We start from the raw sequence: 56,493 nt of genomic DNA on the forward strand, positions 1-56,493 counted from the left end.
GACGGCATCGTGTGCCGGCCGCCGCCGCTGTCCGTGCAGGTGCGCTGCCCCGGATCGGATCGTTCCCCCGGCGATCCGTCCAGGACAGCGCTTCCCCCGTGGGGCCCCGTACCCCCGTACTTCCCCCGTGGAGCCCCCTTACTTCCCCCGTGCTCCCCCGTCACGTCCGGGCTGCCGTGCCGTTCCGCCGCCCCGTGCCGGCGGTGCCGGCCCGGCGTCCCTTCCGTGCTGCACACTCTTCCGTCCGCGCAGGTCGCGGCCCATCCGCGTACCTACTCATCTCGGCGACTGAGTACGGATACTCAAAGCTGAGCACCGGCCCGCAGCGGCTCGTTACGATCTCCTGCGTGTCTGTACTCCCACTTGTCTTCACCAGCGGATGGGCCAGCGGCATCAACGCCTACGCCGTCGTGCTGCTCCTCGGCGTGCTCGGCGCCACCGGAGCCGCCGACGAGGTGCCCGCCGCCCTCCAGCGCACCGACGTGCTGATCGTCGCCGGAGTGCTCTTCCTGTGCGAGGCGGTCGCCGACAAGATCCCGTACGTGGACTCGGTCTGGGACGCCGTGCACACGGTCGTCCGGCCGGTGTCCGGCGGCGTCGTGGCGGCGCTGCTGGCGGGCCACGACGGGTCGCTGCCGCAGCTGGCGGCCGGTGCCGTCGGCGGTACGAGCGCGCTCGTGAGCCACCTGGTCAAGGCGGGTACGCGGATGGCGGTGAACACCTCGCCCGAACCGGCCAGCAACTTCGTGCTGAGCACCCTGGAGGATCTCGGGGTCGCGGGCATCGTCGTCTTCGCGGTGTTCCATCCGGTGGCCGCGGCGGTCATCGCCGGGGTGCTGCTGGTCGGCGGGATCGTGCTGGTGGCGTTCCTGTGGTCGCGGGTACGGCGCTTCCTGCGGCGCAGGCGGCAGCGGCGGGAGGAGCGGCAGGTGGCGGCGCACGGGGACCGGACGCCGGTGGTCTGAGCCGGGAAGACACGGAGCCGGGGCACCGGGGAGCCCTTCGCACCGTGCCGCGGGTCGTGCGGAGCCACCGCGGCCGGGCGGGAGCGGCGTTGTCAGTGGTGCCGGATAAAGTCGCAGGCATGGCACGGATTGCGGTGATCGGCGCCGGGATGGGCGCGATGGCGGCCGCCGCCCGGCTGGCCGTCGCGGGCCACCGGGTGGCGGTATACGAGCGCGGGGCGACGTACGGCGGCGCGGTGCGCCGTTTCGAGCGCGCGGGTTTCGGTTTCGACACCGGACCCGGGCTGCTGCATCTGCCCGCGGTCTACCGCGACCTGTTCGTCAAGACCGGCCGCGAGCCGCTGGAGAGCGTGGTCGAGCTGACCCAGGTCGACCCGGCCGCCCGCCACGTCTTCGCCGACGGCACGTCCGCCGCGCTGCCGAACGCCTCGCGGGCCGGCGTCCTCGCAGCGCTGGACGGCGCGCTGGGCGCGGGCACCGGTGAGCGCTGGAGCGACTTCCTGGGCCGCGCCCGCGAAGCCTGGGACCGGACGCGCCGCCCGCTGCTGGAGGAGCCGCTGTGGGCCGACTGGCAGGTGCTCGGCCGCGATCCGTATCCGTCGCTGCCCCGGCGCGGGCTGTTCGGACGGCGCAGGCCGGTGGCGGACGCCTCCCTCGCCGAGATCGCCGGTCACGAGCTGGTGGACCCCCGGCTGACGGCCCTCCTGGAGAGCTACGCCCTGGCGTACGGCTTCGATCCGCGCACGGCCCCCGCGAGCGCCGCCGTCCTGCCGTATATGGAGCAGACTTTCGGAAGTTGGTATCCGCGCGGCGGCATCCGGGCGCTGGCCGACGCGCTGTACGAGCGCTGCCTGGCCCGGAAGGTGGAGTTCTCCTTCGGCGCGGAGGTGACGCGCGTCGTCGAGGCGGACGGCCGGGCGGCGGGCGTGGAGCTGCGCGACGGCGGGTGCGTCGAGGCGGACACGGTCGTCGCGGGCGTGGCTCCGGACCGGCTGGCGGCGCTCCTGAAGGGCGCGGAGGAGCCCTGGGGCGCGGCGGACGTACGGCCCGACGCGGCGGCGCGGCGCCGGGTCCCGGGGCGGTTCACGGTCGCTCTCGCGCTGCGCGGCCCCCGCCCGGCGGACGCGGCCCACCGCACGGTGGTCCACGCGGCCGACCGGACCGCTGAGTTGGCGGCGGTCTTCGGGGAGGGCTCCGACTCCGGGGAGGGTTCCGAGGCGCTGTGCGAGCGTCCGACGGTGACGGTGCTGCGCCCGGACGATCCGAAGTCCCGGCCCGACGACGACCACGAGGCCGTGACGCTGAGCGCCGCGGTCGTACCGTACGGAGAGCTGACCCTGCCGCCCGGCGAGGCCTCCGGGCCCGTCGAGGAGACGGCCGCGCAGGCGGCGGCCGCCGACCGGCTGGTGGCGGCGGCCGAGTCGGCGATACCGGGGCTGCGGGAGCGGGTGCTGTGGCGGGCCGTGCTGCCGCCCGCCGAGGGCGGGTCGGTGCCGGGCCCGGCGCTGGCCGGCGCCGGTGGCCGCTTCCTGCGCCCCGCCAACCGCACCCGCATACCCGGGCTCTACGCGGTCGGCGGCTGGACGCACCCGGGCGGCGGGCTGGCGCACGCCGGAATGTCGGGCGCCCTCGTCGCGGGCCTGATCGTGAACGGGGACGACTGGCACGGCTCGCAGTGAGCCGGCGGCGCCCGCGGATCTGAGCGGAGCGCGGGCGGGCGCGCCGCGTCCCGCCGGGCCGGACTGCTCGGCAGTGGGCGGGCGCGCCGCGTCCCGCCGGGCCGGACTGCTCGGCAGTGGGCGGGCGCGCCGCGTCCCGCCGGGCCCGACGCGTCCCGCCGGGCCGGGGCGCTCGGTAGCGGCAGCGCCCTTCAGCGGCGTCAGTAGCGGTAGTTCTGCCCGTCGTACCCCTGGTTCTGCGGGGGCTGGTAGGGCGGGTACGGCTGGTCCGTGGCGGGTTCGTTGTCGCGCTGCTGGGGGACCCACACACCGCCGGGCGGCGTGTCGCCGTACGAGGGCTGCGCCTGGCCCTGCGACGGGTCCTGCACCCCGGTGTACTGCTGCCCCGGGTAGGCCGGCGTGCCCCCGAAGGCATCGGGCTGGTCGTACGGGTCGTACTGGCCGCCGTACTGCTGCGCGCCGCCGTACGGATCGGCGTAGGGCGCCTGCTGCCCCGGCCCGCCCTGGTCCTGGCCCGCGCCGTACGTGCTGTAGTGGTCGGCGTAGGCGTCCTGGCCGCCCTGGGCGGGGGCGCCGTAACCGCCGTCGTAGCAGCCGTAGGAGTTCTGCCCGTAGCCCTCGTAGCCCCCGTAGCCGTCGTACGCGGCATAGCCGGGCTGCGGCGAGCGCGCGTCGGGGCTGTATATGCCGTAGTTGCCGGTCTCCTCGGGGATCGGCTGCGGGGCGTATATCTCGGTGGAGTCCGCGCCCCCGTAGGCATCCCCGGAGCCCGTACCGCCGGCACCGCCCGCGACGGAATCCTGCGAGGCCAAGGCGTCCTGCGGCGCGAACGGATCTTGCTGTGCGAAGGGGTCCTGCGAGGCCGTGGAATCGTGTGGGGCGAACGGATCAGCGGCGTCGTACGCGACCGCCCCGGCCGCTGCCAGGGCGCCGGTCGCCGCCGCGGCGCCGGCCGCCGTCCCGGCCCCCGCGCCTTCCGTGGCCGGGACCGCCTCCAGGTCGGAAACCTGGAGGGTCGGCCCGGCGGGAGCGGCCCGGCCGCCCCGGGCCCGGCGCCGCCGGTTGTCACCGCGCTTGCCGCTGTCACCGCGTTTACCGCTGTCACCGCGCTTGCCGCGCAGCGACCAGCCGTCGGAGAAACCGCTGCGGAAGGAGAGCGTGACGTAGGTCTGCCCCACGGCGAAGGCTATGGCGCCCACCGCGATCACGATCACCGACGGGATGACGACACCGACGACGACGCCGAGGAAGCCGGTGAAGGCCAGCAGCCGCCAGCGCAGCGGGGCCTTGTGCTGGAGCAGCACTTCGCCGAGGAGCCAGAGCGCGACACAGCCGAATGCGATGTAGAGGACCACCCAGCCCATGTACGCCCCTCTTCCGCCGTTCCACGGCCGTGGTGCGGCAAACCGCCCTCAGGACTGCTGGTGCAGCCCCAGATTCTCGTAGATTTCCAGCGTCGCCGTGGAGTGGTTCAGGGTAATGAAGTGCAACCCGGGACTTCCTTCGGCCATCAAGCGCGCACACAGCTCCGTCGCATACTCGATGCCAATGGAGCGTACAGCCGCCGGATCGTCCTTGACGGCGAGGATGCGCTCGGCCAGTTCGGGCGGGAAGGCCGCATTGCTGAGCTGCGCGAACCGTTCGATCTGACGGACGTTGGTGACCGGCATGATCTCCGGGATGATGGGCGTCTCGCAACCCGCCGCCGCGACCCGGTCGCGCAGCCGGAGGTAGTCCTCGGCGTAGAAGAACATCTGGGTGATGGCGAAGTCCGCGCCGGCCCGGCACTTGTCCACGAAGTGCCGTACGTCGGTGTCCCAGTCCGTGGAGCGCGGGTGCATCTCGGGGAAGGCCGCCACGCCGACGCAGAAGTCGCCCGACTCCTTGATGAGCCGGACCAGTTCGGCGGCGTACAGGACGCCTTCGGGGTGCCGGACCCAGTCGCCCATCGGGTCGCCGGGCGGGTCGCCGCGCAGCGCGAGCATGTTGCGGATGCCGGCGTCGGCGTACTGCCCGATGATGTTGCGCAGGTCGGCCAGGGAGTGGTTCACGGCGGTCAGGTGGGCGACCGGGGTGAGTGTGGTGTCGGTGGCGATCCGCTCGGTCGCGCGCACCGTGCCCTCGCGGGACGTACCGCCCGCGCCGTACGTCACGGAGACGAAGGTCGGCGCGACCGCCTCGATCCGGCGAATGGCGTTCCACAACGTCCGCTCGCCCTTCTCCGTCTTGGGGGCGGCGAACTCGAACGAATACGACTGCTTGCCGGAAGCGAGCAGGTCGCGCACGGTCCGTGCGCGATCAGTCCTGGTGGAAGCTGTGCCTAGGGCCATACGTGCAGGTTATCCACCGGCTCCCGGCACACCAACCGGCTCCGGTGAAATGCCCGGATAGCCGCGTTCCGGTCCACGTTTCGGACACCGGCCGGTCATCTCACGTCCAGCCGGTCGGCTCATGTCCGGCCGACGCGCCGCAGGCCCGTACCGGCTGCCCGGTTCGTACCGTATGCCCGCTCACTGCCCGTGAGCGCGCACCCGCTTCGCCAGGTCGGCGGCCGCGGCGCCCGGGTCCTCGGCCTCGGTGATCGCCCGGACGACGACCACCCGGCGGGCACCCGCCTGGAGCACCTGGTCCAGGTTGCCCGCGTCGATGCCGCCGATCGCGAACCAGGGGCGCTCGGGCCGCCGCGCGGCCGCGTAGCGGACCAGGTCGAGGCCGGGGGCGTGGCGGCCGGGCTTGGTCGGGGTGGGCCAGCAGGGTCCGGTGCAGAAGTAGTCCACGCCGGACTCGGCCAGCGCGGCGTCCACCTCCGCCTCGGCGTGGGTGGAGCGGCCGATCAGTACGCCGTCGCCGAGGATGGCGCGGGCGGCGGGCACGGGCAGGTCGCCCTGGCCCAGATGCAGCACGTCCGAGCCGATGGCGTGTGCGACGTCGGCGCGGTCGTTGACCGCCAGCAGCTTGCCGTGCCGGCGGCAGGCGTCCGCGAAGACCTCCAGGTGGGCCAGCTCCTCGGCGGCCTCCATGCCCTTGTCGCGCAGCTGCACGACGTCCACACCCGAGGTGAGCACCGCGTCCAGGAACTGCGCGAGGTCGCCCTGGCGCCTGCGAGCGTCCGTGCACAGGTAGAGCCGGGCGTCGGCCAGGGCGTGGCGTGCGGTGGTCATCGGGCGGGTCCCCCCAGGTCTGCGGCGTACGGGCCGGGCCTTCCGGCCCGTACGCCCTAGTGGTGCGAAGACGGTCGCGGCCGCGGGTGCGAACGCGACGGCGAACGGCTCACGGGCGCGCGGCGAGCGCGCCCGCGGCCGGGTCGGGCGCTCCTACACGGCGAGCGCCTGGGCTCGGCGCTTCACCTCCGTACCGCGATTCTCACGCAGGGCCTGGGCGGGGGTGCCGGGCAGGGTCTCGTCCGCGGTGAAGAGCCACTCCAGCATCTCGTCGTCGGCGAAGCCGTCGTCCCGCAGGAGCGTGAGGGTCCCGACGAGGCCCTTGACGACCTTGCCTTCCTTGATGAAGTCGGCCGGCACATGCAGGGCACGGTTCTCGCCACGGCGCACCGCGATCAGCTGGCCCTCCTTCACCAGCTGCCGCACACGCGTCACCTCGACGCCGATCATCTCGGCGATGTCGGGGAGGGTGAGCCAGGCGGGCACGAGTCCATCGATCTTTGCGTCAATCTCGGTCACAGGACAAGCCTGCCACCTCGCACTGACAGCCGGTAGCGGGGCATCGCCATCGGCGCAGCCCACAGCACCCGAACGCACCTCGGTCCGCACCCGCCCACCGGGCCCCGGGCCCGGCTTCCGGGCCGCCCAGGCCCACCGCGGACCGCCTCAGACAGCCGCCGACTTCAGCGGTACGGACGCGTCCGCCACGAGCTGCCGGTCCAGTACCGCGCCCCGCTCGATGAGCTTGCGCCCCTGGGCGAGGTCGCGCGGCCGGCCGACCGCCAGCAGCGCGACGAGCACGCCGTCGCGCAGCCAGATCACCGACCAGGCGGCGCTTTCCGGGTCGCCGCGCCAGATCGTCTCGTCGGCGTCGGCGTGGTGCCCGGCGTACTGCACGAAGCGGCCGAACTGCTCGGACCAGAAGTACGGGACCGGGTCGTAGACCGGGCCCTCCGCCTCGCCGCGGACGATGGTGGCGGCGACGCTGCGCGGCCCGTGCATGGCGTTGTCCCAGTGGTGGACCAGGAGGCGGCTGCCGTAGCGGGCGGACGGGAAGGAGGCGCAGTCGCCGACCGCGTACACGTCGGGCAGGGAGGTGCGCAGCCGCTCGTCGGCCAGGATGGAGCGGTCCTCGGGCGACAGCTCGACGCCGGAGCCGGCCAGCCAGGAGGTCGAGGGCCGGGCGCCGATGCCGACGACGACGGCGTCCGCGGCGAGCGTCGCGCCGTCGGCGAGCGTCACCGTGCCCTCGGTGAGGGCGGCGACCCGGGCCCCGGTGCGCAGTTCGGCGCCGCTGTCCGCGTACCAGGCGGCCATGGGGGCGGCGACCTCGGCGGGCAGCGCGCCGGCGAGCGGCCGGTCGGCGGCCTCGACGACGGTCACCCGGCAGCCGGCCTCGCGCGCGGCGGTGGTGAACTCCGCGCCGATCCAGCCCGCGCCGACCACCACGACCTCGCGCTGCCCGGTCAGTACGGGCCGCAGCCGCTCGGCGTCGTCGAGGGTGCGCAGGACGTGGACGTCCGGCAGTCCGTCGCAGCCGGGCAGGGTCACCGGCTCGGCGCCGGTGGCGATCACCAGGTGGTCGTACGGGAGCGGACCGGCCTCCGTCTCGACCACCCGGGAGGCTGCGGCGAGCCCGGTGGCGTGCCGCCCCAGGAGCAGGTCGATGCCGAGCGCCTCGAAGTCGACGTCGAAGGTAGAGCCGTCGGCCTTGCCGAGCAGCACGGCCTTGGACAGCGGCGGGCGGTCGTACGGCCGGTGCGGCTCGTCGCCGAGCACCGCGATCTCGCCGCGCCAGCCCTGCTCTCGCAGGGCGACGGCGGTCTGCACGCCGGCCAGGCCGGCGCCCACGATGACGACACGACGGGCCCGTTCGGCGACGCGCTCGTCGCGGTCCTGGCGCGCGCGGTCAGTGTCCTGGGACTGGGTCTGCTCGCTCACCCGATCACTCTAGGGCGGTGTGTCTCGCGAGCAGGAGCATCCCGCAACGAGATCTATGACACACCGTCACGGCCCGTCACCCGCGGGGACCGGCCCGGAACCCGCGTCCCCCGGCCCGGCGCTCCCTTACGGCGCGTCGGCGGCCCGTACTAGGGTTGCCGGTGAACGCACTCGCGGGAGCCCGGACGCGACCGGGCTGAGAGGGAGGCTGTCGCGGCCTCCGACCGTACGAACCTGATCCGGGTCATTCCGGCGAAGGGAGGAGCTGGACGCCCATGCATCCACCTGCACAGACATCCGTACGGCCGTCGGCGGAGCCGCCCCCCGTACCGCAGTCCGAGAAGCCGTCCGTACCCCGATCCGCGAAGCCGTCCGTACCCCGATCCGCGAAGCCGTCCGCACAGCACGCCGCCCCCGGGGCCGGCGGCCCGCACCCGGACGTGCTCGTCATCGGCGGCGGCATCATCGGCCTGGTCACCGCCTGGCGGGCGGCCCTGCTCGGACTGCGCACCGCCGTCGCCGACCCGGCGCCGGGCGGCGGCGCCGCCCAGGTCGCGGCCGGAATGCTGGCCGCCGTCACCGAGCTGCACTACGGCGAGCAGACCCTGCTCGGCCTCAACCTGGCCTCCGCACGCCGCTATCCGGACTTCGCCGCCGAGCTGACGGAGGCGAGCGGCCTGGACCTCGGCTACCGCCGGTGCGGCACCCTGGCCGTCGCGCTGGACGCCGACGACCGCGCGCATCTGCGCGACCTGCACGCCCTCCAGCGCCGCAGCGGGCTGGAGTCCGAGTGGCTGACCGGGCGCGAATGCCGGCGCCTGGAGCCGATGCTCGCGCCGGGCGTGCGCGGCGGGCTGCGCGTGGACGGGGACCATCAGGTGGACCCGCGCCGGCTGGCCGCCGCGCTGCTCGCCGCCTGCGAACGGGCCGGGGTCGCCTTCCACCGCACCAACGCCGAGCGGCTGACCGTCGAGCGGGGCCGCGCCACCGGCGCCGAGCTGGCCGACGGCAGCCGGATCGCGGCCGGTCAGGTCGTGCTCGCCGCGGGCAGCCGCAGCGGGCAGCTGGCGGGCGTCCCCGAGGACGTGCTGCCGCCGGTCCGCCCGGTCAAGGGCCAGGTGCTGCGGCTGCGGATGCCGGACGGCCTGCCCGGCGGCGTACCGTTCCTGTCCCGCACCGTACGGGCCGTGGTGCGCGGCGGCCCGCTCTACCTCGTACCGCGCGAGAACGGCGAGCTGGTGGTCGGCGCCACCAGCGAGGAACTGGGCTGGGACACCACGGTCACCGCGGGCGGGGTGTACGAACTGCTGCGGGACGCCCACGAACTGGTCCCCGGCATCACCGAACTGCCGCTGGTCGAGACCCGCGCCGGGCTGCGCCCCGGCTCGCCCGACAACGCGCCGCTGCTCGGCCCGACCGCACTGCCCGGCCTGCTGCTGGCGACCGGGCACCACCGCAACGGGGTGCTGCTGACGCCCGTCACGGGCGACGCGATGGCGGCGGCGCTGTCCGGCGGCCCGCTGCCGCAGGAGGCGCGGCCGTTCGCCCCGGACCGCTTCGCGCCGAAGCCGTCCGGCCCCTTCCCGGCCTTCGGTGTCCGGCCGGGCTCCGCGCCCGCCCCCGTCCCCGCTTCCCAGGAGCAGCCCGTATGACCGTCACCACGCCCCCCACGCCCATCACCGTCTCCGTGAACGGCGAGCCCCGCGAGTTCCCCGGCGGGCTCACCCTGGACCGGCTCGTCGCCGGACTGACCTCCGCCGCCGGCGGCGTGGCGGCCGCCGTCAACGAGGCCGTGGTGCCGCGCGGCCAGTGGCCCGCCACCCCGGTCGGCGACGGCGACCGCGTCGAGGTCCTCACCGCGGTCCAGGGAGGCTGATCCGTACACCATGGCCGACGATCTCCTCACCATCGCCGACACCACCTTCGACTCGCGCCTGATCATGGGCACCGGCGGGGCGCCCAGCCTCGACATCCTGGAGCGGGCACTGCTCGCCTCCGGCACGGAGCTGACGACGGTCGCCATGCGCCGTCTGGACCCGACCGTGCACGGCTCGGTGCTGTCCCTGCTGGAGCGGCACGACATCCGCGTGCTGCCGAACACGGCGGGCTGCTTCACCGCGGGCGAGGCCGTCCTCACCGCCCGGCTGGCCCGCGAGGCGCTCGGCACCGACTGGATCAAGGTGGAGGTGGTCGCCGACGAGCGCACCCTGCTGCCGGACCCGGTCGAGCTGCTGGACGCCGCGGAGACCCTGGTGGACGACGGGTTCACGGTGCTGCCGTTCACCAACGACGACCCGGTGCTGGCCCGCCGGCTGGAGGACGTGGGCTGCGCCGCGATCATGCCGCTGGGCTCCCCCATCGGCTCCGGACTGGGCATCCGCAACCCGCACAACTTCCAGCTGATCACCGAGCGGGCCGGAGTCCCGGTGATCCTGGACGCGGGCGCGGGCACCGCCTCGGACGTGGCGCTCGCCATGGAGCTGGGCTGCGCCGCGGTGATGCTGGCGTCGGCGGTGACCCGCGCGCAGGAGCCCGTCCTGATGGCGGAGGCGATGCGGCACGCGGTCGAGGCCGGCCGGCTGGCGCACCGGGCGGGGCGCATTCCGCGCCGCCACCACGCGGAGGCCTCCTCGCCCACGGAGGGCGTCGCCGTGCTGGACCCGGAGCGGCCCGCCTTCTGAGGCGCGGCGGGCGGCGGTCCCGGACGGCCGCCGCCCGCTCTTCACGAAAAGGACATCCCTCGCGTCCGGGACGCCCGGCAGCACGTCCCTGTCACTGTTCGGCTGCAGAAAGGCGCTGGTCATGGGCGGGGCGCCCACGAGCGGGGCAGCGGCTCGTAGACTCCTCTGCCGTGGATACGACCCTTCAGGACCCCCTGGTCGGGCAGCTGCTCGACGGCCGCTACCAGGTGCAGGCGCGCATCGCCGCCGGCGGCATGGCCACGGTCTACCGGGCCATGGACACCCGGCTGGACCGGGTGCTCGCCCTGAAGGTGATGCATCCGTCGCTGGCGGTCGACGCCGCGTTCGTCGACCGGTTCATCCGGGAGGCCAAGTCCGCCGCCCGGCTCGACCACCCCAACGTGGTGGGCGTCTTCGACCAGGGCACCGACGGTACGTACGTGTACCTGGCGATGGAGTACGTCGCCGGCTGCACGCTGCGCGACGTCCTGCGGGAGCGCGGCGCCCTCCAGCCGCGGGCCGCGCTGGACATCGCCGAGCCGATCCTCGCCGCGCTGGGCGCCGCGCACCGGGCCGGGCTGGTGCACCGCGACATGAAGCCGGAGAACGTGCTGATCGGCGACGACGGCCGGGTCAAGGTCGCCGACTTCGGCCTCGTACGGACCGTGGGCACGAACACCACCGCCTCGACCGGCTCGGTCCTGGGCACGGTCTCCTATCTGGCGCCCGAGCAGATCGAGGACGGTACGGCCGGTCCGGCCGCGGACGTCTACGCGTGCGGTGTCGTGCTGTTCGAGATGCTGACCGGCGGCAAGCCGCACACCGGCGGCAGCGCGGCCCAGGTGCTCTACCAGCACCTGCACGAGGACGTGCCGGCCCCGTCGACGTACGCGCCCGAGCTGGCGCCGCAGCTGGACGACCTGGTCGCCGCGGCCACCGCGCGCCGCCCCGAGCTGCGCCCGCAGGACGCCGTGACGCTGCTCGCGCAGGCCCGCGCGGTGCGCGCCGAGCTGTCCGACGCGCAGCTGGACGCGGTGCCGCCGCAGGCCAACGAGGCGCCGGAGGGCGGTTCGGGGGCGGGTCCCGAGGACCGTACGAGCGTGCTGCCGCGGGTCGCCGTGCAGCCGCCCCTGCCGCTGCCGCCGGAGGAGCCGCTGAACCACACCAGCAGGCTTCCGGCCCCGCCGCCGGACCCGGCGTCGGCGGCGGAGCCGACCACCCGGCTGCGTCCGGTGGCCGCCGCTCCGCGGGGCGGGGCCTGGGCCGGGCTGCTGCGGGCCCGGCGCAAGACGGTCTCGGTGGTCGCGGCCGTGCTGCTGGTGCTGGTCGTGGGCGCGGGCGTCTGGTACATCAACTCCGGGCAGTTCACCACCGTCCCGGCGGTCCTGGACATGACGCAGGCGAAGGCGGAGAAGACGCTGCGTGCCGAAGGCCTGGACGTGAAGGTCGAGCGCGCCTTCAGCCCGAACGTGGAGCGCGGTCACGTCATGGCCACGGCCCCGGAGAACGGCAAGCGCATCCGGGGTACGGGCACGGTCACCATCACGCTGTCCAAGGGCCCGGAGATCGTCCAGGTGCCCGACCTGGCGGGCACTCCGGTCGCCGACGCCAAGCGCAGACTGCGCGACCTGGGGCTGACGGTCGGCACGGTGCGCAGGGAGTTCTCCGACGAGGTCGCCAAGGGGTCGGTGATCGGCACCGACCCGGCGGCGGGCAACAAGCGCCGCCCGGACACCGCCGTCGCGCTCACGGTCAGCCGCGGCGCGGAGGTCGACGTACCGGACGTGACCGGCCGGGACCGGGCGGACGCCGAGGCCACGCTGCGCGGCGCGGGCTTCGACGTGAAGTTCGCGGACACGACGGTGCACTCCCCGCACGACAAGGGCAAGGTCGCGCGGCAGTCGCCGGGGCAGGGCAGCAAGCAGGGCCGGGGCGACACCGTCACGCTCACGCTCTCCGAGGGGCCCGAGATGGTCGCCGTGCCGGACGTGACGGGCAAGAGCACCGACGAGGCCAGGCGGGCACTGACCGGCGCGGGCTTCGAGGTCGAGGTCAAGAAGCCGTTCCTGTTCCCGCGGGACAGGGTCGAGAGCCAGTCGGTCGAGGGCGGCGAGCAGGCGGCCAAGGGCAGCAAGATCACGATCCGGCTGGAGAGCGCGCTCTGAGCCGTACGCCGGGGCGCGGTCCGGCGTACGGCGCGAGGCGCGTCCCGGCGTGCGATCGGGGCACGGCCCGGAGCACGGTCCGGATCGCGGCCCGGGAGCCGCTCCGGCGCACGGTCCGAGGGCCGCGCCGGACCGCGCCCCGGCGCGCGCGCTGTGAGCAAGGACGCCCGCCCGCGCGCCGGGCGGGCACCCCGCACCTGGCACCCTTGACACGTGAGCATCTCCCCTTCCCAGCAGCGGGCCCGTGAGCGCAACCCGGTCGGCGGCCACGTGCCGGTGGCCGGCGGCCTGGCCAAGGTCGGCCTCCCGTACGCCCGTGACATCGGCGGCGAGGCCGTGCAGGTCTTCGTCGCCAACCCGCGCGGCTGGGCGACGCCGCCCGGCACGCCGCAGCAGGACGAGGCGTTCCGCGAGGCCTGCGAGCGGGAGTCGCTCCCGGCGTACGTGCACGCCCCCTACCTGATCAACTTCGGCTCGCACACCGAGGCGACCGTCGAGAAGTCCGTGGACTCGCTGCGCCACTCGCTGCGGCGCGGCCGGGCGATCGGCGCGCGGGGCGTGGTGGTGCACACCGGCTCGGCGACCGGCGGGCGGCCCCGCGCGACGGCGCTGGAGCAGGTGCGCGAGCGGGTACGGCCGCTGCTGGAGGAGCTGACGCACGACGACGATCCGTGGCTGCTGCTGGAGCCGACGGCGGGTCAGGGCGCGTCGCTGTGCGCGCTGGCGGAGGACCTGGGCCCGTACTTCGACGCGCTGGACCGGCATCCGAAGCTGGGCATCTGCCTGGACACCTGCCACGCCTTCGCGGCCGGGCACGACATGGCCGCGCCCGGCGGGATGAAGGCGCTGCTGGACGAGCTGGTCGACGTCGCCGGCGAGGGGCGGCTGAAACTGATCCATGCCAACGACTCCAAGGACGTCGTCGGCGCGCACAAGGACCGCCACGAGAACATCGGCGCGGGGCACATCGGCGCCGACCCGTTCGGCGAGCTGTTCCGGCACCCGGCCACGCTCGGCGTGCCGCTGGTGATCGAGACGCCGGGCGGCAAGGAGGGCCATGCGGCGGACGTGGCACGCCTGAAAGACCTGCGGCACCCGGCCTGAGCGCGGGAGCCCGGCCGTACCCGTCCATCAGGCACCCGCCGGCCGGGCCGGAACCGGCCGGGCGCGGCGGGACACTCCGTCGCGGCCATGGAGCCGGTCGTGAACCGGTGGATCGGAGCCGGTCGTGAACCGGTGGATGACCTACCCCGGCAAGGGACACGCCATAGCACATCGGCACTGCTGAGCGCCGCCCGGAATCAGCCGTTCCCGCGCCGCCGTCCCGGCCCCCCGTCCGGCGCGGCTACAGCTCCGGGCCGTCGCCCGGTTCCTCCTGATAGGAGTAGCGCTGCTCGCGCCACGGGTCGCCGAGGTTGTGATAGCCGCGCTCCTCCCAGAAGCCGCGGCGGTCCGCCGTCATGTATTCGATGCCGCGCACCCATTTGGGGCCTTTCCAGGCGTACAGGTGCGGAACGATCAGCCGGACCGGGAAGCCGTGCTCGGCGGTGAGCAGTTCACCGGAGCGGTGGGTGGCGAACAGCGATTTCGGGTCGGCGAAATCGGCCAGTTTGAGGTTCGAGCTGAATCCGTATTCGGCCCACACCATCACATGGGTGACGTCCGGGGCGGGCGGCGCGAGTTCGAGGATCGTCCGGGTGGAGACGCCGCCCCATTCGGCGCCGAGCATGCTGAACTTCGTGACACAGTGCATGTCGGCCACCACGGTCGTATAGGGCAGCGCGGCGAATTCCTCGTGCGTCCAGCAGTGTTTGCCGCCGTCCGCGGTGGCGCCGAAAGCGCGGAACTCCCAGCGCTCGGGCCGGAACTTCGGCACCGGGCCGTAGTGCGTGACCGGCCATCCCCGTTGCAGCCGCTGCCCCGGAGGCAGCTGAGGATGCTCCGCTTCGCGGCTTTCGGGCTGACCCATGCTCTCCATGGTGTCAGACCATCGGGGGTGCCGGTGACCAGGGCGGCAGCGATTCGGGCAACTCGTACTAAGCGTGCACTTACTGGACGCCCAGCTCACGACGGTGCAAGGATGCGCGGCACCTGCCAGTACTCGCGTGGAAGGAGCCCGCTGCCATGCAGGGCGACCCCGAGGTCATCGAATTCCTCAACGAGCAGCTGACCGCCGAGCTGACCGCCATCAATCAGTACTTCCTGCACGCGAAGATGCAGGAGAACTTCGGCTGGACCAAGCTGGCCAAGTACACCCGGCACGAGTCGTTCGACGAGATGAAGCACGCGGAGATCCTCACCGACCGGATTCTCTTCCTGGACGGCCTGCCCAACTACCAGCGGCTCTTCCACGTCCGGGTGGGCCAGACCGTCACCGAGATGTTCCAGGCGGACCGGCAGGTCGAGGTGGAGGCGATCGACCGCCTCCGGCGGGGCATCGAGCTGATGCGGGCCAAGGGGGACATCACCTCGGCCAACATCTTCGAGTCCATCCTGGCCGACGAGGAGCACCACATCGACTATCTGGACACCCAGCTGGACCTGATCGAGAAGCTCGGTGAGCCGCTGTACATCGCCCAGGTGATCGAACAGCCGGACAGCTGAGCCGGCCGGCTCCAGCGAACCGTTCCTTCAGCGGGCCCGCACGGGACCGCGACCGGGCAAGGAGGACGCGTCAGGCTGCTCAGGCCGCTTCCGGCAGGGCGTCGGGCGCCTCGCCGGGCATGAGGTCGGGGGCCGTACGGGGCGCGATGTCGTACGGGCCGGGCACTGCGGCGGCCGTATCGCCGGACGGCCCGGAGCCGAGCGGTTCGGGGGCGCCCTGGTCGATCAGTTCGCGCCGGGGGCACGCGCCCCGGCCGAGCAGCGCCTGGATGCGGCGGACACAGCCGCCGCAGTCGGTGCCGGCCTTGCAGGCGGAGGCGATCTGGCGCGGGGTGCAGGCACCGGACTCCGCGTGGTCACGGACCTGCTGCTCCGTGATGCCGAAGCACGAGCAGACGTACACGCGGGTCACCTCCGTCGACCTGTTCCGCAGTGAGGTTACCCTTACCTTACCCGGGACGAAAGTCCGCTAACAACGGCGATGGGGCGCGGATCGTGTGATCCGCGCCCCATCGGCGTGTCGTACGGCCCCACGGGCCCGCCGGACTACTGGTCCCGGTACATCTCCGCGACCAGGAACGCCAGGTCCAGCGACTGGCTGCGGTTGAGCCGCGGGTCGCAGGCCGTCTCGTAGCGCTGGTGCAGGTCGTCGACGAAGATCTCGTCGCCGCCGCCCACGCACTCCGTGACGTCGTCGCCGGTCAGCTCCACATGGATGCCGCCCGGGTGCGTACCGAGGCTCTTGTGCACCTCGAAGAAGCCCTTGACCTCGTCCAGCACGTCGTCGAAGCGCCGGGTCTTGTGGCCCGAGGCGGCCTCGAAGGTGTTGCCGTGCATCGGGTCGCAGATCCAGGCGACCTGCGCGCCGGAGGCGGTGACCTTCTCGACCAGTTCGGGCAGCTTGTCGCGGATCTTGTCCGCGCCCATGCGGGTGATGAACGTCAGCCGGCCCGGCTCGCGCTCCGGGTCGAGGCGCTCGATGAGCGTGAGCGCGTCCTCGGCGGACGTCGTCGGGCCCAGCTTGACGCCGATCGGGTTACGGATGCGGGAGGCGAACTCGATGTGCGCGCCGTCCAGTTGACGGGTGCGCTCACCGATCCAGACCATGTGGCCCGAGACGTCGTACAGGTTGCCGGTGCGGGAGTCCGTGCGGGTCAGCGCGGACTCGTAGTCCAGCACGAGCGCCTCGTGGGAGGCGTAGAACTCGACCGTCTTGAACTCCTCCGGGTCCACCCCGCAGGCGTTCATGAAGTTCAGCGCCCGGTCGATCTCGCGCGCCAGCGCCTCGTAACGCTGCCCGGACGGGGAGGACTTCACGAAGTCCTGGTTCCAGGCGTGGACCTGGCGCAGGTCCGCGTAGCCGCCGGTGGTGAAGGCCCGCACGAGGTTCAGCGTCGCGGCGGAGGCGTGGTACATCCGCTTCAGGCGCTGCGGGTCCGGGATACGGGCCGCCTCGGTGAACTCGAAGCCGTTGACGGAGTCGCCGCGGTAGGTCGGCAGGGTCACGCCATCGCGGGTCTCGGTGGGCTTGGAGCGCGGCTTGCTGTACTGGCCCGCGATCCGGCCGACCTTGACGACCGGGACCGACCCGGCGTAGGTGAGGACCGCGCCCATCTGGAGCAGGGTCTTGAGCTTGTTGCGGATGTGCTCGGCCGAGACGGCGTCGAACGCCTCCGCGCAGTCGCCGCCCTGCAGCAGGAACGCCTCGCCGCGGGCAACCGCTCCCAGGCGCTCGCGCAGCTGGTCGCACTCACCGGCGAAGACGAGCGGCGGATAGGACTCCAGCTCGGCGATCACATCGCGCAGAGCCTCTTGGTCCGGCCATTCAGGCTGCTGCGCCGCGGGCAGGTCTCGCCAGGTGTTGCCACCGGCTTGGATTTCAGCGTTCACGGTCACGCGTCAACTTTACGGGGTCCGGACAGGGGTCCATCTCGCCGACCGGGATGTGAGACGAAGGTCCCACTCCGACAGCCCGCCCGGAGGCCGGGTCCTCAGTCCGGTACGGAGCCCTCAGTCCGGTACGCAGTCCTCGGGATTGCCGCGGGCGACGGCCGCCAGGGTGCCCAGCGCGTACGCCAGCTCGTCGGGGGCGGGCGCCGCGAGGGCCACGCGGACGGCGCCCGGGGCGGGTGCGGCGCCGTGCGTGCCCTCCGGGCCGACGGCGAACGCGGCGGCCGGGGTGACGGCGATACCGCGCCGGGCGGCGGCCGCGAGGAAGGTCTCGGCCCGCCACCCCTCGGGCAGCTGCCACCAGGCGAAGTAGGCGGCCGGGTCGGCCCGCACCCGGAAGCCGGCGAGGTGCTCGCGGAGCAGGGCCTGCCGGGCGGCGGCGTCCCGGCGCTTGGCCTCGACGATCGCCGTCACCGCGCCGTCGCGCAGCCAGCGGACCGTGGCGTCCAGCGCGAAGGCGCCGGCGGTCCAGCCGCCGGACCGCAGGGCGGCGGCGACCCGGTCGGTGTGCGTGGGCGGCGCCAGGACCAGGCCGACGGTGAGGCCGGGCGACAGACGCTTGGAGAAGCTGTCGAGCAGGAGCGTGCGCTCGGGGGCGAGGGCGGCCAGCGGCGGGAGGCCGGCCCGCCGCCCGTCGTCGAGGAGGAAGGACCAGACGGCGTCCTCGACGGCCCACAGGTCCAGCGCGCGCAGCGTCCCGGCCAGCTCGGCACGGCGCTCGGTGGGCATGGTCACGCCGAGCGGGTTGTGCAGCGTCGGCTGGAGGTAGACGGCGTGCAGCGGGGCGCCGCGGTGGGCTGCCCGTACGGCGTCCGGCCGCAGGCCGCACCCGTCCCCGGCCAGCGGTACGAGAGTGATGCCGAGGCGGGTGGCGACCGACTTGACCAGCGGATACGTGAGCGCCTCGACGCCCAGGCGGCCACCGGGCGGCACCAGTGCGGCGAGCGCGCCGGCGATGGCCTGGCGGCCGTTGCCCGCGAACAGCAGGCCTGCCGGGTCGGGGCGGAAGTCCGCGTGGGCGAGGAGGGCGGCGCAGGCTTCGCGGGCGTCCGCGGAGCCGGTGGCGGGGGCGACGGTCAGGGCCGCGCTCAGCACGTCGGGGCGCAGCAGGGGTTCCAGGGAGCGGGCGAGGAGGGCGGCCTGCTCGGGGACCTCGGGGTAGTTGAGTTCGAGGTTGACGCGGGTGCGGCGGGCGGGGTCCGCGGGTTCGGCGAGGGCGGGCCCGGGGGCGTGCTGTGCGGCGCGTACGTACGTACCGCGGCCGACCTCTCCGACGGTCAGTCCGCGGCGGGCGAGTTCGCGGTAGACGCGGGTGGCGGTGGAGTTGGCGATGCCGTGGGCGCGGGCGAAGGCGCGCTGGGTGGCGAGCCGGTCGCCGGGGCGCAGACGCCCGGCGGCGATGTCGGCCGAGACGGCGTCGGCGATGCGCTGGTAGTCCTCCACGGGCCCTCCCGGCCGTTGTATCCGACTCGCTCCGATATTGCACCGAGAGCAATGTTTTTATTGCACCGCGATTGTGCGCGTCCTAGCATCGAGCCGTCAACGGGCCGACGGCCAGAAGTCGGCGAAAAGGGGCGAGTTGTGCTGCGTACAGCTGTCGTCAACGGCATCACCACCGCGTACGAGGACACCGGCGGCGCGGGCGGAGAAACGATCCTCCTCGTGCACGGGCACCCCTTCGACCACACGATGTGGGCCCCGCAGACCGCCGCGCTGGCCGCCGCCGGCCACCGCGTCGTCGTACCGGACCTGCGCGGCTACGGCGCCTCCCAGGTCGTACCGGGCATGACCCGCCTGGAGACCTTCGCGGCCGACCTCGCCGCGCTGCTGGACCACCTGGAGGTGACGGACCGGATCGGCCTCGGCGGCCTGTCCATGGGCGGCCAGATCGCCATGGAGTTCGCCCGCCGCTCCCCCGGACGGCTGCGCGCGCTCGTCCTCGCGGACACCTTCGCCCATGCCGAGACCCCCGAGGGCCGCCGGGCGCGCGACGCCATGGCCGACCGTCTGCTGCGCGAAGGAATGCGCGGCTACACGGAAGAGGCCCTGGACAAGATGGTCTCGCCGCGCACCGTCGCGACCCGGCCCGCCGCGGCGGAGCACGTACGCCGCATGATGCTCGGCACGCCGCCCGAGGGCGCCGCCGCCGCACTCCGCGGCCGGGCGCGGCGCCCCGACTACGCCGACTCGCTGGCCGGGCTCGCCGTACCGGCCCTCGTACTGGTCGGCCGCGACGACACCTACACCCCGGTCGCCGACGCCGAGTTCCTGCACACCCGCATACCCGACGCGCGCCTGACCGTCATCGAGGACGCCGCCCACCTGCCCAACCTGGAACAGCCGCACGCCTTCGACGCCGCCCTGACCGACTTCCTCGGCACGCTCCCCCCGGCTCCCGTCACGCCGCCGCTCGCGCGGCCCGTCCTCGGGTAGGGTGACGTCCATGCACGCGCAATTGGCCAGCAACATGAACTGGTGGTGGACCGCTCATCCGGCGGCCCACTGATCGCGCGTACCCACTGACATCGCGAAGGCCGCCCGAGGGGCGGCCTTCCGTGTTGTGCGGGCCGTTCCTCCCCTCCCGGAAGGAACCGCCGACATGCCTCGCTCCACCACCGACGTCCTGCGAAGTCTGCTGTCACCCGGCTGCCCGCCGTTCGCCCTGCTGCTTCGCCGTACGCCCGGCCGCCCCGCAGCCGACACCGTCGAGGTGCTGGTCGGCGAGGTGACCGAGGTGTCGCGGCTGGCCGACGTGCCGCTCGGCGAGGGCGTGCCGGACGGCGGCGCCGCGACCACCGACGCGCTGGCGCTGGTGCCGTTCCGGCAGATCCGCGAGCGCGGGTTCGACGCCCGCGACGACGGCACGCCGCTGGCGGTGCTGCGCCCCCGGGAGACGTACGCGCTGCCGCTGGACGAGGTGCTGGCGCACCTCCCCGCCCACGCGGTGCAGGTGGAGAACGGCGCCTTCGACGTCGACGACGACGCGTACGCCGACATCGTCGAGCATGTCCTGCGGGACGAGATCGGGACCGGCGAGGGCGCCAACTTCGTCATCCGGCGCACCTTCCGGGGCGACATCCCGGGCTTCGGCGCGGCCGACGCGCTGGCGCTGTTCCGGCGGCTGCTGGCCGGTGAGCGCGGCGCGTACTGGACGTACGTCGTCCACCGGCCGGGCGTGCGCACGCTGGTCGGCGCCAGCCCCGAGGTACACGTCCGGATGTCCGGCGGGACGGTCGTGATGAACCCGATCAGCGGCACCTACCGCTACCCGGCCGGGGGCCCGTCCCCGGAGCACCTGCTGGCGTTCCTGGACGACCGCAAGGAGGTGGAGGAGCTGTCCATGGTCGTGGACGAGGAGCTGAAGATGATGTGCACCGTCGGCGACAAGGGCGGTGTGGTGATCGGGCCGCGGCTGAAGGAGATGGCGCACCTGGCGCACACGGAGTACGAGCTGCGCGGGCGCTCCTCGCTCGACGTACGGGAGGTGCTGAAGGAGACGATGTTCGCGGCGACCGTCGTCGGCTCGCCCGTGCAGAACGCCTGCCGGGTGATCGGGCGCCACGAGGTCGGCGGGCGCGGCTACTACGCCGGCGCGCTGGCCCTGATCGGGCGGGACGCGGGCGGCGCGCAGACCCTGGACTCGCCGATCCTGATCCGTACGGCGGACATCGACGCCGGCGGCGGGCTGCGCGTCGCGGTCGGCGCCACGCTCGTCCGGGCCTCCGACCCGCGCGGCGAGGTCGCCGAGACGCACGCCAAGGCCGCCGGGGTGCTGACCGCGCTCGGCGTGCGCCCCGCGCCGGACCGTACGGACGAGGCCGCCGGGCGGCCGCGGCTGGCCGACGACCCGCGGGTGCGCGCCGCGCTCGACGCCCGCCGCGCGGACCTCGCGCCGTTCTGGCTGCGGATGCAGAGCACCGCGCCGACCGCCGCGCTGTCCGGCCACGCGCTGGTGATCGACGCCGAGGACACCTTCACCGCGATGCTGGCGCACCTGCTGCGCACCTCCGGGCTGACGGTGACCGTGCGCCGGTACGACGAGCCGGGGCTGCGGGAGGCCGCGGCGGCCCACGAGGGGCCGGTCGTGCTCGGCCCGGGGCCCGGAAACCCGTCGGACGCCGCCGACCCGAAGATGCGTGTGCTGCGCGCGCTGGCGGCGGAGCTGGTGCGCGACCACCGGCACGGCCTGCTGGGGGTCTGCCTCGGCCACGAGCTGATCGCCGCCGAACTGGGCCTGGAGATCGTGCGCAAGGAGGTGCCCTTCCAGGGCGCGCAGGAGCGCATCGACTTCTTCGGCCGCCCGGAGACCGTCGGCTTCTACAACACCTTCACGGCCCGCTGCGACGAGGCGGCGGTGGCCGAACTGGCCATGCACCGGGTCGAGCTGAGCCAGGACGCGGCCACCGGCGAGGTGCACGCGCTGCGCGGGCCCGGCTTCGCGGGCGTGCAGTTCCACCCGGAGTCCGTGCTGACGCTGGACGGCGCGGCGATCACCGCGCAGTTGCTGGCCGCTGTCCTGGTGTGACGAGGGTGTTCTCGTTGGTGCGGCCGGCCAGGTAGTCCTCGACGTTGCGTGCGGTGGCGTCGAGGATCTGGCCGACCGCGTCCTCGGTGAAGTACGCCTGGTGCGAGGTGACCAGCACGTTTCCGAAGGTCATCAGGCGGGCGAGGGTGTCGTCGTGGATGACTTCGAGGGACTTGTCGAAGAAGAAGAGACCGGCCTCCTCCTCGTAGACGTCCAGGCCGACACCGGCGAGCCGGCCGGCCTTGAGGGTCTCCACGAGGGCCGCGGTGTCGACGAGGCCGCCGCGGCTGGAGTTGACGAGGATCGCGTCGTCCTTCATGGCGCGCAGCGCGGCGGCGCCGACGAGATGGCGGGTCGAGTCCATCAGCGGCACGTGCAGGCTGATCAGGTCGGACTCGGCGAACAGCCGGTCCTGGCCGACGTACTCCATGCCCAGCTCGACGCAGCGGGGGTTCTCGGCGATGTCCCAGCCCAGCAGGTTCATCCCGAAGCCGTGGGCGATCCGGGTGAACGCCTCGCCGATCTTGCCGGTGCCGAGCACGCCGGCGGTGCGGCCGTGCAGGTCGCGGCCCATCAGCCCGTCCAGGCGGAAGTCGAAGTTGCGGGTGCGGTTCGCGGCCCGGACGACGCGGCGGTTGACGGCCATGGCCAGGCCCCAGGCGAACTCGGCGACGGAGTACGGCGAGTACGAGGAGACCCGGCCGACGGTCACGCCGAGGTCGGCGGCGGCCTGGAGGTCGATGTTGTTGTAGCCGGTGGCGCGCTGGGCGATCAGCCGTGTGCCGCCGGCCGCCAGCTCCTGGATCACCTCGGCGCGCAGGTCGGCGTTGACGCTGACGCTGACGACCTCGTAGCCCGCGGCGATCGGGGCGGTGTCGCGGTTGAGGAAGACGTCGAGGCAGCGGACCTGGTGGCGGCCGGCGAGGGCCTTCACCAGCAGCGGCCGCTCGTCCGCCTGCACGCCGAATGCGATGATCTCCACGGTGTCTCCCGACGTTGCCGGTCACTCGGTCCGGTCACCGGCGCCCACTTTGGGGCATATGCGGCGACACGGCCGAATATACGGCGCGGGGCGCGGTCGGGACGCCTCCCCGACGCGTACGGCGACGTGCGGAGGTGCGGTGTCGTGCGGAGGCCGGTGACGGGCGGACGCGACGGCAGCGCGCGGAAGGCGTGCGGCGGCGGACGGAAGGCGTGCGGCTGCGCGCGGAAGGCGTGGAACGCAAGCGGCGGCCGGAACGGTGACGTGCGGCGGACCGCCGCCGCGGGTCCGGCCGCACACCGTCCGCCGGCTCAGCCGAAGAAGACCCCGGCCTCCGCGTACAGCCTCGGATCGACGGTCTTGAGCTTCGCGGTCGCCTCCCCCAGCGGCACCCGGACGATGTCCGTACCGCGCAGGGCGACCATCTTCCCGTAGTCGCCGTCGCGCACCGCGTCGATCGCGTGCAGACCGAAGCGGGTGGCCAGCCAGCGGTCGAAGGCGCTCGGCGTGCCGCCGCGCTGGGTGTGGCCGAGTACCGTCGTACGGGCCTCCTTGCCCGTCCGGCTCTCGATCTCCTTGGCCAGCCACTCGCCCACGCCGGTCAGCCGCACGTGCCCGAAGGAGTCCTTGCCCCCGTGCTTGAGGACCAGCTCGCCGTCCTTGGGCATGGCGCCCTCGGCGACCACCACGATCGGCGCGTAGCGGACCTTGAAGCGGGACTCGATCCAGGCGCAGACCTGGTCGACGTCGAAGCGCTGCTCGGGGATGAGGATGACGTTGGCGCCGCCGGCCAGGCCGGAGTGCAGCGCGATCCAGCCCGCGTGCCGGCCCATGACCTCGACGACCAGGACGCGCATATGCGACTCGGCGGTGGTGTGCAGCCGGTCGATGGCCTCGGTGGCGACGCCGACGGCGGTGTCGAAGCCGAAGGTGTAGTCGGTGGCGGACAGGTCGTTGTCGATGGTCTTGGGCACGCCGACACAGGGCACCCCGTACTCGCCGGAGAGCCGGGCGGCGACGCCGAGGGTGTCCTCGCCGCCGATCGTGATGAGCGCCTCGACCTCCTCCTTGGCGAGGGTGTCCTTGATCCGGCGGATGCCGTCGTCCTGCTTCAGGGGGTTGGTCCGCGAGGAGCCGAGGACCGTGCCGCCGCGGGGCAGGATGCCGCGCACGGCGGGGATGTCGAGCGGCACCGTGTCGCCCTCCAGGGGCCCGCGCCAGCCGTCCCGGAACCCGACGAAGTCGTAGCCGTACTCCTGCACGCCCTTGCGCACCACGCCCCGGATGACCGCGTTGAGACCGGGGCAGTCACCGCCGCCGGTCAGTACTCCGACCCGCATCGCTTCTTCACCTACATCCCGTGAGGGGCCGCGCACCCGCCGGTGGCCGCGCGCGGCCGTGCTGTACCGACGCCGGTCACGCTAATGGCGGGACACGTCACCCAGGGATGGGGCGGAGAGCGAATTCCCCGCAAATGCCGGGGACTTGGCGCGATGCGTTCACTCGTACGAGCGCATTGCGCGGGCGCGGGCGGGGCCCCTCGGCGCACCGGCGGTGCCGCGGCCGGGACGGGCGGCCCGCTCAGGCCTCGTCCAGGCCGCGTTCTATCGCGTACCGCACCAGCTCGACGCGGTTGTGCAGCTGGAGCTTGCCGAGGGTGTTCTGTACGTGGTTCTGGACCGTGCGGTGCGAGATGACCAGACGCTCGGCGATCTGCTTGTACGACAGGCCCTTGGCGACCAGGCGCAGCACCTCGGTCTCCCGCTCGGTCAGCTGCGGCGCGCCCGGCTCGTCCTCGGCGGCCGGGGCGGGCTCGGTCGCCAGCCGGCGGTACTCCCCCAGCACCAGCCCGGCCAGGCCCGGCGTGAACACCGGGTCGCCGGCGGCCGTACGGCGCACCGCGTCCAACAGCTCCTCGGTGCTGGCCGACTTGAGCAGATAGCCCGTCGCGCCGGATTTGACGGCCTCCAGCACGTCGGCGTGCTCGCCGCTGGCGGAGAGCACCAGCACCCGCAGCGCCGGGTTCGCGCCGACCAGCTCCCGGCAGACCGCCACGCCGGGCAGGCCCGGCAGATTCAGGTCCAGCACCAGGACGTCGGGCGCCGCGGCCTGCGCGCGGCGCACCGCCTGCGGCCCGTCCCCGGCCGTCGCCACCACCTCGAAACCGGCCTCGGCCAGGTCGCGGGCGACCGCGTCGCGCCACATCGGGTGGTCGTCGACCACCATCACCTTCACGTTCGGCTGCTCGCTCACGCCGTGCTCCTCCCCCGTCTACGGCCCTCGGGCGCACCGCCCTTGGGGATTTTCAGCTCCACTTCCGTGCCCTGGCCGGGGACCGAGATCCAGTCGGCGCTGCCGCCCAGATCCCGCAGCCGGCCGCGGATCGACAGGGCGACTCCCAGCCGCCCTTCGCGCTCGGCGTCCGCGAGGCGTCCCTCGGGGATGCCGGGACCGTCGTCCCGCACCGTCACGACCACCTCGTCCGGCTCGTCCTCCACCAATATCCACGCCTGTGCCCGCACACCCGCGTGCACCCTGACATTGTCCAGCGCGGCACTGACAGCGGCCGCCAGCTCCGCCGCCGCGGCGGCCGGGAGCACGACGGGCGCGCCGGGCTCGGAGAACGTGACGCGCGCGCCGGCGTGCGGCGCCAGCAGGGCCCGTACGTCACAGGGCCCGGCGTCGGGGCCGTCCGCGGCGCACGGCACCGGCGCGGCCGTCACTTCCTCCAGCGCGGGGACCGCGTCGTCCGGGGCGCCGGACACGGCCGTACGCGGCGGGACGAGCCCGCTGGAGACCAGGGTGCGCAGCGCGACCTCCTGCTCGCCCGCCATCCGGCCCAGCTCGGCCGCCTCGCCGCCGATCGCGGCGCCCCGCCGCTGCACCATCGCCAGGACCTGCAGGACGCTGTCGTGGATGTCCCGGGCGAGCCGTTCCCGCTCGCGGGTGGCGGCCTCGATCTGGAGGGCGCGGGCGAGGGTGCGCTCACTGGCGCGGGCCACCTCGACCACGTAGCCGATGGCGACGCTGGCCACCCATACGAGCACCACATTGTGGATGGTGTCGCGGGCGAGCTCCTGGCGCTCGACCAGGTTGACGACGGCGACCAGCGCGGAGGCCACCGCGGCCCAGCGCCAGCCGCCCTTGATCGCGAAGCCGAGCACCGCGCCCGCCGTCCAGATGGAGGGCAGGGTCGCCGCGCCGTCCATGATCCGTTCGTGGCTGTCCACCAGGAGGGTGAGCAGGATGCCGCCGAGCGCGAAGGACAGGTCGCCGATGAGGAAGGCGCGGGTGCAGCGCTCCGCCGAGGTCGTACGGCGCCAGGTGAAGCCCATCCACACGGTCAGCGCCGTCATGTAGGCGGCGGCGCCGAGCGGGTGCTCGTACTGCTCGTAGGAGACCGCGGACAGGACCAGCACGTAGACGAGGGTCAGGACGCGGTAGCCGGTCAGCGCCCGCCACAGCGGTAGCTCCACGGACATCCGGACCGGGCGCTGCGGCCGTCCCCTGCCCCTGCCCGCCGCCTCGCCGGCCGCGGGCCGTATCTCTGCCTCTGTCATTTCGCCCCCACCCCTGTGCCGGGGCGCGACTACGCCCCGGTGCCGGTCCTGCCCTGCTGCTCCGTGGCCGGTGCGGCCTGCCCCTTGCCGGCCTTGGCCGCCTTCTCCGCCTCGGCCTTCTTCTTGGCCGCGTCCGCGATCTGCCGCTTGGCGGCGGTCGCGTAGATGTCCACGTACTCCTGGCCCGACAGCTTCATGATCTCGTACATGACCTCGTCGGTCACCGAGCGCAGGATGAAGCGGTCGCCCTCCATGCCGTGATAGCGGCTGAAGTCCAGCGGCTTGCCGATGCGGATGCCGGGCCGGATCATCTTCGGCATCACCTTGCCCGGCGGCTGCACCTTCTCCGTGTCGATCATCGCGACGGGGATGACCGGGGCGCCGGTGGCCAGCGCCACCCGGGCCAGGCCGCCCGGCTTGCCGCGGTAGAGCCGGCCGTCCGGCGAGCGGGTGCCCTCCGGGTAGATGCCGAACAGCTCACCGCGCTCCAGCACCTCGATGCCGCTCTTGATCGCCGCCTCGCCCGCGCCGCGCGCGCCCGAGCGGTCCACGGGCAGCTGGCCGACCCCCTTGAAGAAGGCGGCGGTCAGCTTGCCCTTGACCCCCGGAGAGGTGAAGTACTCGGCCTTGGCGATGAAGGTGACCTTGCGGTCGAGCACCGCGGGCAGGAAGAAGGAGTCCGAGAAGGACAGATGGTTGCTCGCCAGGATCGCGGGTCCCGTTGCGGGGATGTTTTCCAGGCCCTCCACCCAGGGACGGAACGCCAGCTTCAGCGATCCGCCGATGGAGAACTTCATTGCGCCGTAGATCAACCCACTGCCTCCTGTGTGTGACGCAAAGACCTTAACCTGCCCCGGAGCCCCCCTCTCCTCGGCGGGCCTGCCCGCGGGGGCCGAGCGGCCCGCCCGCAGGGGGGCCTGGCGCCGCGCACGGGGCGGGCGCGGGGCGCGGGGTCGCGCCCGCAGGGGGTGTACCGGACGGGGCCGGCGGGAGCCGTTGGACCTATCCGCCCGGCGCCGCTCCGCGTAGGCTTCAAGTAACCCGCGCAACCCGTTGCCGCCCGGCCCCTCACCGATCGGAGTCCCCCGGTGCCGCTGCTTCCCGGAGCCGAGCCGTTCCGCCGCGACGGCGGCCGGACCGGCGTCCTCGTCTGCCACGGTTTCACCGGCTCCCCCCAGTCCGTACGCCCCTGGGCGGAGTACCTGGCCGACCGCGGCCTGACCGTCTCGCTGCCGCTGCTGCCCGGCCACGGCACCCGCTGGCAGGACATGCAGCTCACGACCTGGCAGGACTGGTACGCCGAGGTCGACCGCGAGCTGCGCTCGCTCTCCGAACGGTGCGAGCGGGTCTTCGTGTGCGGCCTGTCGATGGGCGGCGCGCTGGCGCTGCGGCTGGCCGAGCGGCACGGCTCCGCCATCAGCGGCCTGGCGCTGGTCAACCCGGGCAACAAGGTGCACGACGCCGCGGCCCCGCTGCTGCCCGTGCTGCGCCACCTGGTCCGTACGACCAAGGGCCTGGTCGGCGACATCGCCAAGCCCGGGGGCCACGAGGTCGGCTACGCCCGGGTGCCGCTGCACGCCGCGCACTCGCTGCGCCGCTTCTTCACGCTCGTCGACGCCGAACTGCCCCGGGTCACGCAGCCCTTGCTGGTCATGACCAGCCCCCAGGACCACGTCGTGCGGCCGGCCGACTCCGAGCGCATCCTGAGCCGGGTGTCCTCGACGGACGTACGGCAGACGCTGCTGGAGCGCAGCTATCACGTCGCCACGCTCGACCACGACGCCAAGCGGATCTGCCAGGAGACCTACGACTTCATCGTCCGTCTGGCGCCGAGCGCGCGCACGGGCGTGGAGAGTGAGGAGACGGCCCCCAGTGGTGGAGCGTAGCCCCCGCGATCCCCGCGATCCGCTGGACGAGGAAGCCGCCTGGGCCGAGATAGTGGCCGGGTACGGCAAGGCACCCGACTTCCCCGACGAGGACGGCCCCGTCGCGGGCCCGGACGCCGAGGCGGCCGGCGGCCCGTCCGGCGGCGACGGCCCCGGTGCGGGCGCGAGTACGGGTACGGAACCGGCCCGCGCGGACCTGCGCAAGGGCGGCGAGGACCGTGCGGACGGCGGGCAGCGGACGGACGGCAAGCCCCCGGAGAAGTCCGGCCAGGGGCCGGCGGACCGCACGGAAGCGGACCGGGACGACGGCGGCCTGACGGTGGAGGAGCGGCCGCGCAGCGAGCCCTCTCCCGGCGCTCCGGACAAGCCCGGGGGCTCCGTCGGCAGCTTCGTGGTGTTCGCGCCCGGAGTCGGGCCGCGCGACTGGTCGGCGGCCGAGGCGTCCGACGACGACCTCGACGACACGGACGAGGGGCACTTCGTACCGCCCGAGCCGCCGCCGCTGCCGAGCGCCGACGTGACGGCCAAGTTCGCCTGGCTCGCGGTGCTGGGCGGGCCGCTGCTGCTGGTCCTGATGGTGCTGCTGCAGCAGCCCGTCACGTGGTGGATCACGCTGCTGGGCATCGGCGGTTTCCTGGGCGGCTTCGCCACGCTCGTGGCCCGGATGAAGCACGACGACGAGGACGACGAGGACCTGCCGGGCGGTGGCGCGGTCGTATGACCGCACCGGCCGCCGGCGGCCGGGCGCCCGCTCCGGCGTGGGTTCACCCTCGCGCGCCGGGCACCCTTCACGGAAGGTGACCGTACGGCCGGAGATGATCACACGGAGTATCCGTCCGTGTCTCCGGGAGGACCCCCGTGCGCCATCCGCTCTCGTCGTCATGCCCACGTCCACGCCGACGTGCCCGGGTGGCCGTGGCCGCCGCGACCGTCGCCGCGGTGACCGGACTGCTGGCCACCGCTCCCGCCGCGACCGGCTCGCCGCGGGAGCGGCAGGCGGCGGAGCCGGGAGCGGTGGTCTCCCTCGGTGACTCCTACATCTCCGGCGAGGCCGGCCGCTGGGCCGGCAACACCGACGCCAACCCGGTCAACTTCCCGCGCATCGACGCGCTCGGCCCGACCGCGTACTTCGACAACGCGGGCCGCACCGCCGAGCGGATCGCGCAGTGCCACCGTTCGCGCTCCGCAGAGATCCACCTCGGGCTGCCCGGCACCGAGAGCGAGAACCTGGCCTGCTCCGGTGCCCGTACGGACTCCTTCCGCGCCCCGAAGGGCGCCGCCAAGCCGGGCCTGGACTTCTCGGCCGCCGCGGGCGTACCCGGCCAGGCCGCGCAGCTGGAGGAGTACGCCCGCGACCACCACGTGCGGATGGTCGCCGTCTCGATCGGCGGCAACGACTTCCGCTTCGGCGACGTGGTCGCCTCCTGCGTCCTGGCGTACCTGAACCCGCTGCCGAAGTCGTGCGGCCAGGACGCGGCCAACCGCGCCAGGTTCACCGAGGAGGCGGTCCGGCAGCGGGCGGGCGACATCGCGGGCGGGCTGCGCAACATCGGGCAGGCGATGCTGCGGGCCGGCTACGAGACCGACGAGTACGACGTGGTCGTGCAGAACTACCCGGCTCCCATCCCGCACGGCCGCGACTTCCGCTACCCCGCGCCGCTGGGCGCGCGCCAGACCCTGGGCGGCTGCGCGTTCAACGACCGGGACGCCGACTGGGCGGTGGACTCCGTACTGCCGGCCGTCGGCCGGGCGGTGGAGCAGGGCATCGACCGCAGCGGGCTGGACAACGTCCGCTTCCTCGACCTGTCGCACAGCATGGACGGGCATCGGCTGTGCGAGCGCGGCGTCGGGCTGGTCGAGCCGGTGCGCGGCGCGGTGAGCCGGTGGACCGACCCGGGCGCTGCCGACAGAACCGAGTGGATCAGCTGGGTGCGGACCGTAACGGCGGTGCTGCCGCCGTTCCAGGTGCAGGAGGCGCTGCACCCGAACCACTGGGGCCAGTTGGCGCTGCGCAACTGCCTGCGGCAGGCGTACACCTCGGTGAACAGCGACCGGGCCCCTAAGAGCCGCCTGGCCTGCACCGGCGGCGGCCCCGGTCTCAACGGGCGCGGTGAACCGCGGATGAAGCTGTCCTGAGCCGGGCCGGGTCCGGCCGCTCGGCGGCCGGCACCCGCAGGGCGGCCAGCACCGGCAGGTGGTCCGTGGCGGCGAGCAGGTCGCCGTGGTCGAGGCCCGGCAGGTCGCGCGGTACGCCGCAGCCCAGCACCTCGATGCCCTCGGTGGTGAACACGGCGTCGATGCGCTGGTGCGGGTCGTGGGGTGTGGAGGTGTACTCCCCGCCCCACGGCGCCGCCGCCCAGGCGTCGGTGAGGGAGCCCGCCAGCCGCCGGAAGGCGCGCCCGTCCGGCCGGTCGTTCAGGTCACCGGCGGCGACGGCGTACGGGGTGTCCAGCGCGCGCAGCCGCTCCAGCAGCAGGCCCGCCTGGTCGTAGCGCTCGGCCGCCTGGAGGCTGAGGTGGCAGCTGAGCAGGCCGATCCGCGCGCCGCCGACCCGTACCACCGCGGTCGCGAAACCGCGCTGGTGCAGGCCGGGGGCGCGGGGCAGCAGCACGTCCTCGGTGTGCTCCACGTGGGCGCGCAGCGAGGAAAGGATCATCGGGCCGGCCGCGGTGGCGCCGCCCGTCACGTGCACCAGGTCCGTCGCCCGGCACAGCGCCGCGACGCTCTTGCGCCAGCGGAAGAAGCGTGGCGCCTCCTGGACCAGCACGAGGTCCGGGGCGCAGGCCCGGATCACCCGGGCCAGCGCCGCGCGGTCGTCGCGCAGCGAGCGGACGTTGTAGCTCAGCACACGGAGCACAGCCGAGCCGCTCCGCTTCGCTCCGCCTCCGCTCGATGCGAAGTCCTCGGAAGCGGAGCCCGGCTCGGTCCGGGCGGCGGGCAGCTCGGCCGGCACCGCGGGTCAGCCCTGGCGGGCCAGGTCGGCGGCGCCGACCAGTCCGGCCTTGCCGCCGAGCTGGGCGGCGAGCACCTGGGCGTGCGGGCGCCACTGGTTGCCGACCAGCCAGCGGCGGAAGGACTTGCGGATCGGGTCGAGGACCAGTTCGCCCTCGTCCGAGACGCCGCCGCCGACGATGAAGGCGGACGGGTCGAAGAGCGAGGCCAGGTCGGCAAGGCCCGCGCCGGCCCAGCGGGCCAGTTCGCGGAAGGAGTCGATGGCGACCGGGTCGCCGCGGCGGGCGGCCTCGCTGATGTGCCGGCCCTCGATGCCCTCGGAGGTGCCGTCGCCCAGCGACAGCAGCGCCTCGGCGTTCTCGGGGGTGGCGAAGGCGCGCTGGCGGGCGTAGCGCAGCAGAGCGCGGCCGGAGGCGTACTGCTCCCAGCAGCCCTGGCTGCCGCAGCCGCACAGCAGGCCGTCCGGTACGACGCGGATGTGGCCGAACTCGGCGGCGACGCCGAACCGGCCGCGGCGCAGCTTGTTGCCGATGATGATGCCGCCGCCCAGGCCGGTGCCCAGGGTGATGCAGATGACGTCGCTGTGGCCCTGGCCGGCGCCGAACCTGTACTCGCCCCAGGCGGCCGCGTTGGCGTCGTTCTCGACGACGACGGGCAGGCCGACGCGCTGCTCGACCTTGTCCTTGAGCGGCTCGTGGCGCCAGTCGATGTTGGGTGCGAACAGGACGGTGGCGCGCTTCTCGTCCACGTAGCCGGCGGCTCCGATGCCGACGGCCTCGACCTGGTGGTCGGCGCCGACGGTGCGGACCGCGTCGGCGATGGCCTCCGTCAGCTCGTCGGTGGCCTGCGGGGTCGGCACCTTGCACGTTTCGAGGATCGTGCCCTCTTCGTCGACCACGCCGGCCGCGATCTTCGTGCCGCCGATGTCGACGCCGATGGTGAGTCCCATGTGTCCCTCAGTTATTGGTCGTGCCCCGCCGCGTACAACGGTACCGGAGTTGGGGGCACGACCCGTGCCCTCCCGACCAAGAGGGCGGGTCCGCCGGGCCGCTCAGTCGAGGTCGATCCGCTCGGTGCCGGCGGGCCCGTCGTCGTCCCGGCGGGAGCCGTCCGGATTATCGCGCTTGTCGCGGATGTCGCGGACCTCGCCTCCGGCGTCCGGACCGGCGGCCTCGCGCGGATCGGCGTTCGCGGCCTCGCCCGCGGCCTCGCGGGTCCAGCGGCGCTCGCCGCTCTCGACGGCCGAGCGGTAGGCGGCCAGCAGCTCGGAACCGGCGGCGGCGAGGTGGTCGAAGACCTCCGGGTTGCGCTCGACGACGGGCTCGACGACGGCCTTGGCCTGCCGGAACAGCTGCTGCACGGCGCCCTGCGCGGCCATCCCGGCGAGCGCGCCCGGCAGCTGGATGCCGGAGAGCTTGTCGGTGACGGCCTCCGCGAGGCGGCGCAGCTCCTCGGCGGCGCTGCCGGGCGGCGGGCCGTACTGCGCGCGGCGGCGGGCCTTCTCGGCCGCCAGATCCTCGGCGCAGGCCGTCTCCCAGGCATCGGCGTCGGCCCGGTCCGTGCGGTCGGCGGGGCGCTCGGTGGCATCGCTCATGGCGGACTCACTCCTGCGGCGAGGCGGATCGGAACCTGTCGCGTGCGCGGCGGGTTCGAGGCGGTGCTGCTTCATCCGACGTTACCCGAACGGCGGTGTGCCGTTCAGTGACCGCGGGGCCAGAGATCCGGATCGGGCGTGAAGCGGATGTGCAGCGCGCCGTCGCGCAGCCCCGCGCCGGAGACCGAGCAGCGGCGCAGCGCGGAGGGCAGGGTGCGTATCCGGCGGAAGCGGCCGGCGGTGACGACGATCTCGTCACCGCGGCGCAGCAGCCCGAGCCCGTCGCGCTCGGCGCCGGGCAGCGGCACCCGCCACACGAGGATGCCGTCCGAGGCGAGCCGGTCCTCCACGGTCCAGGTGTCGGCGGCGCCGCCGGGCGCGGCCGGCTCCCCCAGGGCCGTGCGGGCCAGTTCGTCCAGTTCCTCGGTGCCCTCGGGGTCGCGCCCCAGATGCGGCACCTCGACGACCGGCGCTTCGGGGAACTCCTCGCGCAGCGCCTTGAGCGCGCTCTGCTGCTGGCCGGAGAGCGCGGCCAGGAAGGGGTCGGACGAGCCGGTGGGCAGCAGCTTGTTCGCGACGACGGCGTCGGTGCGGTGCCCGTGCAGCGCGAGACCCGAGCGCACCTCCCGCAGGTCGGCGACGGCGGCCGGGCCCGCCTCGGTGACGATCCGTACGGTCGTGCCGGGGTGGTCGATGATCCGCTGTACGGCGGCGAGTTCGTGCTCCCAGCGCTCCGCGGCCTCGTACAGCTTCTGCGTGGGCAGCTGCACGCCCGCCAGCTGCGCCAGCACCGGCCGCAGCGCGCGGGCGGCCTGCCGCTCGGGCGGCAGCAGGCGGCGCAGGTAGCGGCGGGCCTGTTCGGGCAGGGCGAGCAGGGCGACGGTGTCGGCGGCGGGCGGCATGTCGACGACGACCGTGTCCCAGCTGACCGGCCCGCCGGCCGTCTCGTGGGCCGCGCGCAGCTCGTGGAGCAGCGCGAACGCCTCCGCGCCCGGCAGTTCGGTCAGTTCGTCCTCGTCCAGGGGGGCGGCGCCGAGGAGGTCGAGGGCGGCTTCCGCGCGCTCCTGGAAGGCGAGGGCCTCGCGGCGGAAGTGGTCACCGGCGTCGACGCACCGGGCGTGCAGGCCGGGGACGACGGGCACCGGGGCGTCGCCGGGGGCGCCGAGCCGGGTGCCCAGGGCGCGTTCCGCCGCGCCGCCGCGGGCGGTGAGCAGCAGGACGCGCTCGCCGCGCCGGGCACCGGCCAGTGCGGTCGCGGCGGCGATGGTGGTGCGGCCGGCGCCGCCGGGGCCGGTGACGAGGACGGTACGCATGGTCAGAGGCTCTTGGCCTCGCCGGCGGGGCCGCTCTCGACGCGCTTCTTCAGCCCGTCCAGCGCACGGTCGATGATCACCTTCTCCGCCTTGCGCTTGATCATGCCGAGCATCGGGATCTTGACGTCCACGGTGAGCCGATACGTCACTTCGGTGTGCGCGCCGCCGGCCAGCGGAACCAGCCGGTAGGAGCCGTCGAGGGTGCGCAGCATCTGCGACTTCACCAGTGACCAGCTGACCTCGTGGTCGCCGGTCCAGGTGTAGGCGAGGGTGTGGTCGTCCTTGATCGCGCCGGCGTCGAGCACCAGGCGGACCTGCTCGGCGCGGCCCCGGTCGTCCTTGCTGAGGACCTCGGCCTCCTTGACCTCGCCGGTCCAGTCCGGATAGCGGTCGAAGTCGGCGATCACTCCCATCACCTCGGCGGGCGCCGCCTCGATCGTGATGCTAGAGCTGGTGTGTTCGGCCATCGCCGTGACTCCTCCATGCCGATTCGTGCCGGTCCGCCAGACGCGAGTCCCTGCTGCTGAAGGCTACCGCGCGGGGAAAGACGCCCCGACAGGCTCCCCGGCCGATCCGGTCGGCCGCGCGGGCGGCTCCCGGGGAGGGGCCGGGACAGGCCCCGGAGAAGGCCCCGGGAAGCCGTCACCACTCCAGGACGTACGGCGTCCCCGTCGCGTTGAAGTGCCCCACGTTGACGCATTCGGTGGCACCGACGCGTACCCGGCGGGCCAGCGGCTGATGCACGTGCCCGAAGAGCGCGTAGCGGGGGCGGGTGCGGCGGATCGCGTCCAGGAGGGCGGCGCTGCCGCGTTCGAAGCGGCGGGCGACCACGTCGTAGCACAGCTCCGGGACGTCCGGCGGGATGTGCGTGCACAGCACGTCCACCTCGCCGACGGCCTCGATCTTGGCGGCGTACTCCTCGTCGCCGATCTCGTACGGGGTGCGCATCGGCGTCGTCAGTCCGCCGCCGACGAATCCGAAGACGCGGCCGCCGATCTCCACCCGCTCGCCGTCCAGGACGGTGGTGCCGGGGCCCGCGTACTCGGACCACAGGTGGGGCAGGTCCACGTTGCCGTACGTGGCGTACGTCCCTTCCGGGAACGCGGCGAACAGTTCGGCGTACTGCCGGCGGACGGCTTCCTCGATGACGGCCATCCGGCCGCCGCCCTCGCGTTCGATGTCGCCCCACAGCCGCCGGCCCAGCGCGCGCGCCTCCTCGAAGCGGCGGGCGGTACGCAGCTCGACCAGCCGGTGGGCGTTCTCGACGCCGAAGAGGTCGGGGAAGATGCCGCGCGAGTGGTCGGCGTAGTCGAGGAAGAGCACGAGGTCCCCCAGGCAGACCAGGGCGTCCGCCCCGTCGCCCGCCGTGGCGAGGTCCCGCCCGTTGCCGTGTACGTCGCTGACCACATGCACTCGCATGACCGTCACCCTAGATCGAATGGCGTACGGCCGGGAGGGGGGCCGGACGTACCGCCGGGAGAGGGGCCCGACCTGCGGTTACTTCCCGGTCACCGAAAGCCTGGTCTAGTCTGCGCGAAGCAGTCCGAAGGCGTGTCCGGACGCGCGTCACGCGGCGTGTGACGCATCGAACATCTGGCCGCAACCCCCTATCCCAAAGGCAATACCGGTGGGTAACGTCCGGGCAGTCCACCACCCCCCCTGCCTGATCATGGACCGCAGCCGGCCAGCACACAGCGTCGTGAACGCCGGCGCCAATGAGGAGCAGCAGTCTTGCGCGAGTTCAGCCTTCCGGCCCTGTACGAGGTCCCCGCGGACGGCAACCTGACGGATCTGATCCGCCGCAATGCCGCGCAGCACCCCGATGTCGCCGTCATGGGCCGCAAGGTCGACGGGCAGTGGCAGGACGTGACCGCCACCGTCTTCCTCGCCGAGGTGCGGGCCGCCGCCAAAGGCCTGATGGCGGCCGGCATCGGCCCCGGCGACCGCGTCGGCCTGATGTCGCGCACCCGCTACGAGTGGACCCTGCTGGACTTCGCGATCTGGAGCGCGGGCGCCGTCACCGTGCCCGTCTACGAGACCAGCTCCCCCGAACAGGTGCAGTGGATACTCGGCGACTCCGGCGCGGTGGCCTGCCTGGTCGAGACCTCCGCGCAGGAGGCCGCCGTCGAGTCCGTACGGGACCGGCTGCCCGCGCTGGAGAACATCTGGCAGATCGAGCGGGACGCGGTCGCCCGGCTGCGCACGGCCGGCGCCGGCATCACCGACGCGGAGGTGGACGAGCGCAGCGCCACCGCCGACGCCGACTCCCCCGCCACCATCGTCTACACCTCCGGCACCACCGGACGGCCCAAGGGCTGTGTGCTGACCCACCGCAGCTTCTTCGCCGAGTGCGGCAACGTCGTCGAACGCCTCAAGCCGCTCTTCCGCACCGGCCGGTCCTCGGTCCTGCTCTTCCTGCCGGTGGCCCATGTCTTCGGACGGCTGGTGCAGGTGGCCTCGGTCATGGCCCCCATAAAGCTGGGGCACGCGCCCGACATCAAGAACCTCACCGACGACCTCGCCTCCTTCCGCCCCACGCTGATCCTCGGCGTCCCCCGGGTCTTCGAGAAGGTCTACAACTCGGCGCGCGCCAAGGCGCAGTCCGAGGGCAAGGGCAAGATCTTCGACCGGGCCGCCGACACCGCGATCGCCTACAGCCGTGCGCTGGACACCGCGGCCGGCCCCGCCCTCGGCCTGCGGCTCAAGCACAAGCTCTTCGACAAGCTGGTCTTCGGCAAGCTGCGCGCCGTGCTCGGCGGCCGCGCCACCCACGCCATCTCCGGCGGCGCGCCGCTGGGCGAGCGCCTGGGCCACTTCTACCGGGGCATCGGCTTCACGGCCCTGGAGGGGTACGGCCTGACGGAGTCCTGCGCGGCCACCGCCTTCAACCCGTGGGACCGGCAGAAGATCGGTACGGTCGGCCAGCCGCTGCCCGGCTCGGTGATCCGCATCGCCGACGACGGGGAGGTGCTGCTGCACGGCGAGCACCTGTTCACCGAGTACTGGAACAACGAGTCGGCGACCAAGGAAGCGCTGTCCGACGGCTGGTTCCACACCGGTGACATCGGCACCCTCGACGAGGACGGCTACCTCGCGATCACCGGCCGCAAGAAGGAGATCCTGGTGACGGCGGGCGGCAAGAACGTCGCCCCGGCCGTCATCGAGGACCGTATCCGCGCGCACGCGCTGATCGCCGAGTGCATGGTCGTCGGCGACGGCCGCCCCTTCGTGGGCGCGCTGGTCACCCTCGACGAGGAGTTCCTGCCGCGCTGGGCCGCCGAGCACGGCCGCCCGGCCGGACAGAGCGTCAGGGAGCTGAGCAAGGACCCGGAGCTGCTGGCCGCGGTGCAGCGGGCGGTGGACGACGGCAACGCGGCCGTCTCCAAGGCCGAGTCGGTCCGCAAGTTCCGCATCCTGCCCACGCAGTTCACCGAGGAGTCCGGGCACGTGACGCCGTCGCTGAAGCTCAAGCGCAACGTGGTGGCCAAGGACTTCGCCGAGGAGATCGAGGCGATCTACCGCGCGTGACGCGGCGCGACGCCGCCGACACCGCCCCGGATGCCGGGCGGGCCGGACACCCCGGCCCGCCGGGCATCCGCGCGGACGGCTACAGCAGCTCCTTGAGCCGCTCCGCCAGCAGGTCCCAGCGCCACTTCTCCTCCACCCAGGCGCGGCCCCGCTCGCCCATGCGGCGGCGCATCGCGGGGTCCTTGAGGAGGGCGATGACGCGCTCGGCGGCGGCCGTCGGGGAGCCGCCCGGGACGACGTAGCCCGTCTCGCCGTGCAGCACGGCGTCCGGTGCGCCGCCGGAGTCGCCCGCGACGACCGGGAGCCCGGTGGCGGACGCCTCCAGGTAGACGATCCCCAGTCCCTCGACGTCCAGCCCGCCGCGCCGCGTGCGGCACGGCATCGCGAAGACGTCGCCCGCGCCGTAGTGGGCGGGCAGTTCCTCCCACGGGACGGCCCCGGTGAAGCGCACCGCGTCGGCGACGCCCTTCTCCTCGGCGAGCGCGTGCAGCTGCTTCTCGTACGGGCCGCCGCCGACGATCAGCAGCACCGCGTCCGGCACGTCGGCCAGGATGCGCGGCATCGCCTCGATCAGGGTGTCCTGGCCCTTGCGCGGCACCAGCCGGGAGACGCAGACGACGACCGGCCGCTCGGCGAGCCCGAGGCGGTCCCGTACCTCGTCGCCGCCCGAGCCGGGGTGGAAGGTCTTCTCGTCCACGCCGGGCGGCAGTTGCACCATGCGTCCGGCGGCGGCCGGGGTCAGCGCGGCGGCGATCCGCGAGCGGGTGTACTCACCGAGATAGGTGATGGTGTCGGTGCCCTCGCCGATCCGCCGCAGCAGTTGACGGGAGGCGGGCAGCTGCGCCCAGCCCGCCTCGTGCCCGTGCGTGGTGGCCACGATCCGGCGCGCGCCCGCCCGGCGCAGCGTCGGCGCCATCAGGCCGAGCGGTGCCGCGGCGCCGAACCACACCGAGGAGCAGCCGTGCCGGCGCAGCAGGCCGGCGGCCGTCCGGGTCACCCGGGCGGTCGGCAGCAGCATCGTCGTACGGTCCCGTACCACCGGGAAGGGCTGTTCGGCGTCGAAGCGGGCGGTCGCCGCGACGCCCTCCTTGCTCCGCTTCCAGGTGGAGGCGTAGACCACGACCCGGTCCGGGTCCAGGCGCAGGGCCATGCTGTGCAGGAAGGCCTGGATGCCGCCGGGGCGGGGCGGGAAGTCGTTCGTGACGATCAGCGTCTTGTCCATTGCCCTCGCACAGTACCGGGTCGCGGGACACGTCCGGCGGGGCCGCCCCGGCACGGGCACGACTCGTCTACGGTCGTGACACGGCCTCGTCCGCACGTACGGGTACGGACGGCCGCGACCACAGGACGAGGTGGCGATGATCAGGGCCGGCGGCCGGTCCCCGTGGGGCGCGGTGCGCTCCCCGGTGCCGGCGGTGGCGGTGTGGGCGGCGACCCGGGCGGTGCTCCTGCTGTGTGTGTTCAAGGTGCTGGTGCTGCCCGGCCCGGACGTGACCTCCGACATCTCGGCGATCTACCAGGGCTGGTCCGAGGTGCTGCGGTCCGGCGCCTTCCCGCAGGACGACGTGACCTGGCAGTACCCGCCGGCCGCGGCGCTCGCCGTCCTCTCCCCCGGCCTGCTGCCCTTCCTGGACTACGCCTCGGCCTTCTTCCTCCTGGCCTGCGCCGCCGACGCGGCCGCCTTCGCGCTGCTCCTGTATGCGGGCCGGCGGCCGGGTAAACGTCTCTCCGGTGCCTGGGTGTGGACCGCGGGGGTAGCCCTGCTCGGCCCGACCGCGTACGCCCGTTACGACGTGATGGTGACCGCCGTGGCCGTCGCCGCGCTCTTCGCCGCGGCCCGGCGTCCGCGCGTCTCCGGCGCCCTGATCGCCTTCGGCGCGCTCCTGAAGGTCTGGCCGGTGCTGCTGCTGACGGGCGCGCCGCTGCGGGGCCGCCGGGCCCGGGAGTTGTGGGGCGCGGCCGCGGTGGGCGCGCTGGCCGTCACGCTGCTCTTCGCCGCCTGGGCTCCTGGCGGGCTGGCCTTCCTCACCTTCCAGCGCGACCGCGGTACGGAGGTCGAGTCGCTCGGCGCGCTCGTGTTCCATGTGGCCCGGCAGTTCGGTTGGGACGGCGAGGTGCTGCTGAACTACGGCTCGGTGGAGTTCGTCGGCCCGTACGTGCCGCTGGTCAGCACCCTGGCGCTGGTCCTGACGGTGGCGGCCTTCGGCTGGCTGCTGTTGTGGCGGCTGCGCGCGCGGAAGTTCACGTCAGCCACGCTCGCCGACGCCGCCTTCACCGCCGTCCTGCTCTTCGTCACCACCAGCCGCGTCATCAGTCCGCAGTACATGATCTGGCTGGTCGGTGCGGCGGCCGTGTGCATGACCCTGCGGGCGAGCCGGATGGGGCTGCCCGCGGTCCTGGTGCTGCTGGCGACCGGCGTGACGCTCCTGGAGTTCCCCGTCTGGTTCGCGGACGTGGTGGCCAGTCAGGGGCGGGGTGTCGTGCTGCTGGCCGTACGCAACGGCCTGCTGGTGGCCGCCTCGCTGGCTGCCTGCCGCCGCCTGTGGCGCTCGACGGTCACCGGGCCGCGGCTGCGGGCGGACGGCGCCCGGGGGCCGTCCGCCGACACCGACGACGGGCGCGAGGCACCGGCGGAGCCGGGAACCGTCGCGTCGCCCCGGACGGCGGAACCCGCCCCGGCGCGCCGCCTGCACGTCAGCCGAGGTGCCGCACCACGTACGACTGCCACCGCCGGTTGAACTCCGCGGGGCCGACGCCGAGCTGGTCCCGCATCGCGCGCCCGGCGCTCTCCTCGCCGCCCCGGCCCGCCGCCCGGTAGAACGCGCCGAGCTTCTGCTCGCCCCAGGTGTCGGCGATCATGCGGCAGGCCAGCCAGCCGCCCTCGTACGCGCGGGCCAGCTGCCGCGCGCTGCGGCTGAAGCGGAAGTCGCCGTCGGCCGGCAGCCGGGACGGCGGCGCGCCCTTGGCCACCGCGTGGGCGAGTTCGGGGGCGGTGGACGCGGCCGGGCGGGCACCGCCCCGGTATGCGGCCCAGTCGGCGAAGCCCTCGGAGAGCCACAGCGGGGTGGCGGACGTGGTGGCCGTACGCGTCGCGACATGGGTGGTCTCGTGGGTCAGCACGATCTGGCGCCCGGTGGCGGACAGTTCGCCGTACGCCTCCGGGTTGACCACGACCCGGTCGGCGGGCGCCGCCGGTGCCGTACCCGTCTCGCCGGTCGTGACGGCCGCGATGCCCTGGTAGCCGGAGGAGTCCTCGGCGTTCAGCAGCTCCGCCATCCGCGCCAGCGACTGCGGCGCCTCGACGACCACCCGGCCGGCCCACTTCCCGGACCACGCCTTGCCGACGGCGGGCACGGCCGCGTCCGTACGGTCCGCCAGTTCGCGCAGCTCCGCGGTGCCGCGGCCGACTCCGAGGACCAGGCTGCGGCGGCCCTTGACGACCTCGACCGGCCCCTGGTCCCACAGCCGGCGCGCGCTGCGCCGCCCGCTCCCGGCACCGTCCGAGTCCGAGGTGATCCGCCACCGGCCGCCGTGGTCGGTGAGCGTCAGGTACTGGACGGCGGTGACCGGCGCGGTGTCGTACCCGGTGAGCCGGTAGCGCAGCCGCACCTCGGCGGCCACCCGGCGGCCGTCCGCGCCGACGGCCGCGGGCAGTCCGAACGCGTCGGTCTTCACCAGCTCGTACGACCAGGCCGCCAGCGGCACCTGCGCGAGATTGGCGAACATCTCCCGCTGCTTCGCGCGGAAACCGGCCGCCCGGGGATCGACCGAGGCGAGAAAGGCGTCGGCGTCCCGGTCGCGTACGGCCGCGGCGCGCCGGTCCAGCATCTGCTGGAGCTCCGGCGGGGCGTCCCGCGCGCCGGCCGGGTCGTCGCAGCCCGCGGTCAGCGGCAGCAGCGTCAGCGGCAGGGCCGCGCAGAGCGCCGTCCTGATCCGCCCGGTCCGCCGAGCCGTCCGCCGTCGCGCCTGTTGACCTGCCACGCGGCTGATCGTAAGCACCGCCCCCGCGTACGGACAGCGGTCAGGGTCGGGTTACGGACGAGATCGGCATCATGCCGACGGGGTCGGAACGCACCCGCGCGCCCGGGTACGGCGCGTGGACCACCTGTCCGTTGCCCACATACATGCCGACATGGCTGGCGTCGTCCCGGTAGATGACGAGGTCGCCGGGCCTGGCCTGACTGACCTGAACCTGCCGCCCCGCGCCGCGCTGGGCTTGCGAGGTGCGCGGGATGGAGACTCCGGCCCGCCCGTAGGCCCACTGCATCAGTCCGGAGCAGTCGAAGGAGGCGGGTCCCGACTGCCCCCAGGAGTACGGGGAACCGATCGCCGCGCGCACCGCCTGGACGGCGGCCCCGGCGCGGCCCGAGGCGGGCGACACCCCGGACAGGTCGGGCAGCGACCGTCCGACGCCGCGGTTCGCCCGGTCGTAGGCCTCCCGGTCGGCGCCGGTCAGCGAGTTCAGCAGGCGCCGCGCCGCGGCCAGTTTGTGTTCGATGTCCTTCTTGTGGCGCGCGACTTCCTGCCGGCTCGCCTCCAGGTCCGCGAGCTTGCCCGTGGCCTCCCGGCGCTCCTGTTCCAGGCCGCGCTGGGCGCCCTGGAGTTCGCGCAGTTCCCCGGCCTGGCTGCCGTTGACGCGGTCCAGGGCGGCGGCCTTGTCGAGGTAGTGCGCCGGGTCCTCGGACAGCAGCAGCTTCACGGCCGGGTCCAGGCCCCCGGAGCGGTACTGGGCGGAGGCGACGGCGCCGAGCCTGCCGCGCAGCCGGTTGACGTGCCCCTGGCCGCGGGCCACCCGGTCCTGGAGGGCGGCCACCTCGGTACGCAGCCTGCGCGCCCGCTCGTTCGCCCCGTTGAACTCCTCGGTGACCTTCTCGGCCTGCTCGTACAGCGCGTCGACGCGCGCGGTGACCTCGGCGGGCGCCGGGCCAGGGGCGGCCTGCGCCCCTCCGGCGGTCAGCGCCGCGGCGGCGGTGACCGCGGCGGCGGACAGGACGGTGGCCCTGGTCGCGCCGGCCAGGGCGGACTGTGAGACACGGCGGTGGGACACCACTGAGGCCGCACTCCCTTCCGTGCAGCCCCTGCCGCCCGGGGCGGGCGGTCGGTGTCCGGCGGCTGCGAGGGCAGACAGTAACGGCGCCGGTGGCCCCCGGCCAAAGACCCGCAACACCCCCTGCCGGTACGCAAAAAGCCGCCCCGCCGGTGACTGCGCAGGTCACCGGCGGGGCGGGAAGTCAGCGTCGGCCATCGCAATTCGCCCGTTCGGGCGGCATGGCGCGGCCGGTTCCCCGAGGGGCGGGAACCGGCCGGGGGACGTCAGACGCGGACGCCGTACTGGAAGGGCATGTTGTTGATCGACTCGTAGCGCACGGACGCGCCCGGCTTCGGCGCGTGCAGCACCTGGCCGTTGCCCGCGTACAGGCCGATGTGGTGCAGGTCGCCGTAGAAGAGCACCAGGTCGCCCGGCTTGAGCGCGCTCTGCGAGCCGATCCGGGTACCGGCGCCGGCCTGCGCCTGCGAGGTGCGCGGCAGCGACTGGCCGGCCTGCTGGTACGCCCAGGAGGTCAGGCCCGAGCAGTCGAAGGAGGACGGGCCGGTGGCGCCCCACACGTACGGGGAGCCGATCTTGGAGGCGGCGGCGGCCAGGGCGGCGGCGCCGCGCTGCGAGGCCGGTACGTCGTTGCCGAGGTTGGGCCGCTCGCTGCTGCTGCCGCGGTTGGCGCGGCTGCTCTCCTCCTTCTGGAGCGCCTCCTTCTCCTTGGCGGTCAGCGTGTTGAGCAGCTCCTGCGCCTTGGCGAGCTTGCCCTTGATCTCGTCCTTCTTGTCACCCAGCGCCTTGCGGGTGTCCGAGAGGTCCTTGATCTTGGCCGCGGCCTCCGCGCGCTCCTGGGCGAGCTGGCGCTGCTTGTCCGCGATGGTCTTCAGCTGCTCGGCCTGCTTGCCGCTCAGCTGGTCGAGCGTGGCGGCCTTGTCCAGGTAGGTGTCCGGGTCGCCGGAGAGGAACAGCTGCACGGACGGGTCGATGCTGCCGCTGCGGTACTGGCCGGAGGCGACCGCGCCGAGGCCCTTGCGGAGCTGGTTCAGCTCGCCCTGGCCGCGGGCGACCTTGTCCTGGAGGCCGTCGACCTCCTTCTGGAGCTTCTCCTGGTCCTCCTTGGCCCCGTTGTACTTCTCGGTGGCCTGCTCCGCCTGCTCGTAGAGCTTGTCGACCTCGGACTTGACGTCTTCCTTCTTCGGCTTCGGGTCGGCGTGCGCGGCCTGGGACGAAAGGGCGACAGCCGCCGCCGCGGTCGCGGTGAGAACGGTCACGCGCGTACGGCTCGGCTGCTTGGGTCGACGGTGGGACGCCACGGAGGCGAGCTCCTTCTTCCTTCAGCCGCCTACCGGGAATGGGGGGTACTGGACCCCGGCTCCGCGTGAACGCCGCGGACTCGGCGGTTCCTTCACTGTTCATCCCGGGTGGATGATCAACTGCATGAAGGGTTGAGGCCTGACCTTAGTAACCGAGTTGTGATCGCTTCAAATCCTCACCGGAAAAAACTGCTGGATGCTCCTCATCCTTTACCAACATCACACAGGCAGTAATGGCCACTTGACACTCAGACACGAACGGCGGGCATATCCCGCCTCGTTGATGGGTACACCTTTACCTCCGTCCCGCGCGCCGCACCGGCCGCGAACTCCCCCGCGACATGACGAGCAGGACATGCCCCGCAGAACGCGCCGGGACGCACCTTCCGGACAAGTCATACGGACGGAACGTACGACTCAAGTACGGGCAAGTCGCTTGAGCAGCAGGGCGGATGCGACCGGCCGCGCCCCCGCCTTGGCGACCCCGTCGGCCACCTCCCGGTCCGTGGAGACCACCACCACCGGACGGCCGGGCGGCTCGGCCCGTACGAGCTGGCGGATCAGCTCGTCGGCCGTCACGCCCGGTTTGCTGAACAGCACCCGCACCCCGCGCGGCGGCGCGAGCAGCACCGGCGCGGCCAGTTCGGCGCCGTCGAAGACACAGGTCATCTCCGCGCCGGTCTGGGCGGCCAGCACCGCGAGGCCGCCCAGCAGCCGCAGCCGCTGCTTGTCCAACGGCATCGTGGGATAGCCGGTCTTGGTGACGTTGTAGCCGTCCACCACCAGGTGGGCCTGCGGCAGCGCCAGCAGCTGGTCCAGCAGGGCGGGGTCGGTCTCCGACAGCGCGCGCGTGGCGATGTCACGCGGCGTCATCTTGCCGGGGGTCACCGCGTCGACGGTGTCCGCCGGGTGTGTGTCGGCGGGCGGCAGCGCCAGTTCCCGGCGCAGCCCCTGCGCCGCGTCCAGGACGGTGTCCAGCAGCAGCCGCAGCCGCATGTCCTCGACGCTGCGTCCCTCGCGCGTGGCGCGGCGGCTGGCCTCCAGCGACGCCTCGGCCTCCGCGATACGGGCCTTGAGGCGGCGCGCCTCGCTGTCGGCCGCGGCCTTCTCCTGCGCGGCGGCGGTCCGTACGGACTCCACCTCGGCCGCGGCCTTGCGCGCCGCCGCCTCACCCCGTTTGACGTCGCTGAGCGCGCTGCGCAGCTTGCGCTGCAACGACTCGTTCTCCCTGCGCAGCCCTTCCAGGTCACCGCGGGTGCGGTCGGCCTCGGCGCGGGCCTGCGCGCGCGCCTGCGCCAGTTCCTCGCGCAGCGCGGCCAGCTCGCGTTCGGCCTCTTCGCCGGCCCGCTCGGCGCGAGCTCGCTGCGCCTCCTCGCCGGCCGCGGCGACCAGCTTGACCCAGCCCTCCGGGCGCAGCACATAGGCCGCCGCCGCCACATCGAGCGGGTCGGCGGCGGCGGGCGGGGTGCCGCTGTCCAGCGCCTCGGCCAGTTCCGGCTGGGCCTCGCGGAGCCGGCCCGCGATCCGCTGCCGGAAGACCGCGTCGTTCTCCAGCGCCGCGGCCATCGCGTTGCCCGCGAACTTGGCCCGGCGGCTGGGGGTGAACCGGGCGTACTGCCGCAGCGGCGGCGGAAGTTCGGCGACCGTCAGGCCGCCGAAGGACTCCGCCGTGAGCGCCACGACGCGGCGCCGCACGCCCTCGGGCAACGGACGGTCGAGCACCTCGTCCGCCTCGGCCGCACCGGCCTCGGCATCGTGCTCCGCCCCCGCAGGCCCTTCTGGACGCTCCACCACTGCTGCATCGCTCCGATCTCAGGCGCTCGACTCAGGCGCTCGCGCCCGGCCGGTCGACCAGCTCGATCTGGTCGACCGCGTTGCACCAGCGGCAGCGCACGGACTCGATGCTCTCACTGAGCACCTCGCGTTCCTCCACCTTCGGCTCCCCGGCGAGGTCGAGGTGCAGGTACTCCACGACCTCGGAGCGGCGGGTCACGTCGAAGCGCGTCAGATTGCCGCACAGCGTGCAGCGCCACCGGGTCCCGTCCGTCGGCATCGGAACAGCCATGGTGTGGTCCTCTTTCGTCGCTCGGGCGAGCGGGGCTCGTGCTGTCGTTCGGGGACTTCCCGCGGTGCGCCGTCGGACTGCGGAAGTACGCGGGGTACTGCCCGTTACCCTACGGCCTGACGCCCGTACGGCGTGGGCCCCGCCCGGGAGGCGGGACGCGGCGAGGCGCTCTGTCCCGATTGCCCCCATTGAGCCATGATCACTTCATGACGGCCCCGCCCCTGAAGCCCCGGACGCCCCGCGCCCGCCCGGCGCTGACCGTGTTCTCCCACATGACGAACGTCCTGATCGCCCTGTGCTGCGTGGTCTTCGTCATCGGACCGGCCTCGGGGCTGAACGGCATATACGGCACCGGCGACGCCGTCGTCCAGGCACAGACCGCCCACTTCGAACGCTGGGGCGTCATCCCGCGCGACCTGTGGAGCGGCTCCCCGCGCGCGCTGCTCACCCCGCTGACCGCCCTGTTCGTGCACGGCAGCTGGCTGCACCTGCTGGGCAACGTCCTGTTCCTGTACGTCTTCGGAGGCATGGCCGAGGCCCGCATGGGGCGCCTGCCGTTCACCCTCTTCTACCTCGTGACCGGCTACCTGGCGCTGCTGGGCTACGCGGCCGCGCACGCCTCGTCCGGCCAGACCCTGGTCGGCGCCTCCGGGGCGATCTCCGGCGTGCTGGGGGCGTTCCTGTTCCTCTTCCCCAAGGCCCGGGTCACCAGCATCTTCCCGTTCCTCTTCTTCCTGCCGCTGCGCTTCCCGGCGTGGATCGTGCTGCTGTTCTGGTTCGTCCTCCAGTGGATCGCCGCACAGCGCGACCCCGCCACCCCGGGCGTGGCCTACCTCGCCCACGTCGTCGGCTTCGCCACCGGCTTCCTGTACGCCTGGGTGCGGTACCGGCCGAGCCCCTGTCCGCCCGGGGCGAGCGGCGCGCCCCCCGGTAGTGTGGGGTGCGCCGGAACGGCGAAGCAGCAGGCGGCCGAGGGAGAGAGCCAACCGTGATCACTTCGATCGTGCTCATCAAGACCAGCGTGGACCAGATCCCGGAGATCGCGGAGAAGATCGCCGCGCTGGAGGGCGTCAGCGAGGTCTACTCGGTCACCGGTGCGCACGACCTGATCGCGATGGTGCGGGTGGCCGAGCACGACGACCTGGCGGACGTCATCCCCGGCCGGATCAGCAAGGTGCCGGGCGTGGCCTCCACCGAGACGCACATCGCGTTCCGTACGTACTCCCAGCACGACCTGGAAGCGGCCTTCGCGATCGGCCTGGACGCCTGACCCCGGCCACCCTCGCGTACGGCACCCGCGCCGCGGCGCCCGGACAGCGGAGCGCCGCGGCGGGGCGGACCAGTGGGACTACGCCGCGGTGTCCGGCACGCAGCGTCCGTCCTCGGTGCGGTAGCTCCACCGCGCACCGTCGGTGACCAGCTCCTTGACGGCCCGTACGAAGCGGTCCACGTGCTCGTCGGGGGTGCCGGCCCCGAAACTCACCCGGATGGCGTTCAGCGACTTCTCCCCCGGCGCCCCCTCGGGCGCGCCGCACGCGCCGGGGTCCTGCGACTCGGCGCCGAGCAGGGTCCGTACGAGCGGGTGCGCGCAGAACAGCCCGTCGCGCACGCCGATCCCGTACTCCGCCGAGAGCGCCGCCGCGAAGTGCGAGCTGTTCCAGCCCTCGACGACGAAGGACAGCACGCCCACCCGCGGCGCGTCGTCCCCGAACAGCGACAGCACGGTGACCTCGGGCACCTCGGCGAGGCCCGCCCGTACCCGCTCGACCAGCCGCTGCTCGCGGGCGACCAGGCTCTCGAAGCCCGCCTCGGTGAGCGCCTTGCAGGCCGCGGCGATGGCGTAGACGCCGATGACGTTGGGTGAGCCGGCCTCGTGGCGGGCCGCGGTGGTGTGCCACTCGACGTCCACCCCGCCGTCGGCGCGGCGCGCGACCGTACGGCTGGCGCCGCCGCCCGCGAGGTACGGCTCCGCGCCCTGGAGCCAGTCCGCGCGCCCGGCGAGCACGCCCGCCCCGAAGGGCGCGTACAGCTTGTGCCCGGAGAAGGCCACCCAGTCGACGTCCAGCTCCGCGATGTCGACCGGGTGGTGCGGGGCGAGCTGGGCGGCGTCCAGCACGATCCGCGCGCCGTGCGCGTGCGCCGCGGCGGCCAGTTCCCGTACGGGCCACAGCTCACCGGTCACGTTGGAAGCGCCCGTCACACAGACCAGAGCGTTGCTGTACGGCTCGCGCTCCGCGAGCGCCCGCTCCAGCGTGTCCACCGCCTGCCCCGGCGTGCGCGGCGCGTCGAGGTACGTCACCTCGACGTCCGCGCGCTGCTCCCAGGGCAGCAGCGACGCGTGGTGCTCGGTCTCGAACACGAAGACCCGGGTGTCCGCGGGCAGGACCGCGGCCAGCAGGTTGAGCGAATCGGTCGTCGAGCGGGTGAAGACCACCTGGTCTTCCTCCCGGCAGCCGAGGAAACCGGCGACCGACGCGCGGCTGTTCTCGAACAGGTCGGTGGACAGCTGCGAGAGGTAGCCCGCCCCGCGGTGCACGCTGCCGTAGTACGGGGCGTACGCGGCCACGTCGTCCCAGACGCGCTGGAGCGCCGGGGCGCTGGCGGCGATGTCCAGCGCCGCGTACTCGACCTCGCCGCCGGTGACGAGCGGGACCAGGACGTCCCGGCCGAGCACGGGCAGCGGGGCCGAGACGGCGGCATCGGTGGCGACAGCGGAAACAGGCATGGCGAACTCCCATGAGGGCAGGGCGAATTCGCTGCGGGGCGCGCACGCCGAAGCGGGGCCGGCCGACAGCGGTGAAAGGAAAAAGGGGGTGCGGAAAAGGGGCCCGTACGGCCCTAACGCATTCGCTGCATCATGAGAGATCTCCCTCAAGGACCAGGATCCCTGGCACGAGGGATCCGCGCTTGCCGCAGACCTCGCTGCCTGCGGCCTGGTCATCACCCGGGGCACCCCGCCACGGACGGAGGGTTGCCGGACAGCGGGCCGGGGCCGTAGTCGCTGTCACTCGTGACCTGGGCAGAATCATGCCACACGATCGAAGACGCGCAAGGCCCGGTCCGTATCCCGGACCGAGCCCTGCGTCACACCACCGCCGCTCTCAGGCGTTGCTGGCCGCCACCCACCGCTCCAGCGCCCGGCGGGCCGCGCCCGAGTCGATCGCCTCGGCGGCCTTGGCGATGCCCGCCGCGATCTGCTCGGTCAGCGGCGCCGCGGTCGGCTCCAGGGCCACCAGGGCCGCCGCCGAGTTGAGCAGCACCGCGTCGCGCACCGGCCCGGTCTCGCCGCCCAGCAGACGGCGGGCCACGTCCGCGTTGTACGAGGCGTCGGCGCCGCGCAGTGCCTCCACGGGCACCAGGCCGATGCCCACGTCCCGCGGGTCGAAGGTCTCCTCGCGTACGCCGCCGTCCCGGACGACCCAGACCTTCGACGTGGCCGTGGTCGTCAGCTCGTCCAGTCCGTCGTCGCCGCGGAAGACCAGCGCGCTGGAGCCGCGTTCGGCCAGCACGCCGGCCAGGATCGGCGCCATCCGCGCGTCGGCGACGCCGGTGGCCTGGGCGCGTACCTTCGCCGGGTTGGTCAGCGGGCCCAGCACGTTGAAGGTCGTACGGATGCCCAGCTCGCGCCGCGCGGGCGCCACGTGCCGCAGCGACGGGTGGAACTTGACCGCGAAGCAGAAGGTGATCCCGGCCTCCTCGGCGACCTCGACGACCCGGCGCGGGGTCAGGTCCAGGTTCACGCCCAGCTTCTCCAGCACGTCGGACGCGCCGCTGGCCGACGAGGCGGCGCGGTTGCCGTGCTTGACGACCTTCGCGCCGGTGCCGGCCACCACGATCGAGGACATCGTGGAGATGTTGACGGTCTTGGCGCCGTCGCCGCCGGTGCCCACGATGTCCACGCTCGGGCCCGGCACCTCGATGAGGTTGGCGTGCGCGTACATGGCCCGTACGAGACCGGAGATCTCCGCGACGGTCTCGCCCTTGGCCCGCAGCGCCACCGCGAACCCGGCGATCTGCGCGTCGCTGGCCTGGCCGCGCATGATCCGGTCCATCGCCCACGCGGTGTCGTCGGCGCCCAGGTCACGGCCCTGGAGGAGGGCGTCCAGCACACCCGGCCAGGTCTGGGCCGCCACGCTGTCGCCGCCATTCGGGGTCGCAACGTTCATGGTCCACACTCCTGGATTCGTGTCCTGCTGGTGCCGAAACCCTATCCGGCGCCGTGCCATGCCGAAGGGCCCCGTCCGATGTACGGAGGGGGCCCTCTGGGTGGCGTACTTACGCGGTGGTGCAGCCGTGCTTCACACGGCGGGGATCAGTGGTGGCCGTGGCCGCTGGTGATCTCCTTGTACTCCTCCGGGGTCGGCTTCGGGATGACGTTGTCCTCGCCGTAGTAGCCCTTGGAGAGCTTGGCGCGGAGCTTGGTCGTCCGCTTGACCTTCCGCTCGACACCGTTCTCGTCGACCTCCGGGCCGATCTCGAACACCTTGGGCTGCTCGTGCTGGGTGAGCGTGTGCAGCTGCTCCTGGTTGAGCGGCTCGTGCACCTCGATGAACTCACCGTGCGGCAGCCGCTTGATGATGCCGGACTCGCGTCCGTGCAGCACCTTGTCGCGGTCCCGGCGCTGGAGGCCCAGGCAGATCCGCTTGGTGACGATGAAGGCCACCACCGGCCCGACGAAGAAGCCGATCCGGACGAACCAGGTCAGCGAGTTCAGCGACAGGTGGAAGTGGGTGGCCCACAGGTCGTTGCCGCCGCCGATCAGCATGATGAGGTAGGCGGTCAGCCAGGCCACACCGAAGCCGGTACGGGTCGGGGCGTTGCGCGGGCGGTCCAGGATGTGGTGCTCGCGCTTGTCGCCGGTGACCCAGGACTCGACGAACGGGTAGACCGCGATCGCCACCAGCACCAGCGGGAAGATCAGGATCGGGATCAGCACACCGAAGTTGATGGTGTGGCCCCAGATGTCCCACTCCCAGCCGGGCATCACTCGGACCAGACCCTCGGCGAAGCCCATGTACCAGTCGGGCTGGGCGCCGGTGGACACCTGGTCGGGCCGGTACGGGCCGATGGCCCACACCGGGTTGATGCTGGCGACCGCCGCGATCACCGAGATCACGCCGAAGACCAGGAAGAAGAAGCCTCCGGCCTTGGCCATGTAGACCGGCAGCAGCGGCATGCCGACGACGTTCTTGTTGGTCTTGCCGGCACCCGGGAACTGCGTGTGCTTGTGGTAGAAGACCAGGATCAGGTGCGCCACCAGCAGACCCAGCATGATGCCGGGCAGCAGCAGGACGTGCACCGTGAAGAACCTCGGGATGATGTCGTGCCCCGGGAACTCCCCGCCGAAGATGAACATCTGCAGGTACGAGCCGACCAGCGGCATCGCCAGGATGACGCCCTCGATGAAGCGGACGCCGGTGCCCGAGAGCAGGTCGTCCGGCAGCGAGTAGCCGGTGAAGCCGGTGAACATGCCCAGCACCAGCAGCAGGAAGCCGAACAGCCAGTTGACCTCGCGCGGCTTGCGGAAGGCGCCGGTGAAGAACACCCGCATCATGTGCACCATCATGCCGCCCAGGAAGACCAGGGCCGCCCAGTGGTGGATCTGCCGGATGAGCAGACCGCCGCGCACGTCGAAGCTGATGTCCAGCGTCGATTCGAACGCCTGCGTCATCCGGATGCCGTGCATGGGCACGTACGAGCCGTGGTAGGTCACCTCGGCCATGCTCGGGTGGAAGAACAGCGTCAGGTAGACGCCGGTCAGGATGATGATGATGAAGCTGTAGAGGCAGATCTCGCCCAGCATGAAGGACCAGTGGTCCGGGAAGATCTTGCGCATGTTGGACTTGGCGAGGCTGTAGATGCCCAGCCTGCCGTCCGCCCAGTCGGCGATCCGCTCGCCCCGCGGCGCCTGGCCGCGGCGCGTGGTGGTCGCGCTCGTCTCGTTACTCATCCGCGCTCCCAGAAGCTCGGGCCGACGGGCTCCGCGAAGTCGCTTACGGCTTCGAGGAAGCCGTCCTTCACCGTGATGTGCAGCTGCGGCAGGGCATGTCCGGCGGGGCCGAAGATGACGCGTCCGCCGTCGGACAGGTCGAAGGTCGACTGGTGGCAGGGACACAGCACGTGGTGCGTCTGCTGCTCGTACAGGCTGATCGGGCAACCCACGTGGGTGCAGATCTTCGAGTAGGCGACGATGCCCTCGTGCGACCAGTCCAGTTCCTGCTTGTCCTTGATGTTCTGCGGCTGGATCCGCACGATCATCAGGGCGTCCTTGGCGATCTTCTGGTTGAACTCGTGATCGTCCTCCTCCAGGCCCTCGGGCTTGGCGAAGGTCAGCGAGCCGACCGCGATGTCCTCGGGACGCAGCGGGAGGTTGGTCGACTGGTTGACCAGGCGGATGCCCTTCTTCCAGCCGGTCGAGCGGAGCTTCTTCTCCGGCAGCGGACCGAGGTCGCGCAGCAGCACCACACCGGAGAGCGGCACCAGGGCCAGCGCGCCGAACATGGTGTTGCGGACCAGCTTGCGGCGGCCGATCGCGGATTCCTTCGCGCCCTGGCGGAAGTCCTCCATGACCTTGGCCTTGACCTCGGGGGCCGCCTCGATCGGGTGCCGGTCGTCGGCGACCTCCTCGTCGGACATCAGCGTGCGGGCCCAGTGGACCGCGCCGGCGCCGATGCAGAAGAGCGCCACGCCGAGCGTCAGGCCGAGCCAGAAGTTCAGCGTGCTGACGTGGCCGAACGGCCAGATGTAGGTGATCTGGTCGACCGGGAAGATCACGTACGAGGCGATGAAGCCGACCGTCGCGAGCATCGACAGGGTGAACAGGAAGGCGACCGTACGCTCGGAGCGCTTGGCGGCCTGCTCGTCGATGTCCTGGATGCGGTGCTCGTGGGGCGGCAGACCGGGGTCGGCGAAGGGGTTGTCCGCCGTCTCCACCGCGCCGTGAGCCGTGTCCCGCTCACTGGGGAGGTTCTTTTCTGGCACGTCTTCGTGTCGTCCAGTCTCACTCATGACTTCTTGGCCTTCGTAGTCCGGGCTGCGACCCAGATGGCGACCGCGATCAGCGCGCCCAGGCCGGCGATCCAACCGAAGAGGCCCTCGCTGACAGGTCCGAGACCGCCCAGGCCCAGGCCACCGGGGCTGGGGGTGTCGTCGCTGTTGACGGCGCCGAGGTAGGACACGATGTCCTTCTTGTTCTGCGGCGACAGCGAGCCGTCACCGAACGAAGGCATGTTCTGCGGGCCGGTCTCCATGGCCTCGTAGATGTGCTTCGGGTCCACGCCTTCGAGCGTCGGTGCGAACTTGCCGTTGGTCAGGGCGCCGCCCTTACCGGTGAAGTTGTGGCACTGCGCGCAGTTCGTACGGAACAGCTCACCGCCCTTGGCGATGTCCGCGCCGTCCTTGCTGTACTGCTCCTTGCCCGGCACGTTGGGACCGGCGCCGAGCGACGCGACGTACGCCGCGAGCTGGTCGATCTCGGCCTGGCTGTAGATGTTCTTCTTCCGCGGCACCTGGGCGCCGGGCTGCTGCGCCGGCATCCGGCCGGTGCCGACCTGGAAGTCGACGGCGGCGGCGCCCACGCCGACCAGGCTCGGGCCGTCGGAGGTGCCCTGACCGCCGGTGCCGTGGCAGCTGGCGCAGCCGACGGCGAAGAGCTTCTTGCCCTCCTTGATGGCAAGAGACTGGGCGGTGTCATCGGCCTGAGCCTTGTCCGCAGGCGCGAACGCGGCGTACAGCCCCCCAGTGACCGCCAGCGCGAAGAGTAGGACGACGAGCGCCGCCAGCGGATGGCGCCGTCGTGCGGAGAGCTTTTTCACGGATTACCCCGGTGTCAGGATCTTCTGCGTCGATGCTTTGGCTATGTCTGTCTGAAATGCGGTTCCGGTGCGGGACCGGTCACCGGATCAGGTAGATCGTGGCGAAGAGGCCGATCCAGACGACATCGACGAAGTGCCAGTAGTAGGACACGACGATGGCCGCGGTGGCCTGTTCGTGGGTGAACCTCTTGGCCGCGTACGTCCTGCCCAGGACCAGCAGGAAGGCGATCAGGCCGCCTGTCACGTGCAGTCCGTGGAAGCCGGTGGTCAGGTAGAACACCGAGCCGTACGGGCCGGACGAGAGCGAGAGGCCCTCCTCCTTGACCAGATCGGTGTACTCGAAGACCTGACCGCCGATGAAGATCGCACCCATGATGAAGGTGACCACGAACCAGGTCCGGAGCTTCTTGACATCGCCGCGCTCGGCTGCGAACACACCGAGCTGGCAGGTCAGGGAGCTGAGCACCAGGATCGTCGTGTTCGTCGCGGAGAACGGAAGATTCAGCGCATCGGCGGATTCCTTCCAATACTCGGCCCCGGTCACCGATCGGAGGGTGAAGTACATCGCGAAGAGGGCCGCGAAGAACATCAGCTCGGAACTCAGCCAGATGATGGTTCCGACGCTGGTGAGGTTCGGCCGATTGACCGACGGGTGCGCGTGCCCGGTTTCTACTGTCGTTGCTGTCGCCACGACCGACATTATGTCGGTCGCTTATCCCGCCCTCACTCCGGGGGGTGCCGTTCGGTGTGTCAAGGGCGTATGCCCTGCTCGTACGGCTCAGTCCGGCAGTCGCCCGAAGGGAGGACCCCGGACCCGCCACCCGGCCCGGCGCCCCCGCCCTGACCAGTCCTGACGGGCCGTCGGCCAGATCTTGGATCGTGCCGAACCCTCCTGCACGCGGCCGTACGAGCAGTAGCATCCGCGCTGGAGGCACCTCCCGGCGGCGGCCGGGCGAGCCCCCGCCCGAAGCCGTACCGCCGAGATGTGTGGAGGAACGATGCAGGCGACTGCCACGGTGCTGGTCTACAGCGACAACGCCGACACCCGCGAGCAGGTACGGCTCGCGACGGGCCGCCGGCCTGCCGCCGACGTGCCGCCGGTGGAGATCCTGGAGTGCGCGACCCTCCCCGCCGTCCTGGAGGCCCTGGAGCAGGGCGGGATCGACGTGTGCGTCCTGGACGGCGAGACGGCGCCCGCGGGCGGCATGGGCGTGTGCCGGCAGATCAAGGACGAGATCTTCCACTGCCCGCCGGTGCTGCTGCTCATCGGCCGCCCGCAGGACGCCTGGCTGGCGACCTGGAGCCGCGCGGACGCCGCTGTGACGCACCCTGTGGACCCGGTGGCCTTCACCGACGCCCTGGCCGGGCTGCTGCGCCGCAGGCTCCTCACGGGGGCCTGAGCGGCCTCCTGACGGCTCTTCTGAGAGCCCCTCAGACCTGCGGGCGCAGCCGGGCGGCATTCTCGGGTCCCGGCCGCTGGTCCTGCTCGCCTGTGGTGCTGGGCTTGTTCTTGTCCAGCGCGCTGCCCTCGCGCCACTGCTTCCACGGCATGTTCCAGTCGCCGAAGCCGTTGTCGAAGGGCGTCATGGTCTCGCCGCCGCTGTTGACGACCTTGACGATGTCGCCGACCCGCACGGTGTCGAAGAACCATTTGGCGTTGCCGGTGGACATGCCGGTGCAGCCGTGGCTGACGTTGTCGGCGCCCTGCGATCCCACGGACCAGGGCGCCGCGTGCACGTACTCGCCGCTCCAGGTCACCCGGGTGGCCCAGTAGACCGGCAGGTCGTAGGAGTCCGAGCTGCCCGAGGGGATGCCGATGCTCTCCCCGCGCATCCGGACGAAGCCCTCCTTGCCCAGGACGACCTTGGTGCCGTTGCGGGTGGAGTAGCCGGGCTTGCCGGTGGTGACGGGGATGGTGTTGATCTCCTCACCGTTGCGGGTGACGGTCATGGTGTGCGCCGCGGCGTCCGTGACCGCCTCCACCCGGTCCCCCGTGCGCAGCGTGACCGGCTTGGCGGCGCCCCCGTACAGCCCGCCGGTGATCTTCAGGCCCTCCAGGTTGCTGCGCACCTCGATCTCGGCGTGCGTGGGCCAGTACTCGCGCGGGCGGAAGTGCAGCGACTTGCTGTCGACCCAGTGCCAGGCGCCCTCGACGCGCGGGCTGGAGCGGACCTTGAGGGCGCCCTCCACGATCGCGCGGGCCTTGGGGTCCTTGACGGGCTTGCTCAGCGCCGCCGTCACGGGCTGCCCCACCCCGTATGTGCCGTTCTCGGGCCCGAGCTTGACGTTCAGCCGGTCGCCGGTGTCCTTGGTGTCGATCTGGAGGATCTTGCGGCCGGGCGCGCCGTCCTCGTCCTCGGTGCTCACCCGCACGGTGTAGCGGGTGCCGGCGGCCAGCGGCACGGTGGTGTGCCACCGTCTGCCGTCGGCGGCCAGTTCGCCCCTGATGTAACGGCCGGAGGCGTCGGTGGCGGTCACGTCCGTGATCCGGGCCTCGTCACCGGTGGTGGTGACCTCCAGCGGCTTGTCCGGGTCCGCCTTCCGGTTGCCGTCCGGCGCGTTGGCAAAGATCTGTCCGGCCGCGTCGTACGGCGCTGCCGAGAGCGGGTCCGACGACGAACCGCCGCAGGCGGTGGCGCCTGCTGCCAGGGGCGCCAGCAGGAGGGCGCAGCCGAACGCCGTCCGGTGTCGTGGTCTGTGGCTCATGACCCCAAAGTAGGAAGATTCACCGGTCACGGCGCGCTGGAGGACTGCAAACGGGCGGGCCCGGACACCTGGGG

The 56,493-nt window shown here is 73.0% G+C and carries 51 protein-coding genes and 2 riboswitches; of the genes, 18 read left to right on the forward strand and 33 right to left on the reverse strand.

Translation table 11 applies throughout. The annotated features are described in order from the left end of the window. Window positions 1-347: 347 nt before the first annotated feature. Window positions 348-965: a DUF4126 domain-containing protein gene (locus tag ACFV57_RS29345; protein ID WP_385238390.1), complete on the forward strand. Its 618-nt coding sequence runs from the start codon at window positions 348-350 to the stop codon at window positions 963-965. Between the two features lie 119 nt (window positions 966-1,084). Continuing rightward, complete coding sequence (locus ACFV57_RS29350; protein WP_385238392.1) at window positions 1,085-2,644, forward strand: phytoene desaturase family protein; 1,560 nt, start codon at window positions 1,085-1,087, stop codon at window positions 2,642-2,644. Between the two features lie 200 nt (window positions 2,645-2,844). On the opposite strand, the gene ACFV57_RS29355 is transcribed toward ACFV57_RS29350, so the two are convergent. The 5 genes from ACFV57_RS29355 to ACFV57_RS29375 form a co-directional block, all read right to left on the reverse strand. Then, a complete protein-coding gene (locus ACFV57_RS29355; protein ID WP_385238394.1) occupies window positions 2,845-4,008 on the reverse strand; it encodes a hypothetical protein in 1,164 nt (387 codons plus the stop codon). Between the two features lie 48 nt (window positions 4,009-4,056). Further along, entirely contained in the window at window positions 4,057-4,974 is a 918-nt protein-coding gene (gene metF, locus ACFV57_RS29360) for a methylenetetrahydrofolate reductase [NAD(P)H] (protein ID WP_385238395.1), read from the reverse strand. A gap of 180 nt (window positions 4,975-5,154) precedes the next feature. Further along, complete coding sequence (gene thiE, locus ACFV57_RS29365; protein ID WP_385238397.1) at window positions 5,155-5,805, reverse strand: thiamine phosphate synthase; 651 nt, start codon at window positions 5,803-5,805, stop codon at window positions 5,155-5,157. A gap of 153 nt (window positions 5,806-5,958) precedes the next feature. Beyond that, window positions 5,959-6,324: an Rv2175c family DNA-binding protein gene (locus tag ACFV57_RS29370; protein WP_385238399.1), complete on the reverse strand. Its 366-nt coding sequence runs from the start codon at window positions 6,322-6,324 to the stop codon at window positions 5,959-5,961. A gap of 147 nt (window positions 6,325-6,471) precedes the next feature. Then, complete coding sequence (locus ACFV57_RS29375) at window positions 6,472-7,746, reverse strand: NAD(P)/FAD-dependent oxidoreductase (protein ID WP_385238400.1); 1,275 nt, start codon at window positions 7,744-7,746, stop codon at window positions 6,472-6,474. Window positions 7,747-7,909: 163 nt separating this feature from the next. Beyond that, window positions 7,910-8,025: riboswitch (TPP riboswitch) on the forward strand. 161 nt (window positions 8,026-8,186) lie between these two features. Between ACFV57_RS29375 and thiO the strand changes: the two genes are divergently transcribed. The 5 genes from thiO to ACFV57_RS29400 all read left to right on the forward strand — a co-directional run bounded on the left by thiO (window position 8,187) and on the right by ACFV57_RS29400 (window position 13,696). After that, the gene (thiO, locus tag ACFV57_RS29380) at window positions 8,187-9,398 is read left to right on the forward strand and encodes a glycine oxidase ThiO (protein WP_385238541.1); all 1,212 of its coding nucleotides are present in this window, start codon (window positions 8,187-8,189) and stop codon (window positions 9,396-9,398) included. Then, the gene (gene thiS / locus ACFV57_RS29385) at window positions 9,395-9,622 is read left to right on the forward strand and encodes a sulfur carrier protein ThiS (RefSeq protein WP_385238402.1); all 228 of its coding nucleotides are present in this window, start codon (window positions 9,395-9,397) and stop codon (window positions 9,620-9,622) included. Before thiO ends, thiS begins: the two co-directional genes overlap by 4 nt. 10 nt (window positions 9,623-9,632) lie before the next feature. Next, a complete protein-coding gene (locus ACFV57_RS29390) occupies window positions 9,633-10,427 on the forward strand; it encodes a thiazole synthase (protein ID WP_385238404.1) in 795 nt (264 codons plus the stop codon). Between the two features lie 170 nt (window positions 10,428-10,597). After that, a complete protein-coding gene (gene pknB / locus ACFV57_RS29395; RefSeq protein WP_385238406.1) occupies window positions 10,598-12,592 on the forward strand; it encodes a Stk1 family PASTA domain-containing Ser/Thr kinase in 1,995 nt (664 codons plus the stop codon). 213 nt (window positions 12,593-12,805) lie between these two features. After that, the gene (locus ACFV57_RS29400) at window positions 12,806-13,696 is read left to right on the forward strand and encodes a deoxyribonuclease IV (RefSeq protein ID WP_385238408.1); all 891 of its coding nucleotides are present in this window, start codon (window positions 12,806-12,808) and stop codon (window positions 13,694-13,696) included. Window positions 13,697-13,937: 241 nt separating this feature from the next. Here ACFV57_RS29400 and ACFV57_RS29405 read toward each other — a convergent pair whose 3' ends face one another. Then, the gene (locus tag ACFV57_RS29405; protein WP_385238410.1) at window positions 13,938-14,561 is read right to left on the reverse strand and encodes a sulfite oxidase-like oxidoreductase; all 624 of its coding nucleotides are present in this window, start codon (window positions 14,559-14,561) and stop codon (window positions 13,938-13,940) included. Window positions 14,562-14,716: 155 nt separating this feature from the next. Between ACFV57_RS29405 and bfr the strand changes: the two genes are divergently transcribed. Continuing rightward, window positions 14,717-15,196 (forward strand): bacterioferritin, encoded by a 480-nt coding sequence (gene bfr / locus ACFV57_RS29410; protein ID WP_385238412.1) that lies wholly within the window; start codon window positions 14,717-14,719, stop codon window positions 15,194-15,196. A 79-nt stretch (window positions 15,197-15,275) separates the two neighbouring features. Here bfr and ACFV57_RS29415 read toward each other — a convergent pair whose 3' ends face one another. The 3 genes from ACFV57_RS29415 to ACFV57_RS29425 form a co-directional block, all read right to left on the reverse strand. After that, complete coding sequence (locus ACFV57_RS29415) at window positions 15,276-15,599, reverse strand: bacterioferritin-associated ferredoxin (protein WP_385238543.1); 324 nt, start codon at window positions 15,597-15,599, stop codon at window positions 15,276-15,278. 143 nt (window positions 15,600-15,742) lie between these two features. Next, a complete protein-coding gene (locus tag ACFV57_RS29420; RefSeq protein ID WP_385238414.1) occupies window positions 15,743-17,092 on the reverse strand; it encodes a class II 3-deoxy-7-phosphoheptulonate synthase in 1,350 nt (449 codons plus the stop codon). A gap of 114 nt (window positions 17,093-17,206) precedes the next feature. Next, window positions 17,207-18,589, reverse strand: a complete 1,383-nt coding sequence (locus ACFV57_RS29425; protein WP_385238416.1) for a PLP-dependent aminotransferase family protein — start codon at window positions 18,587-18,589, stop codon at window positions 17,207-17,209. Between the two features lie 138 nt (window positions 18,590-18,727). On the opposite strand from ACFV57_RS29425, the gene ACFV57_RS29430 reads away from it, so the two are divergent. Together ACFV57_RS29430 and ACFV57_RS29435 are read left to right on the forward strand one after the other, a co-directional pair. Next, on the forward strand, window positions 18,728-19,579 hold the full coding sequence (locus ACFV57_RS29430; RefSeq protein WP_385238418.1) for an alpha/beta fold hydrolase: 852 nt from the start codon (window positions 18,728-18,730) through the stop codon (window positions 19,577-19,579). Between the two features lie 166 nt (window positions 19,580-19,745). Next, on the forward strand, window positions 19,746-21,671 hold the full coding sequence (locus ACFV57_RS29435) for an anthranilate synthase family protein (protein WP_385238419.1): 1,926 nt from the start codon (window positions 19,746-19,748) through the stop codon (window positions 21,669-21,671). Here ACFV57_RS29435 and ACFV57_RS29440 read toward each other — a convergent pair. From ACFV57_RS29440 to ACFV57_RS29460, 5 genes are all read right to left on the reverse strand, one after another. Continuing rightward, entirely contained in the window at window positions 21,637-22,653 is a 1,017-nt protein-coding gene (locus ACFV57_RS29440) for a 2-hydroxyacid dehydrogenase (protein ID WP_385238421.1), read from the reverse strand. The genes ACFV57_RS29435 and ACFV57_RS29440 overlap by 35 nt on opposite strands. Window positions 22,654-22,964: 311 nt before the next feature. Next, on the reverse strand, window positions 22,965-23,993 hold the full coding sequence (locus tag ACFV57_RS29445) for a 6-phosphofructokinase (protein ID WP_385238422.1): 1,029 nt from the start codon (window positions 23,991-23,993) through the stop codon (window positions 22,965-22,967). 241 nt (window positions 23,994-24,234) lie between these two features. Then, window positions 24,235-24,879 (reverse strand): response regulator, encoded by a 645-nt coding sequence (locus ACFV57_RS29450; RefSeq protein WP_385238545.1) that lies wholly within the window; start codon window positions 24,877-24,879, stop codon window positions 24,235-24,237. Window positions 24,880-24,902: 23 nt separating this feature from the next. Continuing rightward, the gene (gene macS, locus ACFV57_RS29455; RefSeq protein ID WP_385238547.1) at window positions 24,903-26,135 is read right to left on the reverse strand and encodes a MacS family sensor histidine kinase; all 1,233 of its coding nucleotides are present in this window, start codon (window positions 26,133-26,135) and stop codon (window positions 24,903-24,905) included. 107 nt (window positions 26,136-26,242) lie between these two features. Further along, entirely contained in the window at window positions 26,243-27,010 is a 768-nt protein-coding gene (locus tag ACFV57_RS29460; RefSeq protein WP_385238548.1) for a lysophospholipid acyltransferase family protein, read from the reverse strand. A gap of 291 nt (window positions 27,011-27,301) precedes the next feature. Here ACFV57_RS29460 and ACFV57_RS29465 point away from each other — a divergent pair, with 291 nt between their 5' ends. The 3 genes from ACFV57_RS29465 (at window position 27,302) to ACFV57_RS29475 (ending at window position 30,235) form a co-directional block, all read left to right on the forward strand. Next, window positions 27,302-28,099: an alpha/beta hydrolase gene (locus ACFV57_RS29465; RefSeq protein WP_385238424.1), complete on the forward strand. Its 798-nt coding sequence runs from the start codon at window positions 27,302-27,304 to the stop codon at window positions 28,097-28,099. Continuing rightward, the gene (locus ACFV57_RS29470) at window positions 28,086-28,820 is read left to right on the forward strand and encodes a hypothetical protein (protein ID WP_385238426.1); all 735 of its coding nucleotides are present in this window, start codon (window positions 28,086-28,088) and stop codon (window positions 28,818-28,820) included. The genes ACFV57_RS29465 and ACFV57_RS29470 overlap by 14 nt, the downstream gene beginning before the upstream one ends. A gap of 194 nt (window positions 28,821-29,014) precedes the next feature. Continuing rightward, a complete protein-coding gene (locus tag ACFV57_RS29475) occupies window positions 29,015-30,235 on the forward strand; it encodes a hypothetical protein (RefSeq protein ID WP_385238428.1) in 1,221 nt (406 codons plus the stop codon). On the opposite strand, the gene ACFV57_RS29480 is transcribed toward ACFV57_RS29475, so the two are convergent. From ACFV57_RS29480 to ACFV57_RS29505, 6 genes are all read right to left on the reverse strand, one after another. Continuing rightward, window positions 30,198-30,956, reverse strand: a complete 759-nt coding sequence (locus ACFV57_RS29480; RefSeq protein WP_385238430.1) for an endonuclease/exonuclease/phosphatase family protein — start codon at window positions 30,954-30,956, stop codon at window positions 30,198-30,200. The genes ACFV57_RS29475 and ACFV57_RS29480 overlap by 38 nt on opposite strands. A gap of 102 nt (window positions 30,957-31,058) precedes the next feature. Further along, entirely contained in the window at window positions 31,059-32,000 is a 942-nt protein-coding gene (locus ACFV57_RS29485) for an ROK family glucokinase (RefSeq protein WP_385238432.1), read from the reverse strand. Window positions 32,001-32,102: 102 nt separating this feature from the next. Then, window positions 32,103-32,645: a DUF5304 domain-containing protein gene (locus ACFV57_RS29490; protein WP_385238434.1), complete on the reverse strand. Its 543-nt coding sequence runs from the start codon at window positions 32,643-32,645 to the stop codon at window positions 32,103-32,105. A 104-nt stretch (window positions 32,646-32,749) separates the two neighbouring features. Continuing rightward, window positions 32,750-33,958, reverse strand: coding sequence for an ArsA family ATPase (locus tag ACFV57_RS29495; RefSeq protein WP_385238436.1), 1,209 nt, complete (start codon window positions 33,956-33,958; stop codon window positions 32,750-32,752). 2 nt (window positions 33,959-33,960) lie between these two features. Beyond that, window positions 33,961-34,425 carry an SRPBCC family protein gene (locus ACFV57_RS29500; RefSeq protein ID WP_385238438.1) on the reverse strand — a complete coding sequence of 155 codons (465 nt, stop codon included), beginning with the start codon at window positions 34,423-34,425 and terminating at the stop codon, window positions 33,961-33,963. Between the two features lie 175 nt (window positions 34,426-34,600). Then, window positions 34,601-35,365: a metallophosphoesterase gene (locus tag ACFV57_RS29505; protein WP_385238550.1), complete on the reverse strand. Its 765-nt coding sequence runs from the start codon at window positions 35,363-35,365 to the stop codon at window positions 34,601-34,603. A gap of 324 nt (window positions 35,366-35,689) precedes the next feature. Here ACFV57_RS29505 and ACFV57_RS29510 point away from each other — a divergent pair, with 324 nt between their 5' ends. After that, a complete protein-coding gene (locus ACFV57_RS29510; RefSeq protein WP_385238439.1) occupies window positions 35,690-37,486 on the forward strand; it encodes an AMP-dependent synthetase/ligase in 1,797 nt (598 codons plus the stop codon). Between the two features lie 79 nt (window positions 37,487-37,565). Here ACFV57_RS29510 and ACFV57_RS29515 read toward each other — a convergent pair whose 3' ends face one another. Beyond that, the gene (locus tag ACFV57_RS29515; RefSeq protein ID WP_385238441.1) at window positions 37,566-38,708 is read right to left on the reverse strand and encodes a glycosyltransferase family 4 protein; all 1,143 of its coding nucleotides are present in this window, start codon (window positions 38,706-38,708) and stop codon (window positions 37,566-37,568) included. 136 nt (window positions 38,709-38,844) lie between these two features. Here ACFV57_RS29515 and ACFV57_RS29520 point away from each other — a divergent pair, with 136 nt between their 5' ends. After that, on the forward strand, window positions 38,845-40,224 hold the full coding sequence (locus ACFV57_RS29520) for a glycosyltransferase 87 family protein (protein ID WP_385238443.1): 1,380 nt from the start codon (window positions 38,845-38,847) through the stop codon (window positions 40,222-40,224). Here ACFV57_RS29520 and ACFV57_RS29525 read toward each other — a convergent pair. The 5 genes from ACFV57_RS29525 to ACFV57_RS29545 all read right to left on the reverse strand — a co-directional run bounded on the left by ACFV57_RS29525 (window position 40,181) and on the right by ACFV57_RS29545 (window position 45,899). Next, window positions 40,181-41,467, reverse strand: a complete 1,287-nt coding sequence (locus ACFV57_RS29525) for a hypothetical protein (RefSeq protein WP_385238445.1) — start codon at window positions 41,465-41,467, stop codon at window positions 40,181-40,183. The genes ACFV57_RS29520 and ACFV57_RS29525 overlap by 44 nt on opposite strands. 40 nt (window positions 41,468-41,507) lie before the next feature. Beyond that, a complete protein-coding gene (locus ACFV57_RS29530) occupies window positions 41,508-42,536 on the reverse strand; it encodes an NlpC/P60 family protein (RefSeq protein WP_385238446.1) in 1,029 nt (342 codons plus the stop codon). 263 nt (window positions 42,537-42,799) lie between these two features. Beyond that, complete coding sequence (locus tag ACFV57_RS29535; RefSeq protein WP_385238448.1) at window positions 42,800-43,834, reverse strand: NlpC/P60 family protein; 1,035 nt, start codon at window positions 43,832-43,834, stop codon at window positions 42,800-42,802. 417 nt (window positions 43,835-44,251) lie between these two features. After that, on the reverse strand, window positions 44,252-45,628 hold the full coding sequence (locus ACFV57_RS29540; RefSeq protein WP_385238450.1) for an NYN domain-containing protein: 1,377 nt from the start codon (window positions 45,626-45,628) through the stop codon (window positions 44,252-44,254). Between the two features lie 31 nt (window positions 45,629-45,659). After that, window positions 45,660-45,899: a hypothetical protein gene (locus ACFV57_RS29545; RefSeq protein ID WP_385238452.1), complete on the reverse strand. Its 240-nt coding sequence runs from the start codon at window positions 45,897-45,899 to the stop codon at window positions 45,660-45,662. Window positions 45,900-46,171: 272 nt separating this feature from the next. Here ACFV57_RS29545 and ACFV57_RS29550 point away from each other — a divergent pair, with 272 nt between their 5' ends. Both ACFV57_RS29550 and ACFV57_RS29555 read left to right on the forward strand, forming a co-directional pair. Continuing rightward, entirely contained in the window at window positions 46,172-46,891 is a 720-nt protein-coding gene (locus tag ACFV57_RS29550; protein ID WP_385238552.1) for a rhomboid family intramembrane serine protease, read from the forward strand. Further along, on the forward strand, window positions 46,888-47,169 hold the full coding sequence (locus ACFV57_RS29555) for an Lrp/AsnC ligand binding domain-containing protein (RefSeq protein WP_365847114.1): 282 nt from the start codon (window positions 46,888-46,890) through the stop codon (window positions 47,167-47,169). Before ACFV57_RS29550 ends, ACFV57_RS29555 begins: the two co-directional genes overlap by 4 nt. 78 nt (window positions 47,170-47,247) lie before the next feature. On the opposite strand, the gene ACFV57_RS29560 is transcribed toward ACFV57_RS29555, so the two are convergent. From ACFV57_RS29560 to ACFV57_RS29585, 6 genes are all read right to left on the reverse strand, one after another. Next, window positions 47,248-48,624: an aminotransferase class V-fold PLP-dependent enzyme gene (locus tag ACFV57_RS29560; protein ID WP_385238454.1), complete on the reverse strand. Its 1,377-nt coding sequence runs from the start codon at window positions 48,622-48,624 to the stop codon at window positions 47,248-47,250. 173 nt (window positions 48,625-48,797) lie between these two features. Then, window positions 48,798-48,915: riboswitch (SAM riboswitch) on the reverse strand. An 85-nt stretch (window positions 48,916-49,000) separates the two neighbouring features. Next, entirely contained in the window at window positions 49,001-50,065 is a 1,065-nt protein-coding gene (gene trpD / locus ACFV57_RS29565; RefSeq protein WP_385238456.1) for an anthranilate phosphoribosyltransferase, read from the reverse strand. Between the two features lie 146 nt (window positions 50,066-50,211). After that, window positions 50,212-51,849 carry a cytochrome bc complex cytochrome b subunit gene (locus tag ACFV57_RS29570; protein WP_385238458.1) on the reverse strand — a complete coding sequence of 546 codons (1,638 nt, stop codon included), beginning with the start codon at window positions 51,847-51,849 and terminating at the stop codon, window positions 50,212-50,214. Next, on the reverse strand, window positions 51,846-52,907 hold the full coding sequence (locus ACFV57_RS29575) for a Rieske 2Fe-2S domain-containing protein (protein WP_385238460.1): 1,062 nt from the start codon (window positions 52,905-52,907) through the stop codon (window positions 51,846-51,848). Before ACFV57_RS29575 ends, ACFV57_RS29570 begins: the two co-directional genes overlap by 4 nt. After that, window positions 52,904-53,713 (reverse strand): c-type cytochrome, encoded by an 810-nt coding sequence (locus tag ACFV57_RS29580; RefSeq protein ID WP_385238462.1) that lies wholly within the window; start codon window positions 53,711-53,713, stop codon window positions 52,904-52,906. Before ACFV57_RS29580 ends, ACFV57_RS29575 begins: the two co-directional genes overlap by 4 nt. A 79-nt stretch (window positions 53,714-53,792) precedes the next feature. Then, complete coding sequence (locus ACFV57_RS29585) at window positions 53,793-54,413, reverse strand: heme-copper oxidase subunit III (RefSeq protein WP_385238464.1); 621 nt, start codon at window positions 54,411-54,413, stop codon at window positions 53,793-53,795. A 298-nt stretch (window positions 54,414-54,711) separates the two neighbouring features. Between ACFV57_RS29585 and ACFV57_RS29590 the strand changes: the two genes are divergently transcribed. Next, window positions 54,712-55,113, forward strand: coding sequence for a hypothetical protein (locus ACFV57_RS29590; RefSeq protein WP_385238465.1), 402 nt, complete (start codon window positions 54,712-54,714; stop codon window positions 55,111-55,113). A 31-nt stretch (window positions 55,114-55,144) separates the two neighbouring features. On the opposite strand, the gene ACFV57_RS29595 is transcribed toward ACFV57_RS29590, so the two are convergent. Further along, window positions 55,145-56,419 carry an Ig-like domain-containing protein gene (locus ACFV57_RS29595; protein ID WP_385238467.1) on the reverse strand — a complete coding sequence of 425 codons (1,275 nt, stop codon included), beginning with the start codon at window positions 56,417-56,419 and terminating at the stop codon, window positions 55,145-55,147. Between the last annotated feature and the right edge of the window lie 74 nt (window positions 56,420-56,493).

The sequence above is a fragment of the Streptomyces sp. NPDC059788 genome (genome assembly GCF_042732265.1).
In the GTDB taxonomy this organism is placed as follows: Bacteria; Actinomycetota; Actinomycetes; order Streptomycetales; family Streptomycetaceae; genus Streptomyces.

Excerpts from the sequence above, each read along its gene's own strand:
- ACFV57_RS29350 (WP_385238392.1), top strand. The coding sequence starts at position 1,085 with ATGGCACGGATTGCGGTGATCGGCGCCGGGATGGGCGCGATGGCGGCC.
- ACFV57_RS29355 (WP_385238394.1), bottom strand. The coding sequence starts at position 4,008 with ATGGGCTGGGTGGTCCTCTACATCGCATTCGGCTGTGTCGCGCTCTGG.
- metF (WP_385238395.1), bottom strand. The coding sequence starts at position 4,974 with ATGGCCCTAGGCACAGCTTCCACCAGGACTGATCGCGCACGGACCGTG.
- thiE (WP_385238397.1), bottom strand. The coding sequence starts at position 5,805 with ATGACCACCGCACGCCACGCCCTGGCCGACGCCCGGCTCTACCTGTGC.
- thiS (WP_385238402.1), top strand. The coding sequence starts at position 9,395 with ATGACCGTCACCACGCCCCCCACGCCCATCACCGTCTCCGTGAACGGC.
- ACFV57_RS29390 (WP_385238404.1), top strand. The coding sequence starts at position 9,633 with ATGGCCGACGATCTCCTCACCATCGCCGACACCACCTTCGACTCGCGC.
- ACFV57_RS29405 (WP_385238410.1), bottom strand. The coding sequence starts at position 14,561 with ATGGGTCAGCCCGAAAGCCGCGAAGCGGAGCATCCTCAGCTGCCTCCG.
- bfr (WP_385238412.1), top strand. The coding sequence starts at position 14,717 with ATGCAGGGCGACCCCGAGGTCATCGAATTCCTCAACGAGCAGCTGACC.
- ACFV57_RS29435 (WP_385238419.1), top strand. The coding sequence starts at position 19,746 with ATGCCTCGCTCCACCACCGACGTCCTGCGAAGTCTGCTGTCACCCGGC.
- ACFV57_RS29445 (WP_385238422.1), bottom strand. The coding sequence starts at position 23,993 with ATGCGGGTCGGAGTACTGACCGGCGGCGGTGACTGCCCCGGTCTCAAC.
- ACFV57_RS29450 (WP_385238545.1), bottom strand. The coding sequence starts at position 24,879 with ATGGTGGTCGACGACCACCCGATGTGGCGCGACGCGGTCGCCCGCGAC.
- macS (WP_385238547.1), bottom strand. The coding sequence starts at position 26,135 with ATGTCCGTGGAGCTACCGCTGTGGCGGGCGCTGACCGGCTACCGCGTC.
- ACFV57_RS29460 (WP_385238548.1), bottom strand. The coding sequence starts at position 27,010 with ATGAAGTTCTCCATCGGCGGATCGCTGAAGCTGGCGTTCCGTCCCTGG.
- ACFV57_RS29485 (WP_385238432.1), bottom strand. The coding sequence starts at position 32,000 with ATGGGACTCACCATCGGCGTCGACATCGGCGGCACGAAGATCGCGGCC.
- ACFV57_RS29490 (WP_385238434.1), bottom strand. The coding sequence starts at position 32,645 with ATGAGCGATGCCACCGAGCGCCCCGCCGACCGCACGGACCGGGCCGAC.
- ACFV57_RS29495 (WP_385238436.1), bottom strand. The coding sequence starts at position 33,958 with ATGCGTACCGTCCTCGTCACCGGCCCCGGCGGCGCCGGCCGCACCACC.
- ACFV57_RS29500 (WP_385238438.1), bottom strand. The coding sequence starts at position 34,425 with ATGGCCGAACACACCAGCTCTAGCATCACGATCGAGGCGGCGCCCGCC.
- ACFV57_RS29515 (WP_385238441.1), bottom strand. The coding sequence starts at position 38,708 with ATGGACAAGACGCTGATCGTCACGAACGACTTCCCGCCCCGCCCCGGC.
- ACFV57_RS29520 (WP_385238443.1), top strand. The coding sequence starts at position 38,845 with ATGATCAGGGCCGGCGGCCGGTCCCCGTGGGGCGCGGTGCGCTCCCCG.
- ACFV57_RS29545 (WP_385238452.1), bottom strand. The coding sequence starts at position 45,899 with ATGGCTGTTCCGATGCCGACGGACGGGACCCGGTGGCGCTGCACGCTG.
- ACFV57_RS29550 (WP_385238552.1), top strand. The coding sequence starts at position 46,172 with ATGACGAACGTCCTGATCGCCCTGTGCTGCGTGGTCTTCGTCATCGGA.
- ACFV57_RS29560 (WP_385238454.1), bottom strand. The coding sequence starts at position 48,624 with ATGCCTGTTTCCGCTGTCGCCACCGATGCCGCCGTCTCGGCCCCGCTG.
- trpD (WP_385238456.1), bottom strand. The coding sequence starts at position 50,065 with ATGAACGTTGCGACCCCGAATGGCGGCGACAGCGTGGCGGCCCAGACC.
- ACFV57_RS29570 (WP_385238458.1), bottom strand. The coding sequence starts at position 51,849 with ATGAGTAACGAGACGAGCGCGACCACCACGCGCCGCGGCCAGGCGCCG.
- ACFV57_RS29575 (WP_385238460.1), bottom strand. The coding sequence starts at position 52,907 with ATGAGTGAGACTGGACGACACGAAGACGTGCCAGAAAAGAACCTCCCC.
- ACFV57_RS29585 (WP_385238464.1), bottom strand. The coding sequence starts at position 54,413 with ATGTCGGTCGTGGCGACAGCAACGACAGTAGAAACCGGGCACGCGCAC.
- ACFV57_RS29590 (WP_385238465.1), top strand. The coding sequence starts at position 54,712 with ATGCAGGCGACTGCCACGGTGCTGGTCTACAGCGACAACGCCGACACC.
- ACFV57_RS29595 (WP_385238467.1), bottom strand. The coding sequence starts at position 56,419 with ATGAGCCACAGACCACGACACCGGACGGCGTTCGGCTGCGCCCTCCTG.